Consider the following 57,671-nt stretch of genomic DNA (forward strand, 5'->3'; position numbering starts at 1 on the left):
GGCCCCGCGGTCCGACCTTCCGCGGGGCCCTCCGGTCTGCAGCACCGGGTGCGTGCGGTGATGTACATCACACAGGCACTTCATGGGTTGATACAACTATCGCCACGGGTCGCAGGTCTCCCTTGTACAACCCACGGCCACCACCCGCGCCCCACACGCGGCGGCCCGCCGCCCGTGCTGCGGCGCCGCAGCACGCGAACCCCTTTGAGGTCTTCGACATGAAGCTTCGCCGCGTCATGGTCACCGCGGCCGCGACGGCTGCCATGGCACCGCTCGCCCTGCTCTGCGCCCCGGCCGCGTTCGCCGACGAGTCTCCGAGCGCGCCCGTGAGCAGCCCGGCCGCCGACGAGAGCCCCAGCACCAGCAGCAGCACCAGCCCAACGACCGAGGAGAGCAGCTCCGCCTCCCAGGAGGCCGGCCCCGCCGCCTCCGAGTCGGCCTCCGCCTCCGCGCCCGCATCGGCTTCCGCCTCGGCGAGCGACGGCGCGAGCGCGTCGGCGTCGGCGTCGGCCTCGGCCTCGCCGAGCACGAGCGCCGAGCCGACCGCCGAGCCCAGCGACTGCCCGGTCGACGACAACATGGTCGACGCCGAGTCCCAGCTGAGCATCTCCGTCTCCGGTCTGCCCGGCAAGATCGTCGCCGGCAGCGGCTGGCACGACTTCACGATGACGGCGGCCAACCACAGCGACAAGTCGCTCGGCACCGTCCAGTGGCTCGCGGTCATCGACAACGACTCGATGAGCGACAACGAGAAGGACTGGCTGAGCACCTACGCCAAGCTGGAGTACTTCGACCCGCAGACCAAGGCCTGGGAGTCCATGGCCGACCAGCTCGGCAACGGCCTCTACTTCGGCCAGACCCCGCTCGGCCCCAAGGAGACGGTCGGCATCAAGCTGCGGGTCGACATCACCGCGAAGGCCCCCGCCGGCCCCGGCTTCAGCATGGGCTTCGGCGGCTACCTCGACGAGGAGAAGAACTGCGTGCACAGCGCGTTCGGCTCCTACGACTTCACCGTGCTCAAGCCGGGCAGCAGCAACCCGGACCCGGGTCACGCCAAGCCGGGCAAGGGGACGAAGCCGGCCGGCGGCAAGCAGCCGCAGGGCGGGGCCACCGAGATCGAGCCCACCGGCTCCCTCGCGAGCACCGGTTCCTCCTCGGCGCTGCCGGTGATCGGCCTGGTCGGCGGTGCGGCCGTCGCCGTCGGCGCGGGTGCCGTGTTCGTCGTGCGCCGCCGCAACGGCGCCGGCCCGAACGCAGCCGCCTGACGTGACACACGTCACAGGGGAATCGGGCCGGGGCGGCGCAACCCTTCGCCGTCCCCGCTGATCAAACCTGCTGCCGGATCAAGAAGACGGTAAGCGCGAGAGGGACCTGCCTTCGGAGGGGGAGGCAGGTCCCTCTTCGCCGTTCCGGGCCGGACCCTGGCGGTCCCGGCCGGGGTTCGGCCCGGCTCACTCCTTCGGCGGCACCGCCGGGATGCCCAGGAACGGCAGCTTCAGCGCGCCGAACGCGTCCGCCGGGACCACCGGGCGCAACGGCTCCACCGGCTTCAGCCGCTCGTACGCCGCGCCCACCGCCGGGCGCGGGTCCTCCTCGCCCTTGTTCGGCCAGTACGACATGGCGCGCTCGGCCTGCGCGGTGATCGTCAGGGACGGGTTCACACCCAGGTTCGCGGAGACGGCGGCGCCGTCCACCACCGAGATGCCGGGGTGGCCGTACAGCCGGTGGTAGGCGTCGATCACCCCCGTCTCGGCGGAGTCGCCGATGGGGCAGCCGCCGAGGAAGTGGGCGGTGAGCGGGGTGCCCATCAGCTCGCCCACGTTGCTGCCCGCGAAGCCGTTGATCTCGGCGGCGAGGGCCGAGGCGGCCTCGGAGGCGGCCCTGATCTGCTTCGGGTTGGGCGCGCCGTGGCCCTGCCGGGCCGTCAGCAGGCCCTTGCCCACCCCGTCGGGCTTCAGGTACGTCGTGAGCGAGTTGTCCAGCGACTGCATCACCAGGCCGATGATGGTCCGCTCCGACCAGCGCCGGTTGGACAGGGAGCGGGCGACCAGCACGGGGTGGCGGGCCGCGTTCGCCAGCCAGGCCAGGACCCGGGAGGAGCCCTCCGTGTAGGGGACCTGGAGGATCGACAGGCCGCCCATGGAGTTGGAGCCCTTGCCGTAGCGGACCGGCTCGATGTGGGTGTTCTCGTCGGGGTGGACGGAGGACGTGATGGCCACGCCGCGCGTGAAGTCGGCCCGCGGCTCGCCGGTCGCCCGGCGGTAGCGGCGGTTGTCGGTCTGCGCGCCGACCAGCGCCTCGGAGTTGGTGCGGGTCAGCACGCCGAGCCGGGCGGAGAGGTACGGCAGCTGGCCGCCGGCCTTCATGCGGTGCAGCAGCGTCTGGGTGCCGTAGGTGCCGGCCGCCAGGACGACCCGCCGCGCGGTGAGGACCCGGCCCCGGCCCTTCCTCTTCTGGTCCGTCGGCAGCGTGGCGACCGCGTACCCACCCCGGGAGTCGTCGGTGACGGACACGACCGTCGTCATGGGGTGCACCACCGCGCCCGCCTTCTCGGCGAGGTACAGGTAGTTCTCGTTCAGGGTGTTCTTCGCGCCGTGCCGGCAGCCGGTCATGCACTCGCCGCACTCGGTGCAGGCCCTGCGGGAGGGGCCGGCCCCGCCGAAGTACGGGTCGTTCACCTCGCCGCCGGGCTTCGCCGTCGCCTTCCCGTCGGCGTCCTCGCCGTCGCCGAAGAACACGCCGACCGGTGCCATGTGGAAGGTGTCGCCGACACCCATCCGCTGGGCCGCCGCCTTCAGGTGCACGTCGGAGGGGGTCATGGTGGGGTTGAGCCGGACGCCGAGCATGCGCCGCGCCTGGTCGTAGTACGGCTTCAGCTCCTCCTCCCAGTCGGTGATGCCGCGCCACTGGGGGTCGTCGAAGAAGGCCTTGGGCGGTACGTAGAGGGTGTTGGCGTAGTTGAGCGAGCCGCCGCCGACGCCGGCGCCCGCCAGCACCATCACGTTGCCCAGCAGGTGGATGCGCTGGATGCCGTACAGGCCGAGCCGGGGTGCCCAGAGGTAGTTCCTCAGGTCCCAGGAGTTCTTCGGGAGGGTGTCGCGGGTGAAGCGGCGGCCCGCCTCGAGCACGCCGACCCGGTAACCCTTCTCGGTCAGGCGCAGGGCGGACACCGAGCCGCCGAACCCCGATCCGACCACGATGACGTCGTAGTCGTACCCGTCCTCGTCCCGGGTCTGGACAGACTTCTCCTGCGACACGTGCTCTCCTCGTCGAGAACGGGGGTTGGCTGGGCTGGTGTGCTCCTAGCGGAGCCGGAACGCCTTCATCAGGCGCAGACTCGTGCTCATGAAGCGGGCGTACCCCTCGTCGTCCATGCCCAGGGAGGGCGCCATCGGCAGCAGCCGCTGCTGTGCGACCGTCTGGGCCTCGGTGTACTTGAGGATGCCCTCGGAGCCGTGGCGGCGGCCGAGGCCGGAGTCCTTCATGCCGCCCATCGGGGACTGGACGCTGCCGTAGGCGGGTGCGTAGCCCTCGTTGACGTTGACCGTGCCGGTGCGCAGGCGGGCGGCGACGTCCCGGCCGCGGCGGGCGTTCTTCGTCCAGACGGAGGCGTTCAGGCCGTACGGCGTGGAGTTGGCGCGCTCGACGGCCTCGTCGTCGGTGGTGAAGCGGTAGACGGAGACGACCGGGCCGAAGGTCTCCTCCGCGCACACGGCCATGGACTCCGCGACGCCGTCGAGGATGGTGGGCTCGAAGAAGTACGGGCCGATGTCGGGGCGCGCCACGCCGCCCGCGATCACCTTCACGCCCTTGGCCAGGGCGTCCTCCACGTGCCGCTCGACCGCCTTGAGCTGCCGTTCGCCGGCGAGTGAGCCCATGTCGGCGCCGTAGGCGAGGGAGCTGCCGAGCCGCATCGCCCGGGTGCGGGCGGCGAAACGCTCGAGGAAGGCGTCGGCGATCGACTCGTGGACGTACAGCCGCTCGATGGAGATGCACAGCTGGCCGGCGGAGGAGAAACAGGCGCGCACGGCGCCCGCGGCCGCCTTCTCGATGTCGGCGTCGTCCAGGACGAGCATGGCGTTCTTGCCGCCGAGTTCGAGGGACACGCCGACCAGGCGGGCGGCGGCGCCCTGGGCGACCTCGCGGCCGGTGCGGGTGGAGCCGGTGAAGGAGACGTAGTCGGCGTGCTCGACGACCGCGGGGCCGACGACGGGGCCGTCGCCGAGCACGACCTGGAAGACGTCGGCGGGCAGCCCGGCCTCGATCAGCAGGTCACGGGCCCACAGGGCGGTCAGGCAGGTCTCGGTGTCCGGCTTCATCACCACCGCGTTGCCCGCGGCGAAGGCGGGCAGCGCGTCGCCGACGGACAGTTCCAGCGGGTAGTTCCAGGGGGCGATCTGGCCGACGACGCCGCGCGGGTGGCGCAGTTCGGTGACCTTCGTCAGGGTCGGCACGGCGCCCGTGTGCCGCTTGGGACGCAGGTAGGCGGGGGCCTTGCGGCCGTAGTGGCGGGCCGCGACGGCGACGGCCTGCACCTCCTCGTGCGCGTGCAGCCGGGCCTTGCCGGTCTCCAGCTGCACGAGGTCGAGGACCTCGGCCTGGCGCTCCAGCAGCAGGTCGTGGAAGCGGAGCAGGACGGCGGCCCGCTGCCGCACCGGCACCTTCTCCCACACGGCCTGCGCCGCGCGGGCGGCCTCGAAGGCGCGCCGTACGTCGTCGGGGGTGGACTCGGGCAGGTCGGCCAGCTTCTCGCCGGTGAACGGGGTGTGGTTGGCGGTACGGCCGGAGCCGACGACACCCTTGGTCAGCTGGGCCACCAGCTCCGGCGTGACCACGCCGGCGGCGGTGCGGGCGCCCTCGGGTGCGGGGGCGAGCGGGTTGGTACCGGTGCGGTCCGGGGCCTGCGAGTCCGTCATGACGCGCAGGGTATGCCGCGGCGGGGTGTTTGTGTACCCGTCGGTAACGGGGATTCACCGAGTGCTCACACGACGCCAGTGATCACTGGCAGAAAATGTGCTGATCAGCGGGTTGTCGGAGGATGATCACTCGGCGCCGGGTTTTTTCGCGAGCAGGAGCCCGAGGGCGGCGAGCGGGGTGCGGCGACGGGGTCCGGGGGCCGGGTCCGCCTGCGGGACCTCGCTGGTGAGCGGTGCCTCCGCGGGCGCCTCCTCCTTCACCTCCTCCCCCTCCTCCCCTTTCTCCTCACCCAGCAAGGCGGCCAGCACCGCCGCGACCTCCTCCGCGTCCGGGCGGGCCTCGGGCCGCGGCGCGTGCAGGCGCTCCAGCAGGGGACCGAGCGGGCCGGCGTCCCCGCCCTCGACGGCGGTGGCCAGCAGCGCCCCGAGGGACCACAGGTCGGCGGCGGGCCCGGCGCTCCCCCGCACCGGCCGGCCCGGCGCCAGTTCCGGGGCGACGAACCCGGCGGGGGCCTCCTCGGCGTGCCCGTCCCCGGTGCCGAAGTCGGTGACCACGACCCGCCCGGTGCCGGACTCGACCAGGACGTTGGCGGGCTTGAGGTCCCGGTGGACGATCCCCACGGCGTGCGCGGCCCGGAGCGCCCCGAGGACGGCGAGCCCGATCCGGGCGGCCTCGGCGGGCGGGAGCGGTCCGCGCCGGACGGCCTCCCGCAGCGACTCGCCCTCCACCAACTCCATGACGATCCAGGGCAGTCCGTCGTGCGTGACGACGTCGTACAGGGTGACGGCCGACGGGTGCCGCACCCGGCCGGCGACCCGCGCCTCCCGGTGGAGGCGGTGGGCGGCGCGCCGGGCCTCCTCGCCGCCGGCCGGATTTCCGGGCAGCTCGGGCTCCTTGACGGCGACGTACCGCTGCTCCTGCTCGTCCCGGCCGCGCCAGACGGTGCCGGCCGGGCCGGACCCTATCCGGCCGAGCAACCGGTACCGCCCACCGATCAGACGTCCGTCGGGCGCGTGTTCGCCGTCTGCGCTCATGGCACATGAGTACCGTGCGCACCAGGTACTTGTCGAAGACGAGGGGCCAAGAGGCGTGCCCTCAGGCCTTGTTGATGTCCAAATTGGCGATCGCCGTCTTCGCCACCTCCCTGCCGCGGGCGGTGAAGTCGCCCTTGCCCGGGTAGCCGACGGCCAGTTCGTACATGTCGCCGGCCTTCGTCCGGTAGTAGAAGACGCGCAGTTCGCGCGGCTGGGCCGACTGGTCGTCGCTCCGGTAGGTGACGGTGTTCTCGGCGGCCTGGTGCCCGCGGTAGGTGGCGTTCGCGTCCGGGTCCGTCCTGGCGCCCTCCGCCATGTGGACGGTGTAGTCGCCCTGGCTCTTGAACTTCTCGTTGTCGTCGTACATCTGGGAGCGCGCGCTGCTCTTGATGTCGTTCAGCGAGTCCTGCGACTTCCGGTCCAGGTGCAGGCGGATCCAGACGCCGCCGCTCGGGTCCGCGTACGTCACCCAGTTCTTGTCGGTGTCCGTCTTGCCGGGCCGGGTGGGCTGGTAGCCCGAGGGGACGGCGAGGGTGGCGCCGAGCGCGGCTTCGCGGTGCTTCGCCCAGTGGCCGGGCAGCGGTCCGGCGAAGGGGTCGGCGAGGACGAGGTACGCCGTCACGGCCGCCGCGACGGCCGCCGCGCCCAGGCCGAGCCACACCGCGCGGCCCGGGCGGCGCGAGCGGATGGCCGCGGACGCCTCCCGCGCGGGCGTCCCCTGGGTCGGCGCGCGTGCGGGCGCGGGCGGGTTCGCGGCCGCTTCCAGCAGCTCCCGGACCCGTGCCGCCGTCGGCCGCTGGGCGGGGTCCTTGCGGAGCAGGCCGTTGATGGCCTCGGCCAGCGGGCCCCGGGCGGCGGCGGGTTCGGCGGGGGCGGCGTGCAGGACGGACTGCAGGGTGGCCGGGGTGTTGCTGCGGCGGAACGGGGAGACGCCCTCGGTGGCGGTGTAGAGGACCACGCCCAGGGACCACAGGTCGCTCGCCGGTCCGGGGCGCTGCCCCAGCACCCGCTCGGGCGAGACGTATTCGGGCGAGCCGACGAAGCCGCCGGTGTCGGTCAGGTTCGTCTCGCCCTCGATGTGGGCGATGCCGAAGTCCGTGAGGACGACCCGGTCGAAGCGGCCCAGCAGCACGTTGTCCGGTTTCACGTCCCGGTGCAGGACGCCCGCCGCGTGGGCGGCCTCCAGGGCGCCGAGCACCGCCAGGCCGACCCGGGCCGCCTCCCGGGCGTCCAGGGTGCCCTCCTGCAGGGCGCCGCCCAGCGAGCGGCCGCGCACCAGCTCCATGACGATCCACGGCCGGCCGTCGACGACCGCGACGTCGTGCACGCCGACCACCGCGGGGTGGTCGAGCCGGGCCGCCGCGCGGGCCTCGCGGCGCATCCGCTCGTAGGCGTTGGCGCGTTCCCGTTCGGGAAGGTGGTCGGGGACCCGGGGCTCCTTGACGGCGACCTCGCGGTCCACCACCTCGTCGTGGGCCCGCCACACGGTGCCCATGCCGCCGTGGCCGAGCTTGCCGAGCAGCCGGTAGCGGCCCGCGATCAGCCGCCCGCCGCCCGGCTGGTCCGCCTCCGCCGGAGCGGCGGGTGCCGCTGCGGGCCGCGGGGCGGGATCCGGCGGCCGCAGAACAAAACTCGTCGTGTCGTCGGCCGTCCGGCCGGCTCCCCCGTCGCTGCTCATGCTTCATCCCTATCGCGCCATGAGCGTCCGCAGCCAGCGGGCGGACACACCGGTCACAGAGCCGTGACGGAGCGGGGATCAGTGCGCGGTGGCCGAGAAGGTGTCCACGGCCACGTCGAAGTACTCCCGGGCCTCGCGCACCTTGCCCACCGGCGCCGACACCCATACGTCGTACAGCCGGCCGCCCTCCTCCCAGCACAGGTCGTAGGTGTGGCGCGCGCCCTCCGCCGCGCTGAAGCCGTTCCAGGTGAACTCCCACAGCGCGGCGGGGTGTCCGGCGTGCCGGGTCCGGGTGACCCGGCCGTCGTGGTAGCCGGGGTTGGTGGCCGACCCGTCGGCCGCCGCCCGGTTCATCACCGCGGTGGGGCCGCCGGGTTCGGGCGTGGCGACCTTGACGCCGAGGCGGAAGGTCTGCCCCGGGGAGAGGTAGAAGACGCGCTCGCCCTGCCGGTCGCGGGTGAAGTCCTGCGGTACGGCGAGCGAGAAGCCCGCCGGGTCGCGGGCGGTGCGGTAGCCGGAGGGGGCGGCGGAGCCGGCGGACTCCTGCGCCGCGCCGCCCGCGGTGGCCGTCGGGGACGGCGAGGTGCCGGTGGCGGTCCGGGAGGGCGCCGTACGCGTGCCGGGTGCCGGGCCGGTCGCCGTACCGCCCGGTGTGCCGCCGCCTCCGTGGCCGCCCTGGTTCAGCAGCAGGGCGGCCGCCGACACGCCCGCTCCCGCCACGGCGGCCGCGAGCAGCGCCGCGAGCAGGACACCGCGCGCGGACTGCCGGGCGGGCGGCGGCTGTTCGCCGGCGGGCGGGCGCGGGACGAGGGACCGGCGGGGCACGTCGTGCTCGGTCGGGGTGTAGCCGTGCCCGGGCGGGTGCGCGACGGTCGGACGGGTGCCCGGCCCGGGAGTGCGGCCCGGCGCGTCGGGCGTCCGGCCCGTCTCCAGGAACGTGCGCAGCATCCGCTCGGCCTCCGCCGCGCCCAGCCGCCGGTCGGGGTCGCGCTCCAGCAGGCCCCGTACGACGGGCAGCAGCGGTCCGGCCTGGGCGGGTGGCCGGATCTCGGCGGCGACGACGGCGTGCAGGATGCCGCCCAGCGAGTCGCGGCGGAACGGCGACTCGCCGCTGAGCACCGTGCACAGCAGCGCGCCCACCGACCACAGGTCGGACTCCGGGCCGGTGCGCAGCCCGGACATGCGCTCGGGGGCGGTGTACTCGGGGGAGCCGACGAAGGAGCCGGTCTCGGTGAGCGTGGTGGAGCCCGCGACCTGCGCGATGCCGAAGTCGGTGAGGACGACGCGGTCGGTGCCGGACTCGATCAGCACGTTCGCGGGTTTGATGTCCCGGTGCAGCACCCCGGCCTCGTGCGCGGTGCGCAGCGCGCCGAGCAGGCCGATGCCGATCCGGGCGGCCTCGGCGGCGTCCACCGGGCCGCGCGTGGCGATCCGGTCGGCGAGCGAACCGCCGTCGATCAGCTCCATGACGATGTACGGCCGTCCGTCCTGCTCGACCACGTCGTGCACGACGATGATGTGCGGGTGCCGCAACTGCGCGACCGCCCGCGCCTCACGGAAGGTTCGTTCCCGGCGGCGCCGGGCGTCGTCGTCCGGGAGGGAGTCGTCCGGGGCGAGTTCCTTGACCGCCACCAGGCGGCCCAGGATTTGGTCGCTCGCCCGCCACACGACGCCCATCCCGCCGCGTCCGATCCGCGCCTGAAGGCGGTAACGGCCCGCGATCACACGAAGGTCGTCCCCCTCGGATCCCATGAGGCCCATCATGCCGCACGGGCCGCACGCGCTCGGGGCGGTGATCGGCCAAGCATGGTGCGCCGGCGCACGGCCGACACGCCGTGGGCCCCCCGGTCACGCCTCCTGGGGCTGCCAGCTCCGCAGCACCCACTTGAACTGCCGGTTCGCCGTCGGCCAGTCCGTGGCGGGCGAGGACATGTAGACCACGTACTCGGTGCCCTGCCGCGAGTAGTAGGTCTCCTCCGCGGCGTGGCGCGGGCCGGGGACGTAGGGCGGGTCCTTGGCCAACGCCGTCCAGGTGTACTCCCACAGGGAGCCGGGGCGGTCGCGGTAGACGTTCCTCTGCAGGGTCACGCGCCGGTAGTCGACCAGCCGCTGGAGCTGCTGCTCCAGGTCCTTCTGGTGCTCGTAGGCGTCGGAGAAGTCCGAGCCGGTGTCGATGGAGACGCGGACGAAGTGGAAGCCGCCGTCCGGCGTGTAGTCGACCTGCTTGAGGGTGCCCTTGACCTCGTACACCTTGCGCTTCCAGCCCTTGGGTACGTAGATGCTGAAGCCGAACGGGTCGTCGTGGCGCACCCAGTTGTCGGGAACTCCGCCCGGCTGCGGGGACGGGCTCGGGCTGTGCGTGGGCGAGTTCACGGGGGCCGGGGTCGCGCCGCCCGCCTCGGTGTCGGCCCGGCGGGCGTCCCACTGCCGGAAGGCCACCGCGGCGCCGGCGCCGAGCACGGCCGCGAAGGCGACGACGAGGGCCAGCGTGCGCAGCCGGCGCCGGGGACGGCGGTTCGCCGTGCGCGGGCCGGATCCCGGTACGGCCGCGGTGGGACCCACCGGGGCGGGCCCGGCCGCCGTCGGCCCGGTGGCGGACCCTGCATGGGCGCCCGGGCCGTGGACCGGGGCGCCGCTCCCGGTGCCGTGGCCGGAAGCGGGGGTGCCCGTGCCGTAGCCGTAGCCCTGGCTGTACGGCCCCCCGGTGTGCAGGCCCGAGCCCTGGGTCGGTACGAACGCCTGCGCCGCGCTCGGCCGCCGGCCCTCCGCCGCCTCGGCGAGCATCTGCTCCGCCTCCTCCGCGCCCGGCCGGTGCCCCGGCTCCTTGCGGAGCAGGGCGGCGATGACCGGGCCGAGCGCACCGGCGTGGCGCGTCTCGTCGGCCTCCTCCTCGACGACCGCCTGCATGGTGCTCAGCGGTGAGGTGCGGCGGAACGGGGAGCGGCCCTCGACCGCGGTGTACAGCGTGGCGCCGAGCGCCCACAGGTCGGAGGCGGGGCCCGGGTCGTGGCCGCGCACCCGCTCGGGCGCGAGGTAGTCGACGGATCCGACGACCTCGCCGGTGCGGGTGATGGTGGAGTCGCCCTCGATCTGGGCGATGCCGAAGTCGGTGAGCAGCACCCTGCCGTCGCGGCCGAGGAGCACGTTGCCCGGCTTGACGTCCCGGTGCAGCACCCCGGCCCGGTGCGCGGCGCGCAGCGCCCGCAGCACCCACAGGCCGATGCGCGCGGCCTCCCGCGGCTCGATGCGCCCCCGCTCCTTGACCGCGTCCGCCAGCGAGTTGCCCTCGACCAGCTCCATGACGATCCACGGGCGGCCGTCGTGCTCGAGGACGTCGTGCACGGTGACGACGGCGGAGTGGTTGATGCGCGCGGCGGCGCGGGCCTCGGCCCGGGTGCGGGCGAGCAGGACGGACCGGTCGCTGTCGGAGACGTAGAGCGCGGCGGTCAGCTCCTTGACGGCGACCGTCCGGTGCAGCACCTCGTCGTGGGCGCGCCACACCCGGCCCATGCCGCCGCTGCCGATCGAATCGGCGAGCCGGTAGCGGCCCGCTATGAGCAGGCCCTGCATCTGATTCACGTTGCCCCGCAATGCTCTTGACAGGGTCAGACTAAGGACCGGTCATCCTCCAGGGAACAATCGGGGTGCCAAGGTGACAGCACTGTGACGGTTGTCGCGACAGGGCGCTCAACCCGTGTAGCGGTACGTCGCGGTAGCTTGCTCGTACAGCCGTGACACCTCGTCGCGCTCGGCCTCCGGGCCGCGGACCTGGACGATGTGGTAGCGGCCGTTCAGCAGGATCGCCAGGTTGCGCACGTACAGGTCGCGCCCCTGCCCGTCGGTCCAGGTGAACTGGCCCTCGGCCATGGTGCGTCCGCCCACCTCGATGGTGCGCAGTCCGGTGGCCGTGGCCCAGCTGGAGCTGCGGTACGGCTGGAGTTCGCGCTCCTTGTCCCGCTGGTAGACCATCGGATCGCTGCCGTACGCCGAGGCGCTGTCCCGGCCCGGTACGACGAGCAGCTCGAAGTTACCGTGCGCGTAGACGACTTGGCCGCTGCCGTTCTTCGGGGTGCGGTCCCAGCCCTTGGCGACGGCCACCTTGAAGCCCTCGGGGTCGGTGCGCAGCGTGAACCCGTCGGCGACGGCGGGGTCGCCGCCGGTCTGGGTCTCGGTGGCGGGCGCGGACGCCGAGGGGCTGTCGTCCGGCGCGCTCTGCCCGGAGGACGGCCGCTGCTGCTTCGAGGGCGCCGGACCCGCCTGCCCGGCGCTGCCCGTGCGGTCCGTGCCGCCCGCGGCTCCGCTCTGCCCCTGCTTGGGCATGAACAGCATCGCGTACGCCACCGCGCCCGCCAGCAGGAGCAGGATCAGCAGGAGCAGGATCCTGCCGAGGCTGCGCGGCGAACGGTCCTCCTGCGCGGCCCGCTTGTGCCGGCCGTGCGGGTGGGTGGCGGGCAGTCCGGCGCGCCGGCGCCGCACCAGCTCGCCGCGGCGCCGGACGATCGGCAGCCGCTTCGGGTCGGCGGGCGGTACGGGCACGACGTGGGCGCCGGCGTCCGGCTCGGGCGCGGAACGCACCAGCGAGCGCAGCCAGCCGCTCAGTTCCTCGGGTTCGAGCCGCTCGAGCGGGTCCTGACGCAGCAGCGACTCCACGACGGGCCGCAGCGGGCCGCACTCCTCGGCGAAGGCGGGCGGCTCCGCGCAGACCAGCTGCACCAGTTCGGCGGTGGACTCCTCGGGGTAGGGCGCGTGTCCCTGGACGGCGCGGAAGAGCAGCGCGCCGAGGGCCCACAGGTCGGTGGCGGGCCCCACCGGCGCCGCCAGCTGCCAGTTCTCGTGCACGGGGCCGGCCTGCTCCGGCGCCCAGCGCTCGGTGACCGGGCCGACCACGGTCATCCGCACCTGCCGCGCCCGCTCGGCGGCGAGCGCGGTCCCGGGGCCCCGGCGCACGGCGCCGCCGGCGGCCGGGTGGTCCCAGCCGGGGGGCGCGGAGGCGGCGGGTCCGCCGGGGACGGGCAGGCGGTCCGGGCCGGGGGCCTGCCCGAGGGCGGGCCGGGCGGGGTCGGTCCCGGCGGGCGCGCCGCCCGGAGCGGTGCGGGGGGAGGCGCCGTGCCAGGGCCGGCCCTGGAGTCCGTACGGGTCGACCGTCGTGCCGGGCGGCTGGGCCGGCCGGCCGCCGCCGTACGGCAGTCCGGCGATGCCGTCGGCCTCGGCGGGCGGGCGGGAGGCGGGCAGGGCAGGGCGGCCGTCCTGCTGGGCCTCCTGCACCCGTGCGGCGGCCCGGGCCCCCGCACGGTAGGCGGCGATGGCCCCGGCCCGGGCGGCCCGGATGTCGTCCCCGCTCCGCAGGGCCCCGGGGACCGGCTGCCCGGGGACCGGCTGCCCGGGGACCGGCGCCCCACCGGGCACCGTGTCCGCTCCCGGCACCGGAGGCAGTCCGCCGGCCACCCGCGCCTGTATCGCGGCCCGCCGCGCGGCCTCGGGGTCCACGCCGGCCGCGGGCAGGCCGCCCTGGGCACCGCCCGGCTCACCGGCGCCGGGCAGGCCGCCGGCCGGACCGGCACCGTCGCCGGCGTCAGCGCCCTCGCCCACCTCACCGCCCGGTCCGCCGGGAGCGCCGTCCGGGTGGCCGCCTTCCTGCTCGGGCACCGGGTCGTACCCGCACAGCGCCTCCTCCGCCGCGCCGACCGCGAGGCCGGTCAGCATCACGCGGCCGTCCTCGCAGACCAGGACGGTGCGGGTGGTGATGTTGCGGTGCACCCAGCCGTGGGCGTGCAGCACCCGCAGCGCCATGAGCACGTCGGAGGCGACCTCGGCCGCCCGGTACGGCGTCAGCGGCTGGTCGGCGAGGAGTGCGGACAGCGGGCGGGCGGCCACCCACTCGCTGACGATCCACAGCGAGCCGCCCTCGGCGAACACGTCGAAGACCTGGTCCAGCCGCGGGTGGTCGGGGATGCGGGCGGCCGCCTGCGCGGCCTCCACGGCGCGCCGGACCGCCGGGTCCGAGGGCCTGCGGGTGGCGGTACGGGCCGCGGGCGTGCGACGGGACCCGCGCTCACGGGCGGTGAACCCCTCGGGCAGGCCCTCCGCGTCGAGCACCTCCGCCTCGACGACCTCGGGCAACGGCACCTGACGGACGAACACCTCCTGGCCGCTGTAGGTGTCGAAGGCCCGGCTCTCGGTCAGTTCGTACTCGTCGGAGGGCGGCAGCGGCAGGCGGTAGCGGTCGGCGAGCACCCGGCCCGCGTAGTCGTCCACGTCTGCCTCCCCCGGCCGCCCGGTCGTTCACATCCGTTCCCTTGCGGCCCGTTCCGCACCGCTTACGGCTGCGTACGGTCCTCAACCATTCACGATACGTGCCAGAGGCAACCCGCATCGAAGGATGACGGATTCTCCCGGCCCCGAACCGGGCCCCGTCACCTCACGACTTGGGTTCGAAGGACTGCGTCAGCGTCCGCCAGGTGTCCTTGCGCAGATCGCCGTGCCAGTCGGCGTTCTGCGCGGTGTACATCAGCCCGTAGCCCTGGTGGCTGTTGACGACGAAGCCCCGGTCGATGCTGCGCCACTCGGTGCCGCCGTCGACGTAGGTGAACTCCCAGTCGGCGGTGTTCCAGTCGCGGTAGTCGACCTTCTCTATACGGATTTTGTGGTACTGGGAGCGCACCATGTAGCGCTCCTGGTTCTGCCAGTCCGCCACCGGGTCCGACTTCGGGGAACTGGTCCAGGCGACGAGCAGCTTCTGCCCGCCGGGCCCGGTGTAGCGGTCGCCGGCGGCTCCGGTGGACTGGTACTTCCACCCCTTGGGCAGCCCGATCGAGTAACCCTGAGTGCCCTTGTGTGTCGACTCCACCGGCGCGCTCCCGCCGCCCTGCTTGCCGGACGAGCCGGAGTCGCCGGCGGACGGGCTCGCGCTCGGCGCGGCGCTCGACGACGGCTTCGTCGTCGCGGACGACGAGGCGCCGTCGGTCTGCGTGCCGCTGCCGGTACCGGGCTTGCCGGACGCGCTCTTGTCCTGCTTGACGGAGGCGCTGGGCGCCGCCTTGGCGCCGTTGCCGCCGCCGTCACCGCCGCCGAGCGTGAGCGCGAGGACGGTGCCGATCACCGCCAGGGCGAGCACCACCGCGATGACGATCAGCGTCCGCCGGGGCACCACGTCGGTGAGCGGAGCCCTCGGCACCGGCCGCGGCGGCAGGTCCAGGTCCGGCGGCGGCATCACGGGCCAGCCCGAACTCGGCTTTCCGGAGCCGGAGTTCAGCACGCTCGTGGAGTCCTTGGCCTCGGCGTCCGGCTTGCCCGGCACCGCCGGTCCTTCCGTGCGCGGCGCGGCCGGGCCGTCCGCGGCCGCCGGCGTCGCCGTGTCGCTCCCGCCCTTCGGCCGTGCGGCCGCCGCGGCGGTGGCCGCACCGGCCGCCTTGCGGACCGAGCGCAGCGCCCCGCGCAGCTTCTCGCCGGCCTCCTCGCCCCGCTTGCCCTCGGACGGAGCGGACGGGCCGGGCTGCTCCGGAAGCGGGACCACCCGGGTGGCGTCCACGGGCTCCGGCTCGGGTGCGCGGAGCACCGCGTTGAGCATGGCCCGGGCGCCGGCGTCGTCGAGCCGCTGGGCCGGGTCCTTGTTGAGCAGGCCGTGGATGACGTCCCTGAGCGGGCCCGCGTTCCTGGGCTCCTCCAGGGGTTCGGTCATCACCGCGGTGAGCGTGGCGATCGCCGAGCCCCTGTCGTAGGGCGGCACACCCTCGACCGCCGCGTACAGCAGGCCGCCCAGCGACCACAGGTCGGCCGCGGGACCCGGCTTGTGCCCGCGGGCGCGCTCCGGGGCGATGTAGGAGGGGGCGCCGACGAGCATGCCGGTGGAGGTGATGGACGGGTCGCCCTCGACCTGCGCGATGCCGAAGTCGGTGAGCACGACCCGGCCGTCCTCGGCGATGAGCACGTTGGACGGCTTCACGTCCCGGTGCAGGATGCCCTGCCGGTGCGCGGAGCGCAGCACGTCCAGGACGGCGAGCCCGACCTCGGCCGCCCGCCTGGGCTCCAGCAGGCCGTCCTCGCGGATGACCTCGGCGAGGGACTTGCCCTCGACCAGTTCCATGACGATCCACGGCCGGTCGTCCTCGTCGACCACGTCGTAGACCGTAACCGCGCTGTTGTTGCGGATCCGGGCGATCGCCTTGGCCTCGCGCAGGGTGCGCGTGATCAGGCGCCGCTTCTCCTCCTCGTCGATGTTCGACGGGAACCGCAGCTCCTTGACGGCGACCGTCCGGCCGAGGGTCTCGTCCTCGGCGCGCCAGACCGTGCCCATGCCGCCTCGGCCCAGTACGTCTCCCAGCCGGTACCTCCCGGCGAGGAGACGTCGCGCGCCGTTGTCCTGACGAGTCTCCTGACGAGAAGTCCCCGCCCGCTCCGCCTCCGACATGCGTCCCCTCTGCAACCCGCCCTGACAGAGCCTTCATTGTCCCTCACCCGACAAGTGGCCCACGTCCAGGGTGCCCCTGACACGGCGGCAGACTCCACCCGCCGGGAAACACGCCGGAACGGGGCCCGCACCGGCCCGGATGACGCGCCGTCGGATGACGGTGCTACAGCGGCACGATGTCGGGCGCGCCGAGGCGTGCCGCGTCCGCCGTCTGGTCGTCGGGCTGGAGCTGGGACTCGCGTTCGGCCTCCACCCGCTTCTCGTAGTGCTGCACCTCGCGCTCGATCTGGTCCTTGTCCCAGCCGAGGACCGGCGCCATCAGCTCGGCGGCCTCGCGGGCGCTGCGGGTGCCCCGGTCGAAGGTCTCGATGGAGATGCGCGTGCGGCGGGTGAGCACGTCGTCCAGGTGGCGGGCGCCCTCGTGCGAGGCGGCGTAGACCACCTCGGCGCGCAGGTAGTCGTCGGCGGCCTGCAGCGGCTCGCCCAGGGTGGGGTCGGCGGCCACGAGGGCCAGAACCTCCTCGGCCATGGAGCCGTACCGGTTCAGCAGGTGTTCCACGCGGACCACGTGCAGCCCGGTGCGTGCGGCTATTCGGGCCCGCGCGTTCCACATCGCCCGGTAGCCCTCCGCGCCGAGCAGCGGGATGTCCTCGGTGACGCAGTCGGCGACCCGCATGTCGAGGCCGTGCACCGCCTCGTCGACGGCGTCCTTCGCCATCACCCGGTACGTCGTGTACTTGCCGCCCGCCACGACCACCAGGCCCGGCGCCGGGTGCGCCACGGTGTGCTCACGGGACAGCTTGCTCGTGGCGTCGGACTCGCCGGCCAGCAGCGGGCGCAGGCCCGCGTACACGCCCTGCACGTCGTCGCGGCTCAGCGGCACCGCGAGCACCGAGTTGACGTGCTCCAGCAGGTAGTCGATGTCGGCGCTGGAGGCCGCCGGGTGGGCCTTGTCCAGGTCCCAGCCGGTGTCGGTGGTGCCGACGATCCAGTGCCGGCCCCAGGGGATGACGAACAGGACGGACTTCTCCGTACGCAGGATCAGGCCGGTGGTGGAGTGGATGCGGTCCTTGGGCACGACCAGGTGGATGCCCTTGGAGGCGCGCACGTGGAACTGGCCACGCTCGCCCACCATGGCCTGCGTGTCGTCGGTCCACACGCCGGTGGCGTTGACGACCTGCTGGGCGCGGATCTCGTACTCCCCGCCGCCCTCCACGTCCTGCACCCGGGCGCCGACGACCCGCTCGCCCTCGCGCAGGAACCCGGTCACGCGCGCGCGGTTGGCCGCGTGCGCGCCGTACGACACCGCGGTGCGCACCAGGGTCGCCACCAGCCGGGCGTCGTCCACCTGGGCGTCGTAGTACTGCAGGGCGCCGACCAGGGCGTCCTTCCTGAGGCAGGGCGCCACGCGCAGGGCGCGGCCGCGGGTCAGGTGCCGGTGCAGGGGCAGGCCCCGGCCGTGGCCGCGGGCCATGGACATCGCGTCGTACAGGGCCACGCCCGAGCCGGCGTACCACCGCTCCCAGCCGCGGTGCTGCAGCGGGTAGAGGAACGGCACCGGTTTGACCAGGTGCGGGGCGAGCCGCTCCAGCAGCAGGCCGCGCTCCTTGAGGGCCTCGCGGACGAGGGCGAAGTCGAGCATCTCCAGGTAGCGCAGGCCGCCGTGGATGAGTTTGCTGGACCTGCTGGAGGTGCCCGACGCCCAGTCGCGGGCCTCGACCAGGCCGGTGGACAGGCCGCGGGTGACGGCGTCCAGCGCGGTGCCCGCCCCGACCACTCCGCCCCCGACCACCAGGACGTCCAGCTCGTGCTCCGCCATCGCCGCCAGTGCCTCGGCGCGCTGCGCCGGGCCCAGAGTCGCTGTCCTCACCGCTGCCTCCCGCTGTCGAACGTCTCGGTCGCGTCGGCCGCACCCGCGGTGGGCGAAGCCCGGCTCATCCCCTCCTCATGCCCAAATTCTGACCGGCCTGTCCGACTTCAGCCACCACGCACTTCCCCGCCTGTGGACAACGTGCGCGGAACCCCCGGAAGACACACGAACACAATCCCACATCACGGTCATATTTACTCCTAGTGTGACAGTGCGCTCGTTCGTGCTGTCCACAGCGGTTGCGCACCTGTCCCGCTTCGGATACTGGGAAGGACGGCTCACGCCATGCCCGCAGATCTCGCCGTGATCGGACTCGGTCCCTACGGCCTGCCGCTCGCCCAGGCCGCCGTCGCCGCCGGCATCCCCACGATCGGGTACGCCACCGGGCCCGAGGCGGGCTCGCTCAGCCCCGCCGAGCTGCGGCGCATGCACGCCACGGGCTTCCGGCCGGGCACCGACCCGGCCCAGCTCGGCCGGGTCCGCACCGCCGTGATCTGCGCGCCCACCCCGCGCGGCGCCGACGGCGGCCTGGACCTCGGCCAGGTGGAGGCGGCCGCCCGCACGCTCGCCGAGCGGCTGCGCCCGCACACCACGGTCATCCTGGAGTCGCCCGTGCTGCCCGGGACCACGGAGGAGTTCCTGCGGCCCCTGCTGGAGGAGGGCTCTGGGCTGCGCGCCGGCCGCGACTTCCACCTCGCCTACTCCCCCAGCCGGGTCGACCCCGGCAACCGCGACCGCACCCCGGCCGGCACGCCTCGGGTCATCGGCGGCCTCACCCCGGCCTGCACCGAGTCGGCCGCCGCCTTCTACGGGCGGCTCACCGACAAGGTGGTCCGCGCGCGCGGGCTGCGCGAGGCGGAGACGGTGCAGCTGCTGGAGACCAACTTCCGGCACGTCAACATCGCGCTCGTCAACGAGATGGCCGTCCTGTGCCACGAGCTGGGCGTCGACCTGTGGGACGTCATCCGGTGCGCCGAGACCAAGCCGTTCGGCTTCCAGGCGTTCCGGCCGGGCCCGGGCGTCGGCGGGTACGGCGTCCCGCAGGACCTCACCGGCCACGCCGGCCGCACCCTGCGCATGGTCGAGCTGGCCCAGCAGGTCAACAGCCGGATGCCCCGGTACGTGGTCCAGCGCGCGGCCGCGCTCCTCAACGAGCACGGCAAGTCCGCGCGCGGCGCCCGCATCCTGCTCCTGGGCGTCACCTACAAGCCCGACCTGGCCGACCAGCAGGCCGCACCCGCCCGGGAGATCGCCGTACGGCTGATGGAGCTGGGCGCCTCCGTCAGCTACCACGACCCGTACGTGCCCGCCTGGAACGTCCTGGACCGCCCGGTCCCGCGCGCGGACTCCTTCTACGAGGCCGCCGCCGACGCCGACCTCACGCTCCTGCTCCAGCCGCATCGCACGTACGACCTCCAGGGCCTGTCGGTGAAGGCCCAGCTGCTCCTGGACACCCGGGGGGCCACACCCACGGGGGCGGCGCACCGGTTGTGAAGGGGGGCGCGAAGGCGTGTCGGGCCTCGGTGCCGGTGGCATGGACGGCGGAGCGCGGGTAGCTTACGGAGACAGGTGGAGCCCACCGCAGCGGGTACTGCGGCAGGCTCCTGAGCGAGTTACGGAGTGTCCACCCCTAGTCCTCTTGGGGGTGGCCGCTCATCGCCCGTGAATCCGCACGATCCACCTCCTCTTGGACTGCACCAGCCGAAGCCGCATGCGATCCCAGCGAGTGGGCTTGCGGTGACGGTCCATGGGGACGCCCCCTTCCACGACGCCGCCCAGAGACCCGGTAGGCGGTCCGCTTGGAATTCGGGCCGGGCCCCGAGGGCGGGGCCGGTCTGTGTCCTTGGAAGGGGGCTCCCCAGAGAGCTTGGGGCGCCGATCACGGACACTACCGCCCCCTTACGCCCGTTCGGCCCGCATCCGCCACAAACGCAACCACGCGCCCACTCTCACCCAACGCGCCCCCGTACACGCCCACTTGGGCATGCGAAAGGGCCGGTCGTCCTCCCGGACCACCGGCCCTTCAGGCGCTTCGGGGACCGCCCCGGCGACTACCGCCGGTGCACCGAGTCCGCCACCGTGACCTCGACCCGCTGGAACTCCTTGAGCTCGCTGTAGCCGGTCGTGGCCATGGCGCGGCGCAGGGCGCCGAAGAAGTTCATGGAGCCGTCGGGGGTGTGCGAGGGGCCCGTGAGGATCTCCTCGATGGTGCCGACGGTGCCCAGGTCGACCTTCTGGCCGCGCGGCAGCTCCTCGTTGACGGCCTCCATGCCCCAGTGGTGGCCGCGGCCCGGCCCGTCGGTGGCGCGCGCGAGGGGCGAGCCCATCATCACCGCGTCGGCGCCGCAGGCGACCGCCTTCGGCAGGTCGCCGGACCAGCCGACGCCGCCGTCCGCGATCACGTGCACGTACCGGCCGCCGGACTCGTCCATGTAGTCGCGGCGGGCCGCGGCCACGTCGGCGACCGCGGTGGCCATCGGAACCTGGATGCCGAGGACGTTGCGCGTGGTGTGCGCGGCGCCGCCGCCGAAGCCGACGAGGACGCCGGCCGCGCCGGTGCGCATCAGGTGCAGGGCGGCGGTGTAGGTGGCGCAGCCGCCGACGATCACCGGCACGTCCAGCTCGTAGATGAACTGCTTGAGGTTCAGCGGCTCGTGCGAGGACGACACGTGCTCCGCCGAGACCGTCGTACCGCGGATGACGAAGATGTCCACGCCCGCGTCCACGACCGCCTTGGAGAACTGGGCGGTGCGCTGCGGGGAGAGCGCGGCGGCGGTGACCACACCGGAGTCGCGCACCTCCTTGATGCGGGCGCCGATCAGCTCCTCCTTGATGGGCGCCGCGTAGATCTCCTGGAGGCGGCGCGTGGCCGTCTGCGCGTCCAGCCCGACGATCTCGTCCAGCAGCGGCTGCGGGTCCTCGTGGCGGGTCCACAGGCCCTCGAGGTTGAGCACACCGAGGCCGCCGAGCTCGCCGATGCGGATCGCGGTGGCCGGGGAGACGACGGAGTCCATGGGGGCGGCCAGGAAGGGCAGCTCGAAGCGGTAGGCGTCGATCTGCCAGGCGATCGAGACCTCCTTCGGGTCCCGGGTCCGGCGGCTGGGGACGACGGCGATGTCGTCGAAGGCGTACGCCCGGCGGCCGCGCTTGCCGCGCCCGATCTCGATCTCAGTCACGTCTAGGCCTTTCCCTGATGCGTTCAGCGTCTTCCAGTATCGCCGACGGGTACGGCGACGGCGGCCCCGGAGGTTCCGGGGCCGCCGTCGATCACGCCTGGAAGGGCTTCACGCGCGCGTGCGTCAGTTGTTGTTGCTGTAGTTCGGGGCCTCGACCGTCATCTGGATGTCGTGCGGGTGGGACTCCTTCAGACCCGCGGAGGTGATCCGCACGAAGTGGCCCTTGGACTCCATCTCCGCGACGGTGGCGGCGCCGACGTAGCCCATGGTCTGGCGCAGGCCGCCGACGAGCTGGTGCAGGACGTTGGCGAGGGGACCGCGGTAGGGCACCTGGCCCTCGACACCCTCGGGCACGAGCTTCTCGTCCGACGTCACGTCGGCCTGGAAGTAGCGGTCCTTCGAGTACGACTTGCCCTGGCCGCGCGACTGCATGGCGCCCAGCGAGCCCATGCCGCGGTACGACTTGAACTGCTTGCCGTTGATGAAGAGCAGCTCGCCCGGGGACTCCTCGCAGCCGGCCAGCAGGCTGCCCAGCATCACCGTGTCGGCGCCGGCGGCCAGCGCCTTGCCGATGTCGCCGGAGTACTGCAGGCCGCCGTCGCCGATCAGCGGGACGCCGGCCGGACGGGCCGCGAGGGACGCCTCGTAGATGGCGGTGACCTGGGGGACGCCGATGCCGGCGACCACGCGGGTGGTGCAGATGGAGCCGGGGCCCACGCCGACCTTGATGCCGTCCACGCCGGCGTCGATCAGGGCCTGGGCGCCGTCGCGCGTGGCCACGTTGCCGCCGATCACGTCGACGCCCACGCTCGACTTGATCTTCGCCATCCAGCTCAGGGCGTTGCTGTTGTGGCCGTGCGAGGTGTCGACGACCAGGAAGTCCGCACCGGCCTCGGCGAGCGCCTGGGCGCGCTCCAGCGCCTCCGGGCTGGCGCCGACCGCGGCACCGACGAGGAGACGGCCCTCGGCGTCCTTGGCGGCGTTGGGGTACTTCTCGGCCTTGACGAAGTCCTTGACCGTGATCAGGCCCTTGAGGACGTTCTGCTCGTCCACCAGGGGCAGCTTCTCGATCTTGTGCTTGCGCAGCAGCTCCATGGCCTCGGGGCCGGAGATGCCCACCCTGCCGGTGACCAGCGGCATCGGGGTCATGACCTCGTGCACGCGGCGGCTGCGGTCGCTCTCGAAGGCCATGTCGCGGTTGGTCACGATGCCGAGCAGCTTGCCCGCCGGGTCGGTGACGGGGACGCCGCTGATGCGGAACTTCGCGCACAGCGCGTCGGCCTCGGCGAGGGTGGCCTCCGGGTGCACCGTGATCGGGTCGGTGACCATGCCGGACTCCGACCGCTTCACCAGGTCGACCTGGTTGACCTGGTCCTCGACGGACAGGTTGCGGTGCAGCACGCCGACGCCGCCCAGCCGGGCCATCGCGATCGCCATGCGGGACTCGGTCACCTTGTCCATCGCCGCCGACAGCATCGGGATGTTCACCCGGACGTTGCGGGAGATGCGGGACGAGGTGTCGACCGCGTTGGGGAGCACCTCGGATGCGCCCGGCAGCAGCAGCACGTCGTCGTAGGTCAGCCCGAGTGTCGCGAATTTACCGGGCACTCCGTCGACGTTCGCAGTCATGACACCTTCCCCAAATGGCCTTGATCGGTGCGGATGTCCATGCTAACGGGAAGCGTCGCCATCACATTCCACAGAGCGGGGCCGCTTCCGGCTTCGTATGTTCGTACGGAAACGAGGTGGGGCCCGTTCACGGCGGGGAGCTCCGGCCGCTCCCCGCAAGGCCGTTACTGCTCGGCGAGTGCGCGCAGGCGGCTCAGCGCCCGGTGCTGGGCCACCCGGACGGCGCCGGGTGACATTCCCAACATCTGCCCGGTCTCCTCCGCGGTCAAGCCCACGGCGATGCGGAGCAGGAGCAGCTCGCGCTGGTTCTCGGGGAGGTTGGCCAGCAGCTTCTTGGCCCACTCGGCGTCGCTGCTGAGCAGGGCGCGCTCCTCGGGGCCGAGGGAGTCGTCCGGGCGCTCGGGCATCTCGTCGGACGGCACCGCCGTCGAGCCCGGGTGGCGCATCGCTGCGCGCTGCAGGTCGGCGACCTTGTGGGAGGCGATGGCGAAGACGAAGGCCTCGAAGGGGCGGCCGGTGTCGCGGTAGCGCGGCAGGGCCAGCAGGACCGCGACGCAGACCTCCTGGGCGAGGTCCTCGACGAAGTGGCGCGCGTCGCCCGGGAGCCGGGACAGCCGGGTGCGGCAGTAGCGCAGCGCCAGCGGGTGGACGTGGGCGAGCAGGTCGTGCGTGGCCTGCGCATCCCCGTCGACGGCGCGGTGCACGAGGGCACCGATCGGCCCCTGGGCCGTGCCCGCCTCGTCGTCGCGCATCGGTCCATGGTGCCCTGCGGCCGTCCGGTCCGTCGCATCGTGTTCGTGGTTGTGCACCGAAGCGTTATGAGCAGGTGCGCCGGCACTCATCCCCTGCGCCCTCCCCTTCCGCTCGACCGACTCGTCCCCGAGAGACTCCACATCTCAAGGATGCGGCATCCGCGCCGAAACGAGCAGCGGGCGTCCGGCGGGCCGCCTTGCCGTGCGCCCGCCGGGGGCTCCGGGCGCGCTCCTCCCCGCCTGCCCCGGGGCAGGCGGGGGCGGGGATGCCCGGGTGGCGGACCGCAGCCCCGCCGCGGTGCACCGCGCTGCCTACCGGACCAGTCCCCAGCGGAAGCCGAGGGCCACCGCGTGGGCGCGGTCGGAGGCGCCGAGCTTCTTGAACAGACGGCGGGCGTGCGTCTTGACGGTGTCCTCGGACAGGAACAGCTCGCGGCCGATCTCGGCGTTGGAGCGTCCGTGACTCATGCCCTCGAGGACCTGGATCTCCCGCGCGGTGAGGGTGGGCGCGGCGCCCATCTCCGCCGAGCGCAGGCGGCGCGGGGCGAGTCGCCAGGTGGGGTCGGCGAGGGCCTGCGTCACCGTGGCGCGCAGCTCCGCGCGTGAGGCGTCCTTGTGCAGGTAGCCCCGGGCGCCGGCGGCGACCGCGAGGGCCACACCGTCGAGGTCCTCGGCGACGGTGAGCATGATGATGCGTGCGCCCGGGTCGGCGGACAGCAGCCGGCGCACGGTCTCGACGCCGCCCAGGCCGGGCATGCGTACGTCCATCAGGATGAGGTCGGAGCGGTCGGCGCCCCAGCGGCGGAGGACTTCCTCGCCGTTGGCCGCCGTCGTCACACGCTCGACGCCGGGCACGGTCGCGACCGCGCGGCGGAGCGCCTCTCGGGCAAGCGGGGAGTCGTCGCAGACGAGGACGGATGTCATGACCGCCCTCCGCAGCTGATGCGCGTCACCTTGAGCCTCCAGGCTGGTACGGAATCGTCACCTGTGCGGTCGACCGTCTCGGACGCCTGCCCGAGCACTTGTGTTTTCAACCGCCTCCGCACTCTCAACGACGGTCACTCGAAAGAGTTACGGGGCCGCGTGCCGTCTTCGGCACTCTACGTGAGGGGGCCGACACGGAGGAGGCATGGCGGGCCGACCCTCAACGTTTCATCACATCCCATGCCCCATTTAGACGTTTTTGCTCCCGTTTCCCGGTGTCTGGGGCTAGATTCGCAATGAGTCATATTTTCATCTCCTTAGACCGGACATGTACGGTCGCTTGGCACTGTATCCGCCCAGAACGGCTACAAGGGGTCACGTAATGGCAGATTTCTCCCGCCTTCCCGGACCGAACGCGGACCTGTGGGACTGGCAGCTGCTGGCTGCCTGCCGCGGGGTGGACAGCTCGCTCTTCTTCCACCCGGAGGGCGAGCGCGGGGCGGCTCGGAGCGCTCGCGAGAACTCGGCCAAGGAGGTCTGCATGAGGTGCCCGGTCCGCGCGGAGTGCGCGGCGCACGCCCTGGCGGTGCGCGAGCCGTACGGCGTCTGGGGCGGCCTCACCGAGGACGAGCGCGAAGAGTTGATGGGGCGGGCACGCAACCGCCTGGTGTCGGCGTCGACCACCGGCGAGGGCACCGCCTCACATCACTGAAGGAACGTTTCTCCAGACGTTCCCCCCGGCACGCGCGCGCGTGCCCCGTGACCCTGCCCCCCTTCCGTTCTGCCTCTCACACGCGCCCGGCCGCCCGGGCCAGCTGCTCCAGCGTCGCCGCCACCGCCGGCACCCGTGCCAGGTCGGGCAGGGTGAGGGCGACGATCTCCCGCCGCACCTCCGGCTCGAGCGCCACCGTGCGCACCCCCCGCGGCCGTACCGACTCCACCGCGAGCCGGGGCAGCACCGCGACCCCGAGACCCGCGCCCACCAGGCCCGCCACCGCCGGGTAGTCGTCGGTGGCGAAGTCGATGCGCGGCGTGAAGCCGGCGCTCTCGCACACCTCCACCAGCTGGCCGCGGCAGCGCGGGCAGCCCGCGATCCAGGGCTCGCGGGCCAGCTCCCCGATCGCTACGGACTCCGCGCGCGCGAGCCGGTGCCGCTCGGGCACGAGCGCGACGAGGCGGTCCGTCAGCAGCGGCCGTACGACGAGGTCGTCCCAGTCCTCGGCGACCGCCGCGCCCTCGTAGCGGAAGGCCAGGGCCAGGTCGCAGTCGCCCTCGCGCAGCAGCTCCGCGGACCGCGGGGGCTCCGCCTCCTCCAGGGAGACGCGGGTGCCGGGATGGGCCGCGCGCAGCGCGGCCAGGGCGGTGGGGACCAGTGTGGAGCTGCCACTGGGGAAGGAGACCAGCCGGACCCGGCCCGCGCGCAGGCCCGCGATGGCGGCGACCTCCTCCTCGGCCGCGGTGAGCCCGGCGAGGATCCCGGAGGCGTGCCGGACCAGGGCCTCGCCGGCCTCGGTCAGGCGCATCTCACGGCCGCTGCGGACCAGCAGCGGGGTACCGACCGAGCCCTCCAGCGCCTTCATCTGCTGGCTGACGGCGGGCTGGGTGCAGCCCAGCTCGCGCCCCGCCGCCGAGAAGGAACCGGTGGTGGCGACGGCGCGCAGGACGCGGAGATGACGGGCCTCGATCACCCTTCGAGCATAAGCCCGCCTTGGGCAGGGCGCTGGAAATTCGCTCGACGCTTTGAGGATCGCTCTCGTACGGTGCGGCCATGGAGCTTCTCTCGGTCAACCTGGGCCGCCCGCGGCCCGTGCCGTACACCGACCAGCCGCAGGGTGTGACGGGCATCGACAAGCGGCCCGCCGTCGGGCCGGTGCGGGTGACGGCCCCCGGCCCCAAGGGGATCGGCGGCAGCGGGCTGGCCGGGGACGCGGTGTGCGAGCTGCGCCACCACGGCGGGGACGACCAGGCCGTGTACGCCTACGCGCGCGAGGACCTCGACACCTGGGAGCGCGAACTGGGCCGGTCGCTGGCCAACGGCTGCTTCGGCGAGAACCTGACGACCGGCGGGCTGGACGTCTCCGGGGCGCTGGTCGGGGAGCGCTGGCGGATCGGTTCCGAGGTGGTGCTGGAGGTGACCTCGGGGCGGATCCCGTGCCGCACGTTCCAGGGCCATCTGGGCGAGCGGGGCTGGGTGAAGAGGTTCACCCGGAAGGGCGTCACGGGTGCCTACCTCCGGGTGATCGAACCGGGCGAGATACGCGCGGGCGACCCGATCGAGATCGTGCACCGCCCGGACCACGACGTGACGGCCGCCCTCGAGTTCCGCGCGACGACCACGGAGCGGGAGCTGCTGCCGCGGCTGCTCGCGGCGGGCCCGGCGCTGCACCCCGAGGCGCTGTCCGCGGCCCGCGCGTACGTCGCCGCCCAGGGCCACTGAGCGCCGTCACCGGCGGCGGGCGCCGTCGCTCAGGGTCACTACCCTTGGTGCATGACAACGGCTCTGATTACGGGATCGACCGCGGGCATCGGCGCCGCGTTCGCACGGCGGCTTGCGGCTGACGGGCACGACCTCGTCCTGGTCGCGCGGGACACCGGGCGGCTGCGCGAGCAGGCGACCGAACTGCACGACCGGCACGGCATCGAGGCGGAGGTGCTGACCGCCGACCTCGCCGAGGACAAGGGCATCGAGACGGTGGCCGACCGGCTCGGCGACCGGCGCAACCCGGTCGACCTACTCGTCAACAACGCCGGCTTCGGCAACAAGGGCCGCTTCCTGGACGTGTCCATGGCCGACGAGCTGAGGATGCTCAAGGTGCACTGCGAGGCGGTGCTGCGGCTGACCTCGGCGGCGGCCGACGCGATGCGCGAGCGCGGCCGGGGCGGGATCGTGAACGTCGCCTCGGTGGCCGCCTTCGTCCCCCGGGGCACCTACGGCGCCTCCAAGGCCTGGGTCGTGCAGTTCACCCAGGGCGCCGCGAAGGACCTGGCGGGCAGCGGGGTGCGCCTGATGGCGCTGTGCCCCGGCTTCGTGCGCACCGAGTTCCACCAGCGGGCCGGGATGGGCACGGACAACATCCCTGGCTGGATGTGGCTGGACGCGGACAAGCTGGTCGCGGCGGCCCTCGCCGACCTGGCCCGGGGGAGGACCGTCTCCATCCCCGACCCGCGGTACAAGGCCCTGATGGGCCTGGTGAAGGTCACGCCGCGCGGGCTGCTGGGCGGGGTCAGCTCCCGGACGGGGCGCAAGTACGGGCCGAACTGACGTCCCTCCCGATCCTCCCCTTCTTGTGCGGCGGGGTCACGAGCGGCCGCACAGCCTGGCGCACCAGCGGGTGGGGGACCCGCCCGCCGACGCCGTCCGGCCTGGGCCCGCGCGGGCCGCGCGCACCGCCCGGCCAGGCTGTGGCGACAGACGGCCTGAACCGGGAAAATGGGGCGTACCGGAAGCGGACCAGACCAGGGGACCCCGGAGGCGGCGCCATGACCTTCGTACAGCTCATCGAGTGCCGGACGAGCCGGCTGGACGAGATGAACCGGCTCATCGACGACTGGGTCGCGCAGACCAGGGGGAGGCGGACGGCGACGCACGCGCTGGTCGCCAAGGACCGCTCGGACGCGTCGCACATCGTCGAGGTGGTGGAGTTCCCGTCGTACGAGGAGGCGATGCGCAACTCCAACCTCCCGGAGACCGACCGGATCTTCCACGACATGGTCGCGCTGTGCGACGAGATGCCGACCTTCACGGACCTGGAGGTCGTCCGCGACGAACTGCTGACCGAGATCACCGTGCGCCGCTTCTTCGAGGCGCTGCAGGCACCGGGCGAGCTGTCCCCGCTCAACGACCTGCTGGACGAGGACGTCCACAGCCACGACCCGATGAACCCGCAGGACACCATCGGCCTGGACGGCGTCCGCAGCGAGTACCGGATGTGGCGGTCCGCCTTCGACGTCTCCATGACGGTCGAGGACGTCCTGGCCCAGGGCGACCGCGCCTGCGCCCGCTGGACCTGGAACGCCACGCACACCGGCGACTTCCTGGGCATCTCCCCCACCGGCAGGCACGTCTCCATGACCGGGCTGACCATGTTCCGCTTCGGCGAGAACGGCAAGATCGCGGAGCTCTGGTGGCAGCACGATCAGCTGGGGCTGATGCAGCAGGTGGGGGCGCTGGACGAGTTGGAGCAGTAGGCCGGTCCCGGATCAGATGTCGTAGGAGCGGACTAGGATTTCGGCCGAGTCGTTGAGGGGGGCACGCACCGCGTCCTCGTGCCCTTCCTCAGGTCCTACTGCCGTTCCGGAGGTGCTGGGTGCCCGCCGCCCCCAAGCCGACAGCTCCTGCCCCCCGTGAGCGCTGGTTCCAGCCACGGCGATCCGGATTCCAGTGGGAGCAGGAGGGCCTGGACCATCTACGCGGCCTGATGCCGAAGACGGAGCCGTTTCGGGCGTGGGCGACGTTCCAGTTCACCGCGGCGTCGGGCCGGGTCAACGAGTGCGATGTGCTCATCGCCGTACCCGGCGGCCTCTACCTTCTGGAGCTGAAGGGTCACCCCGGCAGGGTCGTGAACCACGGCGACACCTGGCAGTTCCACGGAGACCGGCTGCGTACGCTGCGCAATCCCCTCCATCTGACCGACCTCAAGGCCAAGGAGCTGAAGGGACAGCTGGAGCGGGCGGCCCGCACGCTCGGCATGAGTCCCAAGGACGTCCCGTTCATCAAGCCCGCGGTGTTCCTCCACGACCCGGGGCTCGTGAGCGAGCTGGACGAGTTCCAGCGGACCGCGGTCTACGGCCGCAACGACGGCGCGAGCGGCCTGCCGAAGATCTGGGACGATCTGCTCGGCCGTCCCCCGGAGCGGGAGAGCTGGCGCATCACCCCGGTCGTCAGCCAGCGGCTGGAGCGGCTGATGCAGAGGATCGGCATCAGTCACTCCACCGCACACCTGCGGTTCGGGGACGACTGGAAGCTCGAGCCGCGCGCTCTGGACGCGGGCCCCGGCTGGGAGGACCGGCTGGCCGTACGGGACGACGGGCTGGTCCAGGAGAGCGGGCGCGTCCGTATATACCTGGCGGGAGCGGCCGCCTCCGAGGAGCAGCGCGCGAAAGTGGACCGGGCAGCGCGCCGCGAGTACCAGGTGCTGCAGGGCATCAACCACCGGGGCATCGTGCAGGCGGTGCAGATCCGCGAGCACCAGGGCGGCCCGGCGATCCTGTTCCGGCACCGCGAGTCGGATCTGCGGTTGGACGCCTATCTCGACGCGTACGGCGGCCACCTCACTCCCGGTCAGCGGCTCGACCTGGTAAGGCAGCTCGCCGAGGCGGTGCGCTACGCGCACAACCGGTCCCTCTACCACCGGGCGCTGGCCGCACGGTCGGTCTACGTCTCGGCACGCGAGGACGGCAGTGCCCCCGTGCTGCGGATCGCCGACTGGCAGACCGCGGCTCGGGACTTCGAGACGACCCTGCACCGCTCCCTCGGGGACACGCCCTTGGACGGGGGTCTGATCGCGGACACGGCGCAGGTGTACCTGGCGCCGGAGACAAACCAGGAGTTCGCCGATCCGGTCGACCTGGACGTCTTCGGGCTGGGATCGCTGACGTACCTGCTGCTCACCGGCCGGCCGCCGGCGGATCGCCGCAGCGCACTGCTGGAACGGCTGCAGAGCGACGGCGGACTGCATCCCTACGCGGTCTCCGACTCCGTCTCGGCCGCCCTCGACGCCCTCGTCTTCCGGGCGACGGCCGCCGACGTACGGGACCGTCTGGCATCGGTCGACGAGTTCCTGGGACTGCTCGGTGCGGCGGAGACGGACGCCGCGGCTCCGGAGCCGAGCGCGGGCCCGGCCGCCGACCCCCTCACGGTGCAGCCGGGACAGCCGCTGGACGGCACCTGGTCGGTGGTCCGCGTGCTCGGCACCGGCGCCACCGCCCGCGCGCTGCTGGTCCGCCGCGGTGCGAGCGAGGACGGGGAGCAGCCTCTCCGGGTGTTCAAGGTCGCCCTGGACCAGGAGAAGGACGCCCGTCTGCTCGCGGAGGCGAAGGCGCTGAAGGAGGTGGGCGGCGGGCACATCGTGAAGCTGCTCGCCGAGCCGCGTGAGCTGGCCGGTCACGCGGTCCTGGAGATCGAGTACGCGGGCGGTTTCCGCGCGGAGGACGACCGGGAACCGGTGAGCCTCGGCTCCCGGCTGCGGGACCAGGGCCCCTTGGGCTACGACCAGTTGGAGCGGTTCGGCAACGACCTGTTCGAGGCGCTGGACACCCTGGCGGCGCGCGGGGTGCGGCACCGGGACATCAAGCCGGACAACCTTGGCCTGTTCAAGCGCAGCGACGGCTCCTGGCAGCTGATGCTGTTCGACTTCTCGCTGGCCGACGCCCCGGACCAGGATGTGCACGCGGGCACCCGCGGGTACCTCGATCCGTTCCTCGGCGGAGCGGGCCGCTCGCGCTACGACGACCACGCCGAGTGGTATGCGGCTGCCGTGACCCTGCACGAGATGGCCTCCGGTGAGAGGCCGGTGTGGGGGGACGGCCAGGGCGACCCGCGCATGGTGTCCGACACCGCGCCGCACGTGTCGGCCGAGCTGTTCCCGCAGGCCCTCAGCGAAGGCCTGAAGGCGTTCTTCGAGCGCGCGCTGCACCGGGACGTCGAGCAGCGCTACGACAGTCTGCGCCAGTTGCAGGAGGCGTGGCGGCAGGTCTTCCGCAAGGCGGACGCGGCGCGGCCCGCGACCACGCCGGCGACGGTCGGCCTGAGCGCGGACGACCTGGAGGACGCCCGCGAGCAGGCGGCCGCGGCGGCCGGTCTGCGAACTCCGCTGGCCGCCGCGGGCCTGTCGCCGCGGGCGGTTTCGGTCGCCGAGGGGCTGAAGGCCCACACCGTCGAAGAGCTGCTGGACATCCCGCCGCACTACATCTCCCGTGCGCGGGGCGCGGGGAACGCGATCCGCAAGGAGCTGAACCGCCGGCACCGCCAGTGGACGCAGGCGCTGCGCCGCAAGGCCGCCGTCAAGAAGTCCGTCGCGCCGCTGGAGCCGGACGCGCCGGAAGAGGTCCTGGAGTCGATCGACACGCTGGCCGCGCGTCTCACGCCGCCCGAGGGCAAGCGCCGCACCAGGCCCCGCTCCGACGTGGTCAGGGCCACCCTCCAGCTTCCCGGCGTGCTGGAGGCCGGTGAGCCGCTGGAGCCGTGGCCGGCCCAGAGTCTGATCGCGAAGGCGCTGGGCATCAGCCAGCCGACCGTGTCGCAGAACCAGCAGGCCGCGGTCGAGAAGTGGGCCGCCCTGCCGTGGCTCGGCCGGATCCGCGACGAGCTGGTGGCGATACTGACCGACCGGGACCGGGTGTCCACGGCCGAGGAGCTGGCGGCGGAGCTGCGGGCCCGGCACGGTGCGGGCACGGCTGATCCGGCCGAGGCCCAGGCCAAGGCGCTGGCGGTGGTGCGGGCCGCGGTCGAGACGGAGATGCGCAAGCGGGACGACGACCGTCCCGGAGCCGAGTCCGCCGACGCGGGCGAGGCACCGCCCCGTTTCGCCGTGCAGCGGCGCGGCGGCCGGGTCGTCATCGCGCTGGAGGACCAGCCCGGCGCCGACGATCCGACGCCGGCCGAACTCGCCGACCACGCGGCAGCGCTGGGCGAACAGGCCGCGGATCTGGCCGGCCGCGACCCGCTGCCCGGCCGTGCCACCGTGCTCCGCGAGCTGCGTGCGATCCCCACGCCCGAGGGCATGGCCCCCCTGGCCGACACGCGGCTGGTGGAGCTGGCGGCGTCGATGGCCGGCAGTGTGGCCGTCTCGCCGCGGCTGGAGCTGTTCCCGCTCTCGCTCGGTCTGGCGCGCGCCCTGCGCATCTCGCAGGCGCCGGCCGGCGTCCGTCCCGAGACCGGCATCACCACGGCGGATCTGCTCGCGAGGATCCGGGCCCGCTTCCCGGGCCTCGCCGTGCCGGCGGAGACGACGTACGTCGAACTGGCCGAGGCCCTGGTGGAAGCGGGCTTCCCCCTGTCCTACGACCCGGACCGGCGCCGCTTCTTCCCCAGGGCCCAGGACGGCAACGGCAGCAGGCTCAACCTGTCCTCGTCGATGCTGACCAGCACCAGCTCCCTCTACGCCGCCGCGCAGGGCCGTATCGCCGAGGGCCAGGACCCGCGCGAGGTACTGTCGGCACGGCTCACCGAGGCCCGTCGCCGGGGCGGCTTCCTGGCGCTCACCCTGAAGGGTGCGGAGTTGCCGGGTGTGGCCGACGCGCTGGCGGAGCGGTTCGGCGCCACCGCCGTGCCGCTGAACGCGCTGTTCCTGGACGCTCTGAAGGGGCTGGCCGAGGAGCAGTCGGTGCGCTGGCAGGCCCTGCTGAAGGCGGACGCCAAGTTCACGGCGACCGGCACGCTGAGCGCGGCGCTCGCCTCCTACACGCGGCTGGCGGCCGAACGGGTGCGCGAGCGGGTCCTGGACCTGGCGGAACGCTCCGGCCCGCGCGCGGTCCTGCTCGCACACGAGGCCGGCCTGATCGCCCGCTACTGGGAGGCCGGCGGTCGTGAGCTGCTGGCCACCCTCCAGCAGTCCGCCCGCCGCCCCGCCGACACCCCGCACGGCCTGTGGCTGCTGCTGCCGGTGGAGGACCCGCGCGCCACACCGACGCTGGACGGCCGCACGGTGGAGGTGGTGGACCGGGCGACGGAGTGGGAGGTGCTGGACGGGTTGTTCGTGAAGAGCTTGCGAATGGATGGGGCACCCTCCTGACCGCCCGGTCCGGCGTTGCGCCATCACTGGGCCTTGCCCGGCCGAGCCGAGAAACCTACGCTGATCGTCTCTTTCTGAAATGCCGTGACATCCGGGGGGGTTGTCATGAAGGTCGGGGCGACCCTTCTCGGCAAGAGGATCGCGAAAGTCAAGCCGCGCCGTGGTGGCGTGCAACTGGTGAGGTTGGAGGCGCTAGCGTCCTTCACCTGCTCGCGGTGCGCTCAGACGAAGTCAGCACGATCCGTCGCAGTGCGCGATGACGCTCTCCTCTGCAATGCCTGCTACGGAAACCTTCAAGCATCAGACACGGGGCACGATCAGTCATCGCCGGCTGGTACGGGTCGGACGCCGGAAGCCTCCGTCTCCCCGTCGGAGCCTGGTGGCAGGCAATCGTCAGCCCTTCGGACGGACAATTCCGCACGGGTCGTCGTCCAGGAACTCGACAGCGGGCTCCCCTACTCGGTCGCCAACACTGGGCTCAGAATCGAGTGGAAGTTTCATGTGCGTGCCGAGCATCTACTGCACGGCACGTGCCCCGTGCCGGCCGACATGGCCGACCGAGCCGCCCCTCATGAGCCGCTCGACCTCACTTTTCTGCGCGGCCGTCACCGCATCCGGATTCTTGACGAACAGAAGAACGTCAGGCTCCGTGTGAGGGGTGGCAAAGCACAACTGACCGGGCTGACGTGGCAGCCCTTCGTCCTTCCCGGGACACGCGTGTCCGTGGGATGGGACCTGTGGAGGAAGCTCCGCTTGGCCTACACCCCTCTGGACGGTCCTGTTGTCTTCGGTGGCACCGTCGTGCGCTACGCCTACGACCCGAAGATCATGACCCGTGAACTGGCAGCCTTCGACGCCCGCGTGGACCGGGTAGAGGAGTTGGTACTGATCGCTCTGCGCGAGCTGGGGTACCTGGACGAGAAGGGCCGGGCACTGCTGCCGCAGGAGGCGCTGATCCGGAACACCATCGAGCGGGCACAGTCGGAGCGACCGGCGAGGAGAAAGATCGACGGCGCGATCGAACGGCTCCTTTCCCGCGGAATCCTCACATGGGAGCAGGGCAGCATCAACGCCGCAGCCATGCTGCACTATCCGGCACGGCGCGGGGAGACCCCGGTTCCACTGCTCTGTTACGCGCCGACGCTTCGAGATGCGGAACGCGAGGACCTGCGGGACGACCCTGGAGCCGGCCACGGGACGAGCGCTCACCGCGTGGCAGGACATCTGATGCGCATCGGGCACCTCGGCAAAGAGGCGAGCAAGGAGGCGAAAGCCGCCTACAGAGAGGATCACGCACGAGCGGGTTTGGCAGGGCCTCACGAGATACCCCGCGGCTTCACCTACGTTCGTGAGCACGAGCGAGGAACGTAGCGCGGGCCAGTGAATCGCAGGGCCATGACTTCTCGCGCGGCACGTTGCCGTGGAGGGCACGAGCCGACGTCACGACGTGTACTACCCCGTCGGCGTCACCTCAGATGCCGTACAGGGAACGTGCCCGAGTCGAGAAGAACTCGTCGTACAACCGCGCCGGCAGGAGTTCGGAGCCGGCCGAGGCCAGCGACCTGGAGGCCGGCCAGGTGGACTCGGCGTGCGGGAAGTCGCTCGCCCACAGCAGATTGGTCTGTGAGTGGAGCGCGAGCCGCAGGGCCGTCGGGTCGTCCTGGAAGGTGAAGTGGACGGCACGGGCGATGTACTCGGACGGCGGGCGGTGAATCCGCCCGTCGAGCTTGAGCCAGCGGTGGTGCCGGTGGAAGTAGTGGTCCAGGCGCTGCACGAGATGGGGCACCCAACCGGCGTCGAACTCGGCGAACACGATGCGCAGTGCGGGCCATCGGTGCAGGACACCGCCGAAGACGAGTCCGGTGAGCAGTTCCTGCGCGTCCCACAGGGGCAGGATCACCGCGGCACCGGGGCCCGCGGCCGGCGCGCGCCGGTCCGGGGGCAGCGCGTGGAAGGTGATCGGCAGGGCGAGATCGCAGGCAGCAGCCCACAGCGCGTCGAACCGTTCGTCGGCGTAGAAGCCCTCGGCCGGCTCCAACGGCAGCAGGGCGCCCTTCAGTCCCTTGCCGCGGATCGACCGGAGGTCACGCACAGCGCTGTCGGGGCTCGTGACGGCGGTCGCGCCGCATCCGATCAGCCTGTCCGGCGCCTTGGCACAGAACTCGGCCAGCCAGGTGTTGTAGGCCGCCATGCAGGCAGCGGAGTAGGCACGGTTGATGTGGCGCAGCAGGAAGAGCCCGACGGTGGGGTAGAGGACCTCGGCCGCCACCCCGTCGGCGTCCTGGTCTTCGAGGCGCGGGCCGGGCTGCCACGCGCCCGGCCGGATGTCGGCGAACGCCGTGCCGCTTTCCCGTAGTTCCTTACCGGGGGTGCCGGCCGACCCGGCGAGTCCCAGTCCGATCGACCTCGTGGTGCCGGGAAGGACATAGCGTTCGCCGCCCGCGTGGTCCGGCGCGAGACGCGGCGCCTGGTCTCGCCACTCCGCGTCCAGGTAGTCCCGGAAGACGGCCGGCGGCTCGACGACATGGGAGTCTGCCGAGACGAGCATGTCCCTAGTCCTCCTTCGCGGACATGACCCGCCACATGACGAGGAGCGCGGCGTGCGACGCGGCCAGGAGGCCGACGCCGACCGGTTGCAGCCAACGGATGTCCCAGCCGACGGTCGTCTGGACGGCGATGAGGGCGATACCGATGGCCAGCAGGGGAAGTTCGGCGAGGGTGAAGCGCAGGAAGGCTTTTCGGGTTGCTTGGTCCGCCTTGCGCATCACGGCCACGTTCCATGCGACGTAGATGGCGAAGACACCGGCCCAGCTGATGAGCGTGGCCGTGCTGAGCCACGCCCCTTGTGGTGCCGGACGGCGCCAGCCGTCGACCAGCGCGACGTAGTTTCCCGCGGTGAGTGCGTCGAACCCGACCAGCTCACCCGAGAAGTACGAGGTGGCGGTGCGCGCCGACCGCCAGTCCTGCCACCAGCTCGCGATGAAGAGGGGCAGGAGTGCCAACGTCACCGGAGTCGGTATGTCGTGCAGCAACAGGGAGCCGACCACCCAGGGGGTGACGTAGATGACGTCGACCAGCCCGAGGGCCGGCGGTGGCGGACGGCGTCGGATGGCAGCTCCTCCTCACCGTCGAAGGAGCAGTGCAGCCGCGAGCACGATTCCGTTGAGGACGTGCCCCGCGACCTCGTAACCGGGTGACCACTTGACGACTCCCACGACCTCCACCGGTTTGTTGTGGGCGTAGAACACCAGCTCGGCCGACTCCACGAGGAAGTAGATGGGGATCTCGAAACCGTTGTTCTCCAGCACTCCGGTGAAGCACTGGTAGCCGTAGACGCTGTACTGATCGGGGATCTGGATGGCCGGCGGCCGGAACGGGTCGTACGCCTGCGGTGTGATGTCGGGGAACCGCAGCGTTCCGTCGATGGTCACCACGTCGGGTGGCGTGACCTGACGACTTCCGACGGCCTCGGCGAAGTCCCGGACGCCGAGGTTCTTCCTTTCGATCTCCGCGTACGCGAACGAGAAGATGTCCTCGGGGAAGAGGTCGGCCAGGTACATGTCCGCACCCGCCTCGGCCGCGTACCCGAGCTTGGCCGCGAGGAACCAGCTGAAGCCTCCGCTGATCTGCTCGCTGTTGCGCGCGGCGAGGGACGAGCCCACCAGTTTCACGCCGATGGGAAGGATGAGTTGCTTCTCGACGTAGATGAGGGTGTTGCTGATGCCGGCTATCGCTGCCACCGTCTTTCTCTGTCGGGGGTCGTCACAGGGGCATGCCGAAGGTTTCGCACCGGTCGGCGCTTTCACCCAGAAGGTCGCTGAGCGGACGGATGCTCGGGGCCGGCCCGGCGGCTGCGCCCGCACGTTCGAGGCGGCCGTTGACCACGTCGACCAGTTCTGCCAGAAGAAGCCGGGCCTGGTCGTCGTCCCGTGCGTACCGTGTGGCCACCGCGGAGACCACCTCGTCCGCCGGGGCGCCGGAGCGCAGCCTGTCGAGGAGTTCGTGAGCGCTCGCGTTCGCGTACAGGTACCGGCTGCTGTGCTGTACCAGGATGACGAACCCGTCGCCCTCCTGCCGTGAGGTGAACCTGGGCAGTGCACCGATCGAGGTCATGACGTCTCCTAGTCTGCCTACTCCGTGGTCGGTGGCCGTGTGCCGAGTTGCACGAGAACCGGGCCCTGTGGAGGAGCCGTGCTCACGCAGTGTTTCGTCGACTGTGTGCGTTTCTCCTCGCGAAAGCGCTGGGCCTGGGCGCCGCCCCATATCGTGCGCAGGTCGTGCCGCCGGACGTCGCCCAGACGCCGGCGCCGGTCCCTGACGAACGGGCACGGGTAGGCCCATCCGTCGTGCAGGATCGCCAGGTCGCGGTCGAGTGCCGTGCACGGGGAGGCGCGCAGACGCTGGTCGTGCAGGTGTCCGGACAGCAGCGCCGCCGCGAGGTCGACCCGGCCGCGGTAGCGCTCGCGCAACTCGCGCAGTCCTGCCGCGAACTGCCCGAAGGGCTCCGCCGCTATTTCGAGTCGCCGCCGGTTGGCAGCATCGCCGAACTCGGGCAGCACCTCGCCGACGCAGACCCGGCCGACTCCCCGCTCGGCGGCGACGGCGAGCACTCCTTCGATCTCCTGGAGGTTGTCGGGCATGGCGGTGTAGGCGAAGGAGACCTCCACCCCCCGTTCGACGAGCCGTGTCACGCCCTCCAGGGCCCTGTCGTACGCGTGAGGCGAACGGCGTACGTCGTTGTGGCGCCCGGGGTCGGCGGCGTCCAGGCTGACCTGGAAGGTGACGTCGGCCGCGGCGAGCCAGTCCGCCTTCTCGTCGGTGACCAGCATGCCGTTGGACGTGATGTGCGGTCGCAGGCCGTGGGAGTTGAAGTAGGTAACGATGTCTTGTAGTTGGGGGACGAGCAGCACTTCGCCGCCGGTGAGGGTCACCTCGAACACGCCGGCTTCCACGATGCGCCGGGAGATGACGTGCAGCAGGTCGGCGTGAGGCAGGCCGGTGCGGGGGCCGTCATCCTGCTGGTAGCAGTGCACGCAGTTGAGGTTGCAGAGGTTGGTCAGTTCCCAGTGGACGTTCAGCGGCGCGGTCAGGGCCATCTCTCCCCCAGGGCGTTGACGACGCTGCTTCCCTTGTAGAGGACGAGGGTCGGATGCCGTAACGCGGCCGGCGAGACCGTCGGGTCGTGTTCGGTGACCACCAGGTTGGCCCACTTGCCGACGTCTATGGATCCAAAATCGTCCGCTCTTCCCAGGCACTCTGCAGCTCGTATGGTGGCGTTCCGGATGACTTCCATGGGCGCGATGCCCCAGCGTTCGAATCTGAGCAGTTCGTCGACGTAGTCGTCGAAGGAGCAGGGCGCGCATCCGGCGTCCGTGCCGACCAGGACGGGGAGCCCTGCGGCTATGTGGGCCGGGCGGCACTCCTCAAGGTATGCGTGCCAGTAGTCGAGGATCGCCACTTCGGACGCCGGCTGGCTCATGACGAACCGGGCACGCAGGGAGATCCATGAGCAGTACGCGGTCGGCACGAAGACCGTGGAGCGGCCCTTGGCCTCTTCCATGAGGTCGGGGTCCGCGACCATCCCGTGCTCCACGGTGGTGGCGCCGGCCCGGACGGCGGCTCTTATCCCGGCGGGGGTGAACGCGTGGACGGCGGTCAGCATGCCCGCGCGGTGAGCCGACCGGATGATCCGTTCCAGCTCTTCGTCGGGCCACAGCTCCGGGCCGTTCATTATCTTCAGCCACTCGTGCCCTGCCGCCGCCTGCCGGTCCACCAGCTCGTCGAGCGTGCTCTGGGACAGGTGCTGCCCGAACACCGAGCCGTGCCCGTTCGGCAGGCAGAGCGGCTCACCGCTGGTCACCAGTTCGGGCAGGAGGATGTGCCGGGACGCCACGTGACGCTTGGCCTCGGCCATGTGGGGCGCCCGGCCGCCGACGTCCCTGACCAGGCAGATGCCGTTGCGCAGGGCTTCCGTCAGGTTCTGCACGGCACGCAGTCCGCCGACTTCGGGTGGTTCGTCGAAGGCGAAGGTGACCGCGCCGTCATGGGTCCGGGGTTCGAACGTGACGTGGGCGTGCATGTCCACGAAGGAGGGTGTGGCCCAGCAACCGTCCAGGTCGACGATCTCGGCGCCCTCGGGAGCGGGCTCGTCCAGCGCGAGGATCCTGCCCTGGGAGAGGGTGATGGATGCCTTACGGGTCTCCCCCCGGCGGACGTCGACCACGGTGAGCCCGTTCAGGTGGCGTAACGGGCCACCGAACGTTCCCTTGAGCTCTCCCCCGAGGCCGGCGGTGGCGCCGGTCACGCACCCGCTTCCGGTGCGACGGTGAGGTACGAGGCGTCGAAGACGTGCCGGTAGCCCAAACGCTCGTACCAGCGCTGGACGGCTGATCGGGCCTCCGTCTGCAGCATGATGTGCGCGCACCCGTCCGTCTCGGCGATGCGGGCTAGGTACCGCATGATGGCGGAGCCGATGCCGGCGCGGCGGTGGCCGGGCAGCGTGCCGACACCGTAGACACCGGCGAGGCCGCCCGCCGTGAACAGCGCGGCCACCCCTACGGGCTGCTCGTCGAGGGTCGCCAGTACGTAGTACTTCCGGTAACCGGGGACCTCGTTGCCGAAGGACGCCCCGAGGCTCTCGGAGTAGGCGCTGTCCAGGTCACCGTAGGGGTCGTCCGGGTCGTCTCCGGAGTACGCCGCGGTGAAGGTGGCGACGTAGGCCTCCCGGTCCTCTCGCCCGACGGTCCGCAGGCGCAGGTTCCCGTCCCCGCCTTCCGGCCCGGCCAGTGCCGCGGTGTCGCCGACAAGCCACGCGTCCGTGGCCCAGACATCTCTCCCGGCGCCGGACGTGTCCGCCTGCGCCGCCTGCGGCGTCAGGTACAGGGCCGGCTGGCGCCCGCGCCGGACGAACTCCTCCTCGATCGCGGCCGGTAACGCGGCTGCGGCAGTCGGGGATCCAGGGGCGAAGAAGTTGTAGTACGGGTCCTTGATCGCGTCGCTGAAGAGCAGAGAACCGCCCTCGAGCCGCTGGTACTCCGAGAAGTACATCCCTTGCAGGCACTCGAAGTGGAAGACGAGGAGATCACCGACTGTGGGATCGGAGACGGACATGTCCCTCCTGCGCGCAGCGATGAGCCGACAGGGTTCCGACGGCCCGGTGGGGCGGCGAGGGAACACTCCACGGGATGACCGAGAGTAGGGAGATTATGGCGCAACGTCGCATACCGAGGGAAGGATTCGAGCGATCCGACGCGGCGCCGTATCGGCACCGCCGCTCGGTGTCGCGGCGACTCGCTCACGGTGCCGGTTCGGAGGGGTGGGCCGGCTGGGAGGACTGGACCTCACCGGGCGGCTTGAGATCGGGCTGCGCCCAGGTCCCTGCGATCGTGGTGGCGAAGGCGGTGGCTCCGGCGACGAGCACCGTGCCGGCGGGGACGGTGATCGACGACAGCCGGCGGAAGTTCCTGATCTGCGACCACTTCATTCCGGCGGCCCGGGCCAGCGACCATTCCCACCAGAGCCCCAGCAGCATGCACAGGACGAGCGTCTGCCCGGCGACCCCGGCGCACCCCGTCACCAGGTCGTTCACGGAGGGATCCCGCGCGTACTGCGGATCCACGGTGAGGGTCGCCATGGGAAGGACCTCGGCCGGCAGGATGCCCAGCATGAGCCAGGCCGCCTTGCCGACGGGGGTGAGGCCGCGCAGCATCGCGTAGAAGTAGCCGTAGACGAACCCGTACAGCGCCCAGTGCGTGAACCGGAGTATCTGGAACATCAGATTCAGGTGGAACGGCATGAAGTTGTCCGCCCCCACGGTTCCGCTGGTCACGGCCTTGTACACAGCCCAGGGCAGGGCCAGCAGCTGGGCGCGTCCCGCGCCGACGAGCCCGGCGGTCCAGGGACTGCGCCCCGCGTTCGTGCCGAGGGCGAACCGTTTGGCCCGCCTCAGCCTCGACTCCGGATCGCCGTTGCGCCCGGGCACGGCCAGTCCGCGCCAGCGGTCGGAGAAGTCCGACACCGTCATGTCCTCCGCGAGCGCGGACCGGGCGGACCGCTGGAAGTCGGCCCGGGTGTCCCAGATCAGCTGGGTCGTGAGCCAGCGGTCCATGAAACGGGCGTGCCCCCGGCGGCCGACGCATCGCAGCCTGGCCGTGGAGGCAGCCGATCCGATCGGCAGCAGGACCAGCGAGGCGACCGACGCGGAGAGGACGGCGAGCGCTTCTCCCCACATCGTCAGGGTGCGCAGGTTGGGGGCGCCGAACGCCGTGAGCGCCGCGCACACCAGCAGCACCCTGCCGACGGGCTCCACGGCTCGCCCGGTGTCGCCCCTGGCGCCGCGCCGCCACAGGTAGGCGATCTGCACGGCGATGCCGCAGACGGTCATGACGAAGAACGGGAAGGCCGCGTAGTCCGTGAACAGCGGATGACGGTACTCGTACCAGGCCTCGTTCCCACGGCTCAGCGGTGTGGGCGGCAGGTACGCCACCACGAAGGGGGCAACCAGCGTTACCCAGAGGAGCAGGAAGCAGGCGGTGCGCACCGCGGGTCCCAGAGTGCGCCGCAGGGCGGGCGCCAGGAGCGAAACGAGCCAGGCCGCCGCGGGCCAGGTGCAGACCAGGGCCGCGACCGCGCTCCATCCGCTCAGCTCCGCGTGTCCGTCGGCGATGACGGGGGTGCGGGCGAGTTCCCAGGTGACGAGGACCGTCCAGAGCAGCGCTCCGGCCGTGGGAGCCCATCTGCGCACCGCGCTGCCCCTGCGCAGCCGCTGACCGGAGAGTGCCAGGGCGGAGGCGGCCAGTGCCGCCGCCACCAGTCGGGCCCCGGCACCGGTGTCCCACGCCGTCCCACCGGCCGCCATGAGGACCAGGGAGAGAAGCGGAGACACGCAGCTCGCGACGAGTGTCGGCCCCGAGGGCGGCCTGCCCGTCACCACGCGGCGGGTGAACCACCACGCCGCCGTCGGCAGGACGTACCACAGCCAGAGGCCCAGCACGGGCCCCGGCGACCAGGTGTAGGCCGGCGGGATCGGCATGCTGGCATAGAAGAAGTCGAGGTGTGTGGTGCCGGGCGGCAAGGGCGGGGTGGGCAGGGCGGAGCGCGCACAGGCGCACGCGACCGCCGCGAACGCCAGGGTGGCCGCCGCCCACCTGCGGGGCACGGCGGGACCGGCCAGACCGGCCACCAGGAGGGCGGCGACGGCACCAATGCCGCAGCCGGCGAGTGCGAACGCGGTCAGCATCTCGCCCCGCGTCTGGTGACGCGCCGTCGGCATTCTGGTGGTCTTCACCGAACGGGTCAGCTCGACCGAGCGAGCGACCGCCGGTCCTTCCTTCCCCGATCCCGTCGCGGTGTCGACCCGCCAGGTGACGGAGTCCGCCGACTGCGACTCGACAGGGCCGTGGACATTGCTGAACGACCACTTCGGCGCGGTGACCGTCACCATCCACACGTCGGGGGGAAAGCCGCTTCTCGGGTCCGCCCTGGCCTCCGGGTGCGGGGTGATCGTCAGTTTCTGCTCCCCGGACCGGCGATCCAGGTAGAGGACGAAGAAGGACCGCACCTGTGCCCGCGCGTGCGCCGAACGCTGGATCACCCGGTCCGGCCGGATCCTGGCACCGTCGAAGTCCGGCACCTTGCGATCCCGCAGGACCCCGGGTTGGTCGCAGCGTCCGACACCGTCGATCCGCGCCTGGGCCAGTCCAGGGCTTCGCGCGGCGAGCGTATAGGAACAGGTCTCGATGATCACCACTTCCTGCCGCGACCGGTCCCAGCCGACCTCGATGGTGATCGTCCCGACCCGGTCCTTCGGCTCCTGGCCGCCGGACGCCACGGCCCGAGCGGCACCGGGAAGGCACAGGCAGAGCGCGGCCAGCAGGACCGCGGCACCCGCTCTGATCAGCGTCGCGGTCGGCACTCCGCCGCTCGTCGAGGGCCGCACCGGCCCGCCGTCCGTACGTGTGCCACGCACCCGTGATCCCCCGCCCGGCATGAGCCTGTCGTTGCGCGCCCGTCGACCGCCGCGAACCGGGCGTGACGATGATGGCCCCCCTCGCCGCCGGTCGGAGGCTCTTCGCCGAAAGACGCACATGGGGATGGACGGGACGCGGGTGCTGGCAGGATGGGACGGCGGGCCTTGGGGGGCTCGCGGGGAATCGTGCGTCCGCGGTGATCGCGGGGCCGTGAGCAGGATGAGAGGTGCGGCTGTGACGGTGACGGCTGAGGGGACGCAGGGGGCGGGGGCCTCGCTGGACCGCACACGGCTGCTGAAGGATCTCCAGGCGCAGGCCCGGCTCCTGGAGGACGATCTCCGGGCGCGGACCGAGAACGAGCCCGGGTTCCGGGACGCCCTGCGCGTCGAGTACGAGAAGGCCGTCGCGGCGGAGCGTACGGCGGCGATGTACGAGACGTGGCGTGACGAGCGGGTCGTGCAGATCGCCGCCGCGTGGGTGCTGGCGTGTGTGTTCGTGCGGTTCAGCGAGGACAACGGTCTGATCCCGGACGCGTGGCTGTCGGGGCCGGGTGACCGGCTGGCCGAGGCGCAGGACCGGCACGACGCGTACTTCCGGGAGAACCCGTCGAAGAACGACCGCGACTGGCTGCTGGACTCCTTCGACGCGCTGGCCAAGTCCCACCGGACGGTGGAGGGGCTGTTCGACCGGGCCCACAATCCGCTGTACGAGGTCACGCCGTCGTACGAGGCGGCGACGGCGCTGCTCGCGTTCTGGCGGAAGCGGGGCGCGGACGGCGAGATCGTCCACGACTTCACCGACCCCGAGCTGAGCACGCGGTTCCTGGGTGACCTCTACCAGGACCTGTCCGAGCACGCCCGCAAGACGTACGCGCTGCTCCAGACGCCGGTGTTCGTGGAGGAGTTCATCCTCGACCTGACGCTGGAGCCGGCCGTGGAGGAGTTCGGCCTGACGCCCGCGTGGAAGCACCGGCCGGCGGGCTGGGACGGTGAGGTGTGGGCCGACGGTCCGGGCGGCGAGGAGGTCGTCCGGGGGCTGCGATGCATCGACCCCGCGTGCGGCTCCGGGCACTTCCTGCTGGGCATGTTCGAGCGGCTGTTGGGAAAGTGGCGGGAGGCCGAGCCGGGGACCGAGCCGTGGGTGCTGGTGCGGCGGGCGCTGGAGTCCGTGCACGGCGCTGACAAGAACCCGTTCGCTGTGGCCATCGCCCGGTTCCGGTTGCTGGTGGCTGCCTTGAAGGCGGGGGGCGTGCGGGAGTTGAGTGCGGCGCCTGGGTTGCCCATTCGGGTGGCTGTGGCGGACTCGTTGCTGCACGGGCGGAACTTGGACACGGTGACGGAGACGTTCGACACCCTGTTCGCTGAGAAGGAGCCGTTTTACTATCGAACTGAGGACGTAGAGCAGTACGAACGGGAGGTAGACCTGCTAGGTCGGGGCTCCTATCACGTGGTTGTGGGGAACCCGCCGTACATCACCGTGAAGGACAGCCAGGAAAACCAGAACTATCGGAAACCGTACTTCTCCTGTGCTGGCAAGTACGCACTGTCGGTTCCGTTCGCGCAGCGCATCTTCGAGCTGGCGATTCGCGCCGACACCGGTTCCTACGACGGAGGTTTCACCGGTCAGATCACGTCAAACTCCTTCATGAAGCGGGAGTTTGGGAAGGTCCTCATCGAGGCTTACTTCCACGGTGGCAGAGAGTACAAAGATCCGAGTACGGGCCGGAAACGCGACTTTTCGGGTGTCACACTCACCCATGTCATCGACACATCCGGTGCCTTCATTCCGGGGCATGGGACCCCGACCGTGGTTCTGGCCGGACGTAACCATAAGCCCCGGCAGGCCGACCCGATCCGGGCAGTACTTGGCGTGCGCGGCGAACCGCGCCAACCAGACGATCCAGCGAAAGGGCTTGTGTGGACAGCGGTCAAGGAGCAGGTGGGGCGGCCTGGGAGTGAGTCGGAGTGGGTTAGTGTCGAGAACAGCGAACGAGTGCGGTTCGCCAACCACCCTTGGTCGCTGAGCGGCGGAGGAGCAGGAACCACCAAGAAGCGCATCGAGACGGCGGCTGCGCGCACTCTCGGCGGTTTCGCGGACTCAATCGGCATCACGTCGGTTACCGGTGAGGACGACCTCTACCTGCTGCCTCTGAATGGCGCGGCGCGTCGTCTCCAGATCGCCACCACTCAAACCCTAGTCACGGGTGACACGATTCGGGATTTCTCACTGGAAGCCGAGTTTGAATCCATCTGGGTCTACGACAGCGAATACAGGACTCTTCCTTTTGCCGCTGTGGGCTCCACACGGCAGTTGCTGAGTGACTTTCGTACGGCGATCTCGTCACGGAAGCGGTTCGGCGTACCCATGCTGAAACGAGGCATGGCTTGGCACGAATGGCAGGAGCTGTATCCAAGTAAGCTGCGCACCCAACTGTCGATCCCCTTCGCCTTCGTGGCCACGCACAACCACTTCGTGCTGGACCGGGGCGGGAAGGTGTTCAAGCAGTCCGCGCCAGTGATCAAGTTGCCTGAGGGGGCGGGTGAGGAGCAGCATCTGGACTTGCTGGGGGTGCTCAACTCCTCGGCCGCTTGCTTCTGGCTCAAGCAGGTGAGCCAGGGCAAGGGCGGCAGCGGCGTCGGATGCGGCATCAAGGATGAGGCTTGGGAGGAGCGCTACGAGTTCACCGGAACCAAGCTCCAGGAGTTCCCGCTACCCAAGCAGCTGCCTCTTGCCCTCGGTCGTGAACTCGACTCCCTCGCTCAGGAGTCAGCCAAGCACGCCCCCTCCACCCTCACCGACAACGCTGTACCCACCCGCGAAGCTCTGGACGAGGCCCGCCGTGCCCAGGAGCAGATCCGTGCCCGCATGATCGCCTTGCAGGAAGAGCTGGACTGGACCGTCTACGGCGCCTATGGGCTGCTCACCGCCGAGGAGGTTGCTCGGACCACCACCGACGACGTACCGGAAGTCGGCCTCGGTCAACGTGCCTTCGAGATTGTGCTCGCTCGCAAGGTGGCCGCTGAGGAAGCCGAGACCGCCTGGTTCGAGCGGCACGGGTCCACCCCCACCACCGAGATCCCCGCCCACTGGCCCGAGGCCTACCGCAAGGTCGTCCAAGCCCGTATCGACCTCATCGAGGCCAACAAGGACATCCGCCTCATCGAGCGTCCCGAGTACAAGCGGCGCTGGTCCATCGAGCCCTGGGAAAAGCGCGAGGCCTCCGCGATCCGGAACTGGCTGCTCGATGCTGCCGAGCGCGAAGACCTGTGGTTCGAGGAGCGGGACGGGTTCACCGTGCCCCGGCCGCTCACCGTCAACCAGCTCGCCGACGCCCTGCGCCACGACAAGGACGTCCAGGCCGTGGCCGAGCTGTACGCCGCCGACCACCTCGGCAAGCGCGACGCCTCCCTCGCCACCGTCCTCGCGGCCGTGATCGACGCCGAGCACGTGCCGTACCTTGCAGCCCTCCGCTACAAGGACTCCGGTCTGCGTAAGCGGGCCCAATGGGAGCAGGTCTGGGAGCAGCAGCGCGAGGAGGACCGTACCGGGCAGCGGCTCGACATCAAGGTGCCGCCGAAGTACACCGGCGCGGACTTCCTCAAGCACTCCTACTGGTCCAACCGCGGCAAGCTCGACGTGCCGAAGGAGCGGTTCATCTCCTACCCCGGTGCCTCCCCCGACTCCGACGGCTCTCTGCTCCTCGGCTGGGCCGGCTGGAACCACCGCGACCAGGCCGACGCCCTCGTCGGCATGATCCGCGACCGCGTGGAGAACGGCGGCTGGGCCAAGGAGGACCCCCGCTTCGTACCGCTGCTCGCCGGTCTGCGCGAGGTGCTGCCCTGGGTCCACCAGTGGCACGGCGAGTACGACGAGGAGTGGGAGGGCAACCCCGCCGAGGAGTTCCAGTCCGCCCTGGAGAGCGGCCGTACGGACCGCCAGCTCTCCGAGTCCGACCTCGTCAACTGGCGCCCCGAGAAGAAGACCGGCGGGCGCAAGAAGAAGAGCGAATAAGCGGAGAGGGGCGGTCGACTGCCGACCGCCCCTCCTTGCTCACCTCAGCCGCACGCGGCCATCCGTACGAACGCGGCCCACTCATCGGCGCCGACGGAGAGGAACGCCTCCCCCGGCCGCTTGGAGTCACGGACCAGCACGGCCGTACCGGCGTCCGCGACCTCGACACAGTCTCCGCCGCTGCCTGAGCTGTAACTGCTCTTGAACCAGCTCAGCTCGCCAGCGGCAGGCTCGGGGCTGCTTGCCTTCATAGCTCTCCCAACAGCTTCTCGATGAAGGCCAGCGACTCCCTGGGAGTCAGCGCCTGCGCTCGGAGAACGCCATACGTCGATGCCAAAGGACTGACCTTCTTGGGCGTGGTGTACAGGATGCTCGCCTCCTGCACCTCCATATAGCCAATCCTGCGCTCGCCTTCGAGATGGATCAACGTGAATGCGCCGCCAAGCCCTGCATGTTCGTCGCGGTCGGTAGGCATGACCTGCAACTCCACGTTGCGTTCGTGCCCGACGAGCAGCAGTTGCTCCAGTTGGCCACGCAGCACTTGGCGACCGCCGATGGGGCGCCGAAGTACCTGTTCCTCGACGACGAAGCTCAGAAGCGGGGTAGGTCGCCGTGAGAACAGTTTCTGCCGCTCCAGTCGTGCGGCCACTCGCTGCTCGATGACTTCGGGGTCCAACAGCGGACGCCACATGGTGAAGACCGCACGCGCGTATTCCTCCGTCTGCAACAGGCCCTTGACCACGTGGTTGTCGTAGGCGTGCAGTTCAACAGCCTGCGCCTCCATCTCCGCGTAACGCCGGAAGAACGACGGATACCGAGCCTTCGCCACCTCCTCCTTCATCGCCACCAGCACGCCCGTCGCCCCCAGCACCCGATCCACCGCATCGATCAGGTCCGGCTTGGGAATGCGCCGCCCCTGCTCCACCGCCGCGATCTGCGCCTCGCCGTAGCCGACCCGTTCCCCCAACTGCGCCTGGGTGAGGCCGCCCTGTTCCCGCAGCAGCTTGATCTGACGCCCGAAGCACCGCAGGAACTCCCCGCCGGCCTCCCCCTCCACCCCCGCGCCCGAGTCCGCCCCCGACTCCATACGACCCTCCTCACCCAACGCTCACCGTCCGTGATCGCAGAGTAGGAGTCGCGTACGCCAACCGATCGCAAACTCGGGCAGGTTGACTCGTGTGAGTGAACGCTGACCAGCGAAAGCTTTCTTCACTCGACGCGTCCATCCGCGCACTCTCCGTGCGGTACGGTCACCCCAACAACGCACCGCACATAACTCGGCCCCCGCAACGGTTGCAGCCGTTCGCGAGGGCCTGAACCACCAGTGGAAGGCAAGTTCCACCGTGATTTACAGGCACTGTATCGCGCCCCCGCGCGCCTACACCCAGTTCTCGCACGACATCATCCGGCACCCCCGCCTCTCCTCGGACGCGGTCCGCCTCCTGACCTGGCAGCTCTCCCTCCCCCAGGGCACAAGGGAATCCCTCTCCCGCACCGCCGAACGCGCCAACATCGGCGCCTGCGCCTTCACCCGAGCCAAGCGCCAGCTCAAGGACGAAGGCTTCGTACACGAGCGGCGCGTCCAGGGTCCCGGCGGCCACTGGGTCACCCAACAGCTCGTCTCCAACGTGCCGTTGAACCCTGCGGAGGCCGCCAAACTCCTCGCCCGGATGCCCGTGACGCCGTCGCCGCAGGTCGCACCGAGTCCCCGGAATCCGGCGGCCGGTGAGCGGACCGGTCGGCTCACCGACGGTCTTCCCTACGGCGACACCCATGTGGACACCCACAACCAACCCCCCAAACCCCCCGAGGACGCACCCGATGCCCCCGCACCCGCCGAAGCCCCCGAAGCCCCGCACGCCTCGCCAGCCCCGGAAGCCCCGCAAGCCCAGGTAGACCGCGAGGACCACGAGGACGGAAGGCCCCACCCCCCTACCCCCCACCTCGAAGAGGCCCGCACCCTCGCCGCCTCCTACCGCGACCTCGACCCGGCCCTGCGCACCATCCCCCGCGCGATGCACGCCGAGCTGACGGACCTCACCGCCCGCTGGCTCGCCGCCGGGCACCCGCCCGCCGCGATCCGCGCCCACATCCTGCGCAACCTCCCCGACGGCGACACCCGCGTCCACCGCCCCGGCGGCCTCCTGCGCTACCTCCTCACCGAGGTGCCACCGGTCCCGCCCGCGCTCGCCTCGCCCCCACCGCGAAACGCGCCTCCGCACGCCCCGCAGGAGCGCCCCGGCCTCTCCACCCGGCTCGCCACCCTCCGCGAATGCGAGGGCGACCACGTACAGGCGACCCTCTTCCGGCCGACCGGAGAGGAGCCCCTGTGTCCGGCGTGCACCGCCCGCACCACCACCGTGCCCATGTGATCGCACCGGCTCCGCGCCAGCCCCTCGTCCCGGGCACCTGGGAACCGCGTTGCACACCACCTCGGACCAGCAGGAGGAACGTCCCGCTGGTCCGAGGCGCGACCGGTCACGCGTTTTGCGCGATCTCCCGAGCCAGGTCGGCCAGCCGGTGCGCCTCGGGCAGGGCGTCCGCCTTCGTCAGGGGGCAGCGCACCGGGTGCGAGTTGTCGCTCCGGACGTCACGCGCGTACGCGAAACGGCAGCCGTCCGCGGCGTCGATCGGCACGCGGAAGTCCAGGTAGCCGCGATCGGGCCGGACGTAGCAGTACGCGCCCACCTTGCGGGGGCCGGGCACGTAGAGCTTGACGTAGCTCGTCTTCTCGGTGCCCAGCTCGGCGACGGCTCCGTGCTCGCGGACCTCCGTCTCCACGAAGGAGACGAAGTGGTCGAGCTGCTGGGCGGGAGCCCGCGTGCGCAGCAGGTCGAGCACGTCCGCGTTCAGCACGGGCTCGCTGCGCTGCGCCGGCCGCGCCTTGCTGCGCAGGCTGAACTCGGCCCCGTGGGCCGCCAGCGCCTCGATCAGCGCGGGCATCTCCCCCGGCTCCGCCTCGATGGTCACCTTGATCATTGTCATTCCCCTTCGCCTTCACCCGACGGTGACGAACGCCCCCGACGGGGAACAGCATGGGGAAAGAAGGCGGGTTGCTGTCAAATGCTTTCCGCTTACTTTCTCTCTACTTCCCCTCTGCTTTCCGCTTGCTGTCCTCGTCCAGCTCCCGCAGGGCCGCACGGGCGCGCTCGACGAGGCGGGGCGTCCCGGCGTCCCGGAGGGCGGACGTGTAGAAGCGCCGGGCTTCCGGGACACGGCCGAGGTCGCGCAGGCAGTCGCCGATGGTGAGGTAGGTGTCGGGGCGGTCTCCGGTCTCGTCGGTGCGGCCGAAGAGGACGAGAGCACGGCGGGCGTACCCGAGTCCGTCCGCCGGCCTGCCGCGCAGCCGGGCGAGGACGGCGAGACGGCGCAGGCACTGTGCCTGCGCGGCGACACGGTCCAGCTCCCGGTTCAGTTCCAGGGCCGTACGGGTGTGCTCCTCCGCGATGTCCAGGGCGCCCATGCGCTCCGCGCAGACCCCCAGGTGCTGGTGGGAGCGGGCCATCTCCTCGGGTGCGTCACGGGCGACGGCCGAGCGCAGTGCGGCGTCGAACTCGGCGTGCGCCGCCTGGTAGTCCTCCATGAGCACGTACAAGGTGCCGATCTGATTGCGCAGTTCGTCCGCCTGCGCCGCTTCACCTGTGCTCTCGCAGAGAGCCAGCGCCGAGCGGCAGTGGGCCATGGCGGTGTCCAGGTCCCCCTCGTCCTCGGCCAGGTAGGCCAGACTGCGGTGGCAGGCACCGACCGCGCCGGCGTCCTCGAACTTCGCGAAGACCTCCTGTGCCTCCTCGAAACCGGCTCTGGCCTCCGCCGGGCGTCCGTCGTACTGGTTCAGCATGGACAGCTGGTAAAGGGTGGCGGCGGCGTCCCGTTCCCGGCCCAGCTCCCGGAAGGCCGTGCGGGCCCGGCGGTACCGGGCCTCGGCGGTGCTGTGATCGCCTTGTTCGTGCTCGATGGACCCGAGCTGGTGCTCGGCGAAGGCGACACCCAGCGGGTCGCCGGCCGCCGTGCTGACGGCCAGGGCCCGTTCCAGGTGCTCGCGCGCCTCCCTCATGTCGCCCCGGTCGCGGGCGATGAGACCGAGCTGGCGATGGACGACGGCCTCCGACTCCGTGCCCGGTTCGCTCCACTCCAGCATGCGCCGGCACAGGGCCCGTTCCGTCGTCCAGCGGCCCATGGCGTGCAGCACCCCGCACAGGCGGCGGCCCAGCGCTCCCGCCTCCCGGTGCAGCCGGACGGCGTCGAGATGGTGCAGGGACTCGAACGCCGCGTCGACGCGTACCGGTTCGGGCAGACCGGTGTCGGAGAAGACCCCCTCCGTGTACGCGGCCGCCCGGCGGTGGGCGTCCTGTGCGGCCTCCGGGTCGAGACGGTCCAGTTCGGCCGCGGTCCAGCGGTGAACGCTCCACAACGGCACACCGGCCGCATCCTTGCCGTCCTCGGCCAGCAGCCCTGAGGCGGCCAGCGCACCGAGGCGCTCGCGTGTCCCCTCCGGACTCTCCGGCGCATCGTCCGGGCCGGTGAACGCCGACGCCGGGACGGGCACACGATGCACCGCCGCGCGGTGCAGCACGGTGCGGCTCGCCGGGTCCAGCGTGGACAGCAGGTCGCCGAGCAGGGTGTCGGCGGCCGTGAGGCTCAGCGCCTCCTGCACGGCGGGACGCAGCTCGCCCCGGACGCGGGCGCGCGCGGCGTCGAGGCCACCGCCGAGCCGGCCGATACGGCCCGCCAGGTCGTCCGTCGTCCGACCGGCGCCGAGGAGCGCTTCCAGATAGGCGTACGTACGGGGATGACCGCCGACGACCTGCCGGATCTCCCGCCACTTCCGCCAGGGCAGCCGCCGCGACAGGGGCAGTCGCAGTCGCATCAGATCGGTCTCGTCCGGGGTGAGCGGAGGAAGCGGGAGCTGGTGCAGACGCCGAGAGGCGGGTCCGTCCGCCGTCGGGAGGGGATGACGCGAGGCGATCAGCAGGGAGGTGGCCGTGGCCTGGGTGGTCCACGCGGTGAGGAAGTCCGCCAGTTCGGGGTCGGTGAAACGGATCCGGCCGCGCGGGTCGCGGATCAGGTTGGCCTCGAAGTCGTCCAGCACCACCGTCAGCGACCGGGCAGGTCCTTCCGGCGCCGTGGGACGAACCTCCTTGCCCGCGCCCGCACTCGGGCCCGCGTCGGTGGCGGTGAGGCCGGCGAGGACGGCCAGGCGCACGGACCAGGGCCGCTCCGCGTCGGACAGCTCGGATATCCGTGCGTCGTCCGTATCCCCCACGAGCACCTTCGCGACGCCGCGCAGGATCTCGTCGGGACCGACCGGGCCCTTCAGCAGCACGGGAGAGGTCGACGCGGCCCGCAGCCGCAGCAACTCGCCGACGAAGGCGGTCTTCCCGACCCCGCCCACCCCGTGCACGACGAGCCCGGAGCCGTCGTCGGCGAGGGCGTTCAGCGCGAGGCGCAACTGCGCCCGGCGGCCCACGAACGAGCCGAGCGGCAGCGCGAGCGGCGCCTCGGGCGCGGCGGCCGGCGTCGGGGCCTCACCGCGGTCGGGTTCCACCGGCTCGGGGCGGGGCCCGGCGAAGAGAATCGGCACATGCCATTCCGGCAGCCAGTCGTTGCCGGCGCGGCGGAGGCGTTCCTGCTCGGTGCGGGCGTCGTGCAACGCCTCCCACAGGGGCCGGCCTGCGGCCAGCCCGGCGTACATGTCGGCCATCAGCGCGCCGGCGTACGCGTCCCGGACCGGTGCGGACATGGCGACGACGGCGGGCGCGCCGGACTCCGTGAGGCTCTGTGCCAGCCCGGGCAGAGACCTGCTGTGGTGCGCCGGCTCCGCGGGCCCGGCGGGAGAGCGGTTCACCGACGCCGCCGTCGAACAGCCCGCCAGGACCACCGCGGGGACACCGTGGGTGCCTCGCAGGGCCCGGCACAGGGCCTCGGCGGTCACCGGCTCGCGTTCCCCGGCCTCGTCCTCCAACAGGAGTTCGCCGGGCCTGGCGTGGCAGACGATGTGGACGACGTCGGCGGGTTTCTCCGCCAGCGCGGCGCCGAGCGCGGCGAGACTGCCGGAGCTGAGCACCCGTAGGTCCGCGCGGCCCGGGATCCTGGACACGGCAGCCGCCAGACGCGCCGTCTCCGCGTCCAGGTCGAGCAGGGGCTCCCGGCGGCCGGGGGCCTTGCGGGGCCCGGCGAGCAGAACGAGCAGCCGCAGCGGTCGGTCCGGCCGGCCGGCGTGTGCGGGCACCAGGTGGTCGCCGAAGCTGCGGTACGGACGGATGGTGGGGTGGAGCGCCAGCGGTGCCGACCGGCCGGGCAGCGTCAGGGCCTCCCACGGCAGCCCGTCGAGCCGTCCCCGTTCCGCCTCGATGGTGAGCGGCAGGCCGTGCTCCCTCGCCGCCCCGCTCTCCGACGCCGTGGTGAGGGCGCGGAGCGTCGGGACGCCCACCGCCTCGGCGAGCAGGCCTCCCAGACGCCGCATCAGCACCTGCGGTGGGACGCCGGTCGCGCGTCGGCGAGCGCCCCGGCCGGCGGCCTCGTACGCCCGGTGCAGCGCCTGCACGGTCTCCGTCAGGGAGAAGGACACATCCGCACCGGGACCTTCGGCGACAATCTCCGAGCCGGCGCTGAGGGTGACGGCGGCATGCCGGATGCGAAGCCGCCAGTGCAGTGGGCCGGGGGGTAACGCCGGCAGCGGTTCATCGAGCACAGGGGTCCCCCTGCCCGTGGGCGGCCGCGTGGACGGCTTTCGGTTTCGCGGCGGCACCCGCCTCGCAGACGTACACGACGGTCGGCTCCTCCTTCGCGTCGAGTGGCGCGGTGACGTACAGGACGGCACCGGCCAGGACCAGCAGCGCGGCCAGCAGGGTGTCCCGCCGGGCCCGCAGCAGGGACTGCCGTACCTGCCAGGCGTGGATCCAGGCGAGCAGTCGCTGTTGCAGACGCTGGATCAGCAGTGCGTTCCGCCGGGCGACGGCCGCCTCGTGGGTCAGGACCCGCACCCGCGCGGGATCGCTCTCACGGGCCAGCAGGGCTTCGAGACGGGCCGCCACGGTCAGCCGCAGCCGGCGCTCCCGCCGCAGCGCGGCCGGGTCGGTGGCATGCGGGCCGTAGAAGTCGCTCGGTGACCGGTCGATCAGCTTCCGCAGACCGGCCAGGTCCGGTGAGCCGAGATCGTCGAGCGTGGCCGTCCGTGGGCTGAGCACCTCGCTGGTGCGCCACACCACCCAGACGACCCCGACGACGGCCAGCAGCATGCCGCCGGCGGCCGCGGCCACGTCTCCGGCGTCGTTCAGGTCCTTGACGATCACGAGTGGCCCACCGGCCAGCACCAGAGCGCCGACTCCCGCCGCCGCTCCGGTGATCCAGCGGGCCGTGGCGCGCATGTCGTCGACGGAGGCCCGCAGATCGGCGAGCACGGGGTCGGGGCCCGGGTCGCCGGCCGGCGGCTCGGCGGGGCTGCTCATCCCGGGAACGAGGGGTCGTCGTCCGGCCCTGTGCCGTCCTCGTCGTGGCCGCGCAGGTCGGGTGGTGCCTGGTCGTCGGGGAGTTCTTCGTGCCGCACCCATCCGGTGCCGTCGAAGTACTCCACGGTCGTGCCGTTGAACCGGATGTCGCCCACTTCGGGCTGCGGCGGTGGTGAACCCATGACCGGATTATCCGCAGAATTCAAACCAGTTGCACCGGATGTACCGAACTCGGCGGGTAGTCTTCCGAGTGACGACGACTCCCCCGCACTCAGCCGAGGACACCCAACTCCCTTACTACGCACCGCATCCGTCTCCTGCGACGAAGGGCTACCGCCGTGTACCGCCTGACACTCAGCCCACACGCCCGGGGCACCAGGGTCGAGTCACTCCACGGGCTGATCGAGAGTTCCGGACTCGTCACCAGGTGCAGACGTCGGTCGGTCCGGACGACACGACCGGAGCGATCCTCGAGGCGGCTCCGCGTCTCGCGGAGGACCAGGACGTCAGGCCCAACGGGCTGATCGTGAGCCGCGTCGGGACGTACCGCATCGTCTGGGGCGTCGTCAGCCATCCCACCGGAAGCCTGGCGGTCCTCACCCCGCTGCCGGCCTACGAGGGACAGCCCTCCGACTGGATCCGCCACTACATGGGTGAGGTGCTCGATCCCGTCATGGCTCTCTCCGGCCGCGGCCACCGCACCGGAGGCGGCGGCAACGGGACGGTGACCGACCCGGAGTTCGCGCGGGCGTTCGGGGATGCCTACGTCTGACCCGGAATCCTCGCGCGAACGGGAACCCCGGCGGGACGGGCGGCGGCCGTTCGGGCGGTGGCGCAGGGCGCGACAACCCCGACAGGGCCGGACCCCACCGTCTACCGGAAGATGTCCTTGACGCCCTGGTCCGTCCGCGACGAGACCCTCTGCAGTGCACGAACCCCGCGTCACCTCGGCGGGGCATCGGTTCTCCCAGCCGCATCGCCGGCCGCACCCAGACCCCACCAACAGCCGTTGCTCCCCCTTTGCAGTGATCGAACTTGTGCACGACACCTCCGGGTTGAAGTCGAACGGTCCGGGCGGCCGACGGAGGGGGCGGAGACCAACGGACATCCAGGGCATCATCACCTACCGCCGACGCGGAGGCACGGTCTGACAGCGGGCGAGCGACACCCTGACGGGCGGCTTCGACCAGTGCCCGACAAGCCCGACGCCCTCGCCCACCGCCCCCACGTCTGGGCCGGGGTGGCCGCCGTGACCGGGGTGCGGCCGGGCCGTCCTCCGTGCCGGGGACTACTTGACGAACCTGCCGTTGCCCACGACCACGTGCGGTCGGCTGTTGATGGCGTCCTTGGCCCAGTGCACGATCTCGACATCGATGGTGATCAGGTTCGTGCCACCGAGGTCCTCCGAAACCGGGTAGGTCTCTCCGCTTTTCAGGGTGAGGTCGGCGAGCGTCGTTCCGTCGCGGCGTCTGATGCCGAGGTGTGCCTCGTAGTCGGGCAGCGTGTTCTGGTCGAGCCCGACAGTCGCCTGGAAGCGGGTCAGGCCGGACGGCACATTGAACGACAGGGACTTGACTTCGGTGGCGAAGACACCCGGTGCGAACTCGATGCTCTGCGGGAGGACCGAGTCACCGAGCCGGGAGGGTCCCTTGCCCTCGTTGTTGCCGTAGCCCCCGATGGGGCCGACGTCGGTCAGGTAGCGCAGACGCACGTCCGAGACCGCCGCGCCGGGAGTCCCCCCGGACCTCGCGGGGCCGGGAGCCGCCGACGACGCCTGGTCCTCGGTGCCACCACCGGCAGAGCTGCCGGAACCGGGTTCCGTTGCGGGTTCCGTGTCCGATGGGCTGGAGGCATCCGGGGTCTCCGACGCCGGGGACTCCGCCGCCCCCTCCTGACAGGCCGCGTTGTCGACGCACACCTTGCCGTCCCGTCCGGCGTGCTGCGTGATGTTGTTGGTGTCACCGCATGCGGTGACCACCGGCATCAGCAGGCACACCAGGACGGACCCCCCGATCACCGTGCTCCGGACGCGCATGTTCCTCTGCCCCGATCGTGCTGCCTCACCTGTGGACAACCGGAGCTCCCACCGCACCATGGGCGGACGCGAGCGGCCCCGCGAACGTGATGCGCAACAGCCCCACGTGTGAGATGTCCAGACCCTTGAGTGTGTAGGTCCTGCCGTACTCCAGCGTCTTCGAGTAAAGGACCTTTCCGGTGCCCTGATCGGCCAGTGTCAGCTCCAGTGTCTGTGTCTTGTCGCTCCCGGGAGAGTCGGCGGCGATCCCGAACGTCCCGTCGAACCTGGTGTACTTGCCGGCCGTCTTCATCTGGAAGTAGCCGCTGTCGTTCGCTCCGCACGCGACGGAGCAGGTCAGAACGAAGCCCGTCCTGAAGGACCGGCTGCCGATGACCACGTTGTCGGCGCTCCAGGTGGCACAGATACCGAAATCGCAGCCGTCCGCGGAGTCCTGGAGCCCGCCCGGAAGGTTCCCGCCGGACAGTTCGACGCGCACCGGGGGCGCCTCGCCCTGTTCGGCAGTGGTGCTGCCGCCGGAGCTTCCGCCCGAACCGCTGGTGCCGCCGTCCGTGCCCGAGTCCCCGCCGCCCTGGCCTCCGTCACCGCGGCTCGGGGCGGAGGATTCCGTCGACGGTGTCTCGGTCGACGGGGAGTCGGCGGGGGAAGGGGCGTCCTGCCCGCCCGGGGATCCCCCGTCGGAGCAGGTCGAGTCCTGACACACCGCGGCGCCCCCGCCCGCGTGCTGGTTGATCGTGGTGTCCTTGCACGACGTGAGCGCGAGGGCGCACAGCGCCGCCAGTGCCAGTGCCCGGGGGGCTCTTCGCCAGGCCTTCATGGCCTTCATGTTCTCCGTCCCCGCTCAGCACTGTGAGTTGATGCAGATGTTGCCGTCCTTGCCCGTCCGCTGATGGATGTCATTGGTGTCCGACGCCAGCATCCCGGTAATCAGCGCAGCGGTGATCGCCCCCACCAGTCCGATAACAGCGACGATGATCGCGATTTTGTGATCTTTGGTCCAACCCGCCATTTGAACAACCCCCCTGCATAAAGCGGTGGTTGATGGTGTCACAGGAGTCGCGTTGATCACCAGAAAACGCGGCGGGCGTAC

The 57,671-nt window shown here is 71.8% G+C and carries 42 protein-coding genes; 11 read left to right on the top strand and 31 right to left on the bottom strand.

Annotated elements, in window-relative coordinates:
* The first annotated feature begins 218 nt into the window (after positions 1-218).
* The gene (locus AQJ66_RS13455; RefSeq protein WP_063804041.1) at positions 219-1,265 is read left to right on the top strand and encodes a hypothetical protein; all 1,047 of its coding nucleotides are present in this window, start codon (positions 219-221) and stop codon (positions 1,263-1,265) included.
* Between the two features lie 186 nt (positions 1,266-1,451).
* Here AQJ66_RS13455 and AQJ66_RS13460 read toward each other — a convergent pair whose 3' ends face one another.
* The 9 genes from AQJ66_RS13460 to AQJ66_RS13500 form a co-directional block, all read right to left on the bottom strand.
* Complete coding sequence (locus AQJ66_RS13460; protein WP_061920566.1) at positions 1,452-3,257, bottom strand: GMC family oxidoreductase N-terminal domain-containing protein; 1,806 nt, start codon at positions 3,255-3,257, stop codon at positions 1,452-1,454.
* Between the two features lie 45 nt (positions 3,258-3,302).
* Positions 3,303-4,916: a succinic semialdehyde dehydrogenase gene (locus AQJ66_RS13465; RefSeq protein WP_061920568.1), complete on the bottom strand. Its 1,614-nt coding sequence runs from the start codon at positions 4,914-4,916 to the stop codon at positions 3,303-3,305.
* 126 nt (positions 4,917-5,042) lie between these two features.
* The gene (locus tag AQJ66_RS13470; protein WP_061920570.1) at positions 5,043-5,951 is read right to left on the bottom strand and encodes a serine/threonine-protein kinase; all 909 of its coding nucleotides are present in this window, start codon (positions 5,949-5,951) and stop codon (positions 5,043-5,045) included.
* 61 nt (positions 5,952-6,012) lie between these two features.
* Positions 6,013-7,629: a serine/threonine-protein kinase gene (locus AQJ66_RS13475; RefSeq protein ID WP_061920576.1), complete on the bottom strand. Its 1,617-nt coding sequence runs from the start codon at positions 7,627-7,629 to the stop codon at positions 6,013-6,015.
* Positions 7,630-7,707: 78 nt separating this feature from the next.
* Entirely contained in the window at positions 7,708-9,381 is a 1,674-nt protein-coding gene (locus AQJ66_RS13480) for a serine/threonine-protein kinase (RefSeq protein ID WP_061920578.1), read from the bottom strand.
* Positions 9,382-9,477: 96 nt separating this feature from the next.
* Entirely contained in the window at positions 9,478-11,199 is a 1,722-nt protein-coding gene (locus tag AQJ66_RS13485; RefSeq protein ID WP_061920580.1) for a serine/threonine-protein kinase, read from the bottom strand.
* A gap of 117 nt (positions 11,200-11,316) precedes the next feature.
* Positions 11,317-13,884 carry a protein kinase gene (locus AQJ66_RS40625; protein WP_061920582.1) on the bottom strand — a complete coding sequence of 856 codons (2,568 nt, stop codon included), beginning with the start codon at positions 13,882-13,884 and terminating at the stop codon, positions 11,317-11,319.
* A gap of 163 nt (positions 13,885-14,047) precedes the next feature.
* Positions 14,048-16,036 carry a serine/threonine-protein kinase gene (locus AQJ66_RS13495; protein WP_079060212.1) on the bottom strand — a complete coding sequence of 663 codons (1,989 nt, stop codon included), beginning with the start codon at positions 16,034-16,036 and terminating at the stop codon, positions 14,048-14,050.
* A 163-nt stretch (positions 16,037-16,199) separates the two neighbouring features.
* A complete protein-coding gene (locus tag AQJ66_RS13500; protein ID WP_079060213.1) occupies positions 16,200-17,906 on the bottom strand; it encodes a glycerol-3-phosphate dehydrogenase/oxidase in 1,707 nt (568 codons plus the stop codon).
* Positions 17,907-18,191: 285 nt separating this feature from the next.
* On the opposite strand from AQJ66_RS13500, the gene AQJ66_RS13505 reads away from it, so the two are divergent.
* Positions 18,192-19,400, top strand: a complete 1,209-nt coding sequence (locus tag AQJ66_RS13505) for a nucleotide sugar dehydrogenase (RefSeq protein WP_061920588.1) — start codon at positions 18,192-18,194, stop codon at positions 19,398-19,400.
* Positions 19,401-19,957: 557 nt separating this feature from the next.
* Here the strand turns inward: AQJ66_RS13505 and AQJ66_RS13510 are convergent.
* The 4 genes from AQJ66_RS13510 to AQJ66_RS13525 all read right to left on the bottom strand — a co-directional run bounded on the left by AQJ66_RS13510 (position 19,958) and on the right by AQJ66_RS13525 (position 24,387).
* Positions 19,958-21,082 carry a GuaB3 family IMP dehydrogenase-related protein gene (locus tag AQJ66_RS13510; RefSeq protein ID WP_061920590.1) on the bottom strand — a complete coding sequence of 375 codons (1,125 nt, stop codon included), beginning with the start codon at positions 21,080-21,082 and terminating at the stop codon, positions 19,958-19,960.
* A 123-nt stretch (positions 21,083-21,205) separates the two neighbouring features.
* Positions 21,206-22,711 (bottom strand): IMP dehydrogenase, encoded by a 1,506-nt coding sequence (gene guaB, locus AQJ66_RS13515; RefSeq protein WP_061920592.1) that lies wholly within the window; start codon positions 22,709-22,711, stop codon positions 21,206-21,208.
* 164 nt (positions 22,712-22,875) lie between these two features.
* The gene (locus AQJ66_RS13520; RefSeq protein WP_061920594.1) at positions 22,876-23,463 is read right to left on the bottom strand and encodes a sigma-70 family RNA polymerase sigma factor; all 588 of its coding nucleotides are present in this window, start codon (positions 23,461-23,463) and stop codon (positions 22,876-22,878) included.
* Between the two features lie 312 nt (positions 23,464-23,775).
* Complete coding sequence (locus AQJ66_RS13525) at positions 23,776-24,387, bottom strand: response regulator transcription factor (RefSeq protein WP_003948568.1); 612 nt, start codon at positions 24,385-24,387, stop codon at positions 23,776-23,778.
* A gap of 382 nt (positions 24,388-24,769) precedes the next feature.
* Between AQJ66_RS13525 and AQJ66_RS13530 the strand changes: the two genes are divergently transcribed.
* The gene (locus AQJ66_RS13530; RefSeq protein ID WP_061920596.1) at positions 24,770-25,099 is read left to right on the top strand and encodes a WhiB family transcriptional regulator; all 330 of its coding nucleotides are present in this window, start codon (positions 24,770-24,772) and stop codon (positions 25,097-25,099) included.
* A 76-nt stretch (positions 25,100-25,175) separates the two neighbouring features.
* Here AQJ66_RS13530 and AQJ66_RS13535 read toward each other — a convergent pair whose 3' ends face one another.
* Positions 25,176-26,075: a LysR family transcriptional regulator gene (locus tag AQJ66_RS13535; protein ID WP_061920599.1), complete on the bottom strand. Its 900-nt coding sequence runs from the start codon at positions 26,073-26,075 to the stop codon at positions 25,176-25,178.
* 80 nt (positions 26,076-26,155) lie between these two features.
* Here AQJ66_RS13535 and AQJ66_RS13540 point away from each other — a divergent pair, with 80 nt between their 5' ends.
* The 5 genes from AQJ66_RS13540 (at position 26,156) to AQJ66_RS13560 (ending at position 34,490) form a co-directional block, all read left to right on the top strand.
* Positions 26,156-26,824, top strand: a complete 669-nt coding sequence (locus AQJ66_RS13540; RefSeq protein ID WP_061920601.1) for an MOSC domain-containing protein — start codon at positions 26,156-26,158, stop codon at positions 26,822-26,824.
* A gap of 51 nt (positions 26,825-26,875) precedes the next feature.
* Positions 26,876-27,649: an SDR family NAD(P)-dependent oxidoreductase gene (locus tag AQJ66_RS13545; protein ID WP_061920603.1), complete on the top strand. Its 774-nt coding sequence runs from the start codon at positions 26,876-26,878 to the stop codon at positions 27,647-27,649.
* Positions 27,650-27,867: 218 nt separating this feature from the next.
* The gene (locus AQJ66_RS13550) at positions 27,868-28,575 is read left to right on the top strand and encodes an ester cyclase (protein WP_061920605.1); all 708 of its coding nucleotides are present in this window, start codon (positions 27,868-27,870) and stop codon (positions 28,573-28,575) included.
* A gap of 119 nt (positions 28,576-28,694) precedes the next feature.
* On the top strand, positions 28,695-33,119 hold the full coding sequence (gene pglW / locus AQJ66_RS13555; RefSeq protein ID WP_061920607.1) for a BREX system serine/threonine kinase PglW: 4,425 nt from the start codon (positions 28,695-28,697) through the stop codon (positions 33,117-33,119).
* Positions 33,120-33,224: 105 nt separating this feature from the next.
* Positions 33,225-34,490 carry an LIM domain-containing protein gene (locus AQJ66_RS13560; protein ID WP_159052560.1) on the top strand — a complete coding sequence of 422 codons (1,266 nt, stop codon included), beginning with the start codon at positions 33,225-33,227 and terminating at the stop codon, positions 34,488-34,490.
* A gap of 100 nt (positions 34,491-34,590) precedes the next feature.
* Here AQJ66_RS13560 and AQJ66_RS13565 read toward each other — a convergent pair whose 3' ends face one another.
* From AQJ66_RS13565 to AQJ66_RS13600, 8 genes are all read right to left on the bottom strand, one after another.
* Positions 34,591-35,667, bottom strand: coding sequence for an amidohydrolase family protein (locus AQJ66_RS13565; protein WP_061920611.1), 1,077 nt, complete (start codon positions 35,665-35,667; stop codon positions 34,591-34,593).
* 4 nt (positions 35,668-35,671) lie between these two features.
* A complete protein-coding gene (locus tag AQJ66_RS13570) occupies positions 35,672-36,127 on the bottom strand; it encodes a hypothetical protein (RefSeq protein WP_159052561.1) in 456 nt (151 codons plus the stop codon).
* A gap of 114 nt (positions 36,128-36,241) precedes the next feature.
* The gene (locus AQJ66_RS13575) at positions 36,242-36,859 is read right to left on the bottom strand and encodes a hypothetical protein (RefSeq protein WP_061920615.1); all 618 of its coding nucleotides are present in this window, start codon (positions 36,857-36,859) and stop codon (positions 36,242-36,244) included.
* Between the two features lie 22 nt (positions 36,860-36,881).
* Complete coding sequence (locus AQJ66_RS13580) at positions 36,882-37,232, bottom strand: PqqD family protein (RefSeq protein WP_061920617.1); 351 nt, start codon at positions 37,230-37,232, stop codon at positions 36,882-36,884.
* Positions 37,233-37,249: 17 nt separating this feature from the next.
* Entirely contained in the window at positions 37,250-38,215 is a 966-nt protein-coding gene (locus tag AQJ66_RS13585) for a radical SAM/SPASM domain-containing protein (RefSeq protein ID WP_061920619.1), read from the bottom strand.
* A complete protein-coding gene (locus tag AQJ66_RS13590; RefSeq protein WP_061920621.1) occupies positions 38,206-39,423 on the bottom strand; it encodes an amidohydrolase family protein in 1,218 nt (405 codons plus the stop codon). Before AQJ66_RS13590 ends, AQJ66_RS13585 begins: the two co-directional genes overlap by 10 nt.
* Complete coding sequence (locus AQJ66_RS13595; protein ID WP_061920623.1) at positions 39,420-40,229, bottom strand: GNAT family N-acetyltransferase; 810 nt, start codon at positions 40,227-40,229, stop codon at positions 39,420-39,422. The genes AQJ66_RS13590 and AQJ66_RS13595 overlap by 4 nt, the downstream gene beginning before the upstream one ends.
* 184 nt (positions 40,230-40,413) lie before the next feature.
* Positions 40,414-43,086: a hypothetical protein gene (locus AQJ66_RS13600; protein ID WP_159052562.1), complete on the bottom strand. Its 2,673-nt coding sequence runs from the start codon at positions 43,084-43,086 to the stop codon at positions 40,414-40,416.
* Positions 43,087-43,321: 235 nt separating this feature from the next.
* Here AQJ66_RS13600 and pglX point away from each other — a divergent pair, with 235 nt between their 5' ends.
* A complete protein-coding gene (pglX, locus tag AQJ66_RS13605) occupies positions 43,322-47,098 on the top strand; it encodes a BREX-2 system adenine-specific DNA-methyltransferase PglX (RefSeq protein WP_061920627.1) in 3,777 nt (1,258 codons plus the stop codon).
* A gap of 44 nt (positions 47,099-47,142) precedes the next feature.
* Here pglX and AQJ66_RS13610 read toward each other — a convergent pair whose 3' ends face one another.
* Together AQJ66_RS13610 and AQJ66_RS13615 are read right to left on the bottom strand one after the other, a co-directional pair.
* Complete coding sequence (locus AQJ66_RS13610) at positions 47,143-47,349, bottom strand: DUF397 domain-containing protein (protein WP_061920628.1); 207 nt, start codon at positions 47,347-47,349, stop codon at positions 47,143-47,145.
* Positions 47,346-48,185: a helix-turn-helix domain-containing protein gene (locus tag AQJ66_RS13615; protein WP_061920629.1), complete on the bottom strand. Its 840-nt coding sequence runs from the start codon at positions 48,183-48,185 to the stop codon at positions 47,346-47,348. Before AQJ66_RS13615 ends, AQJ66_RS13610 begins: the two co-directional genes overlap by 4 nt.
* 256 nt (positions 48,186-48,441) lie before the next feature.
* Here AQJ66_RS13615 and AQJ66_RS13620 point away from each other — a divergent pair, with 256 nt between their 5' ends.
* Positions 48,442-49,470, top strand: a complete 1,029-nt coding sequence (locus AQJ66_RS13620) for a hypothetical protein (RefSeq protein ID WP_061920631.1) — start codon at positions 48,442-48,444, stop codon at positions 49,468-49,470.
* Between the two features lie 106 nt (positions 49,471-49,576).
* Here the strand turns inward: AQJ66_RS13620 and AQJ66_RS13625 are convergent, their stop codons facing one another.
* From AQJ66_RS13625 to AQJ66_RS38840, 4 genes are all read right to left on the bottom strand, one after another.
* A complete protein-coding gene (locus tag AQJ66_RS13625; protein WP_061920632.1) occupies positions 49,577-50,077 on the bottom strand; it encodes a hypothetical protein in 501 nt (166 codons plus the stop codon).
* 106 nt (positions 50,078-50,183) lie between these two features.
* Positions 50,184-53,666, bottom strand: a complete 3,483-nt coding sequence (locus tag AQJ66_RS13630) for a tetratricopeptide repeat protein (RefSeq protein WP_061920634.1) — start codon at positions 53,664-53,666, stop codon at positions 50,184-50,186.
* A gap of 112 nt (positions 53,667-53,778) precedes the next feature.
* Complete coding sequence (locus AQJ66_RS13635) at positions 53,779-54,546, bottom strand: hypothetical protein (RefSeq protein ID WP_061920636.1); 768 nt, start codon at positions 54,544-54,546, stop codon at positions 53,779-53,781.
* Positions 54,543-54,728, bottom strand: coding sequence for a hypothetical protein (locus AQJ66_RS38840; protein ID WP_159052563.1), 186 nt, complete (start codon positions 54,726-54,728; stop codon positions 54,543-54,545). Before AQJ66_RS38840 ends, AQJ66_RS13635 begins: the two co-directional genes overlap by 4 nt.
* A gap of 245 nt (positions 54,729-54,973) precedes the next feature.
* Here AQJ66_RS38840 and AQJ66_RS13640 point away from each other — a divergent pair, with 245 nt between their 5' ends.
* Positions 54,974-55,318, top strand: a complete 345-nt coding sequence (locus AQJ66_RS13640) for a hypothetical protein (RefSeq protein ID WP_244162817.1) — start codon at positions 54,974-54,976, stop codon at positions 55,316-55,318.
* A gap of 516 nt (positions 55,319-55,834) precedes the next feature.
* On the opposite strand, the gene AQJ66_RS13645 is transcribed toward AQJ66_RS13640, so the two are convergent.
* The 3 genes from AQJ66_RS13645 to AQJ66_RS38850 form a co-directional block, all read right to left on the bottom strand.
* Entirely contained in the window at positions 55,835-56,581 is a 747-nt protein-coding gene (locus AQJ66_RS13645) for a hypothetical protein (protein WP_061920639.1), read from the bottom strand.
* 25 nt (positions 56,582-56,606) lie between these two features.
* The gene (locus AQJ66_RS38845) at positions 56,607-57,059 is read right to left on the bottom strand and encodes a hypothetical protein (RefSeq protein ID WP_159052564.1); all 453 of its coding nucleotides are present in this window, start codon (positions 57,057-57,059) and stop codon (positions 56,607-56,609) included.
* Positions 57,060-57,422: 363 nt separating this feature from the next.
* Positions 57,423-57,650: a hypothetical protein gene (locus AQJ66_RS38850; protein WP_159052565.1), complete on the bottom strand. Its 228-nt coding sequence runs from the start codon at positions 57,648-57,650 to the stop codon at positions 57,423-57,425.
* Positions 57,651-57,671 lie beyond the last annotated feature (21 nt).

Origin of the sequence: Streptomyces bungoensis (assembly GCF_001514215.1) — a bacterium.
GTDB classification, from domain to species: domain Bacteria; phylum Actinomycetota; class Actinomycetes; order Streptomycetales; family Streptomycetaceae; genus Streptomyces; species Streptomyces bungoensis.

What these genes read in the sequence shown, in the direction of transcription:
- AQJ66_RS13480 (WP_061920578.1), bottom strand. Translation starts at nt 9,381, where the DNA reads ATGGGATCCGAGGGGGACGACCTTCGTGTGATCGCGGGCCGTTACCGC.
- AQJ66_RS13585 (WP_061920619.1), bottom strand. Translation starts at nt 38,215, where the DNA reads ATGGCCCTGACCGCGCCGCTGAACGTCCACTGGGAACTGACCAACCTC.
- AQJ66_RS13610 (WP_061920628.1), bottom strand. Translation starts at nt 47,349, where the DNA reads ATGAAGGCAAGCAGCCCCGAGCCTGCCGCTGGCGAGCTGAGCTGGTTC.
- AQJ66_RS13615 (WP_061920629.1), bottom strand. Translation starts at nt 48,185, where the DNA reads ATGGAGTCGGGGGCGGACTCGGGCGCGGGGGTGGAGGGGGAGGCCGGC.
- AQJ66_RS13470 (WP_061920570.1), bottom strand. Translation starts at nt 5,951, where the DNA reads ATGAGCGCAGACGGCGAACACGCGCCCGACGGACGTCTGATCGGTGGG.
- AQJ66_RS13520 (WP_061920594.1), bottom strand. Translation starts at nt 23,463, where the DNA reads ATGCGCGACGACGAGGCGGGCACGGCCCAGGGGCCGATCGGTGCCCTC.
- AQJ66_RS13525 (WP_003948568.1), bottom strand. Translation starts at nt 24,387, where the DNA reads ATGACATCCGTCCTCGTCTGCGACGACTCCCCGCTTGCCCGAGAGGCG.
- AQJ66_RS13550 (WP_061920605.1), top strand. Translation starts at nt 27,868, where the DNA reads ATGACCTTCGTACAGCTCATCGAGTGCCGGACGAGCCGGCTGGACGAG.
- AQJ66_RS13625 (WP_061920632.1), bottom strand. Translation starts at nt 50,077, where the DNA reads ATGATCAAGGTGACCATCGAGGCGGAGCCGGGGGAGATGCCCGCGCTG.
- AQJ66_RS13565 (WP_061920611.1), bottom strand. Translation starts at nt 35,667, where the DNA reads ATGCTCGTCTCGGCAGACTCCCATGTCGTCGAGCCGCCGGCCGTCTTC.
- AQJ66_RS13465 (WP_061920568.1), bottom strand. Translation starts at nt 4,916, where the DNA reads ATGACGGACTCGCAGGCCCCGGACCGCACCGGTACCAACCCGCTCGCC.
- guaB (WP_061920592.1), bottom strand. Translation starts at nt 22,711, where the DNA reads ATGACTGCGAACGTCGACGGAGTGCCCGGTAAATTCGCGACACTCGGG.
- AQJ66_RS13595 (WP_061920623.1), bottom strand. Translation starts at nt 40,229, where the DNA reads ATGTCCGTCTCCGATCCCACAGTCGGTGATCTCCTCGTCTTCCACTTC.
- AQJ66_RS13560 (WP_159052560.1), top strand. Translation starts at nt 33,225, where the DNA reads ATGAAGGTCGGGGCGACCCTTCTCGGCAAGAGGATCGCGAAAGTCAAG.
- AQJ66_RS13635 (WP_061920636.1), bottom strand. Translation starts at nt 54,546, where the DNA reads ATGAGCAGCCCCGCCGAGCCGCCGGCCGGCGACCCGGGCCCCGACCCC.
- AQJ66_RS13475 (WP_061920576.1), bottom strand. Translation starts at nt 7,629, where the DNA reads ATGAGCAGCGACGGGGGAGCCGGCCGGACGGCCGACGACACGACGAGT.
- AQJ66_RS13645 (WP_061920639.1), bottom strand. Translation starts at nt 56,581, where the DNA reads ATGCGCGTCCGGAGCACGGTGATCGGGGGGTCCGTCCTGGTGTGCCTG.
- AQJ66_RS13485 (WP_061920580.1), bottom strand. Translation starts at nt 11,199, where the DNA reads ATGCAGGGCCTGCTCATAGCGGGCCGCTACCGGCTCGCCGATTCGATC.
- AQJ66_RS13505 (WP_061920588.1), top strand. Translation starts at nt 18,192, where the DNA reads ATGCCCGCAGATCTCGCCGTGATCGGACTCGGTCCCTACGGCCTGCCG.
- AQJ66_RS13545 (WP_061920603.1), top strand. Translation starts at nt 26,876, where the DNA reads ATGACAACGGCTCTGATTACGGGATCGACCGCGGGCATCGGCGCCGCG.
- AQJ66_RS13540 (WP_061920601.1), top strand. Translation starts at nt 26,156, where the DNA reads ATGGAGCTTCTCTCGGTCAACCTGGGCCGCCCGCGGCCCGTGCCGTAC.
- AQJ66_RS13455 (WP_063804041.1), top strand. Translation starts at nt 219, where the DNA reads ATGAAGCTTCGCCGCGTCATGGTCACCGCGGCCGCGACGGCTGCCATG.
- AQJ66_RS13495 (WP_079060212.1), bottom strand. Translation starts at nt 16,036, where the DNA reads ATGTCGGAGGCGGAGCGGGCGGGGACTTCTCGTCAGGAGACTCGTCAG.
- AQJ66_RS13580 (WP_061920617.1), bottom strand. Translation starts at nt 37,232, where the DNA reads ATGACCTCGATCGGTGCACTGCCCAGGTTCACCTCACGGCAGGAGGGC.
- AQJ66_RS38840 (WP_159052563.1), bottom strand. Translation starts at nt 54,728, where the DNA reads ATGGGTTCACCACCGCCGCAGCCCGAAGTGGGCGACATCCGGTTCAAC.
- AQJ66_RS13530 (WP_061920596.1), top strand. Translation starts at nt 24,770, where the DNA reads ATGGCAGATTTCTCCCGCCTTCCCGGACCGAACGCGGACCTGTGGGAC.